The 57,671-nt window shown below is 62.5% G+C and carries 44 protein-coding genes (2 of these 44 cut by a window edge); 25 read left to right on the forward strand and 19 right to left on the reverse strand.

Annotated elements, in window-relative coordinates; genetic code table 11:
• From VME63_RS06300 to VME63_RS06310, 3 genes are all read left to right on the forward strand, one after another.
• Positions 1-1,083, forward strand: the 3' portion of a protein-coding gene (locus tag VME63_RS06300; protein ID WP_325431388.1) for an efflux transporter outer membrane subunit. 357 nt of this gene lie to the left of the window's left edge; only the last 1,083 of its 1,440 coding nucleotides appear in the window; its start codon lies off the left edge, out of view; the stop codon is at positions 1,081-1,083.
• A 25-nt stretch (positions 1,084-1,108) separates the two neighbouring features.
• A complete protein-coding gene (locus VME63_RS06305; protein WP_325431389.1) occupies positions 1,109-2,302 on the forward strand; it encodes an efflux RND transporter periplasmic adaptor subunit in 1,194 nt (397 codons plus the stop codon).
• Positions 2,303-2,393: 91 nt separating this feature from the next.
• The gene (locus VME63_RS06310; protein ID WP_325431391.1) at positions 2,394-3,914 is read left to right on the forward strand and encodes a DHA2 family efflux MFS transporter permease subunit; all 1,521 of its coding nucleotides are present in this window, start codon (positions 2,394-2,396) and stop codon (positions 3,912-3,914) included.
• Positions 3,915-3,990: 76 nt separating this feature from the next.
• Here the strand turns inward: VME63_RS06310 and VME63_RS06315 are convergent, their stop codons facing one another.
• Both VME63_RS06315 and VME63_RS06320 read right to left on the reverse strand, forming a co-directional pair.
• Positions 3,991-4,524 carry an acyloxyacyl hydrolase gene (locus VME63_RS06315; protein WP_325431393.1) on the reverse strand — a complete coding sequence of 178 codons (534 nt, stop codon included), beginning with the start codon at positions 4,522-4,524 and terminating at the stop codon, positions 3,991-3,993.
• Positions 4,525-4,789: 265 nt separating this feature from the next.
• Positions 4,790-5,716, reverse strand: coding sequence for a LysR substrate-binding domain-containing protein (locus VME63_RS06320; RefSeq protein WP_325431395.1), 927 nt, complete (start codon positions 5,714-5,716; stop codon positions 4,790-4,792).
• Between the two features lie 233 nt (positions 5,717-5,949).
• Here VME63_RS06320 and VME63_RS06325 point away from each other — a divergent pair, with 233 nt between their 5' ends.
• From VME63_RS06325 to VME63_RS06345, 5 genes are all read left to right on the forward strand, one after another.
• Complete coding sequence (locus VME63_RS06325; RefSeq protein WP_325431397.1) at positions 5,950-9,144, forward strand: efflux RND transporter permease subunit; 3,195 nt, start codon at positions 5,950-5,952, stop codon at positions 9,142-9,144.
• Positions 9,134-10,324 carry an efflux RND transporter periplasmic adaptor subunit gene (locus VME63_RS06330; protein WP_325431399.1) on the forward strand — a complete coding sequence of 397 codons (1,191 nt, stop codon included), beginning with the start codon at positions 9,134-9,136 and terminating at the stop codon, positions 10,322-10,324. Before VME63_RS06325 ends, VME63_RS06330 begins: the two co-directional genes overlap by 11 nt.
• A complete protein-coding gene (locus VME63_RS06335; protein ID WP_325431401.1) occupies positions 10,311-11,738 on the forward strand; it encodes an efflux transporter outer membrane subunit in 1,428 nt (475 codons plus the stop codon). Before VME63_RS06330 ends, VME63_RS06335 begins: the two co-directional genes overlap by 14 nt.
• 79 nt (positions 11,739-11,817) lie before the next feature.
• Positions 11,818-11,997, forward strand: coding sequence for a hypothetical protein (locus VME63_RS06340; protein WP_325431403.1), 180 nt, complete (start codon positions 11,818-11,820; stop codon positions 11,995-11,997).
• A 266-nt stretch (positions 11,998-12,263) separates the two neighbouring features.
• Positions 12,264-13,577 (forward strand): DUF389 domain-containing protein, encoded by a 1,314-nt coding sequence (locus VME63_RS06345; protein WP_325431405.1) that lies wholly within the window; start codon positions 12,264-12,266, stop codon positions 13,575-13,577.
• Between the two features lie 71 nt (positions 13,578-13,648).
• Here the strand turns inward: VME63_RS06345 and VME63_RS06350 are convergent, their stop codons facing one another.
• From VME63_RS06350 to VME63_RS06390, 9 genes are all read right to left on the reverse strand, one after another.
• Positions 13,649-14,437, reverse strand: coding sequence for a polysaccharide deacetylase family protein (locus VME63_RS06350; RefSeq protein WP_325431407.1), 789 nt, complete (start codon positions 14,435-14,437; stop codon positions 13,649-13,651).
• 339 nt (positions 14,438-14,776) lie between these two features.
• A complete protein-coding gene (locus VME63_RS06355; RefSeq protein WP_325431409.1) occupies positions 14,777-17,851 on the reverse strand; it encodes a TonB-dependent receptor in 3,075 nt (1,024 codons plus the stop codon).
• 339 nt (positions 17,852-18,190) lie between these two features.
• Positions 18,191-19,207 carry a FecR family protein gene (locus tag VME63_RS06360; protein ID WP_325431412.1) on the reverse strand — a complete coding sequence of 339 codons (1,017 nt, stop codon included), beginning with the start codon at positions 19,205-19,207 and terminating at the stop codon, positions 18,191-18,193.
• Positions 19,207-19,788 (reverse strand): RNA polymerase sigma factor, encoded by a 582-nt coding sequence (locus VME63_RS06365; RefSeq protein WP_325431414.1) that lies wholly within the window; start codon positions 19,786-19,788, stop codon positions 19,207-19,209. The genes VME63_RS06360 and VME63_RS06365 overlap by 1 nt, the downstream gene beginning before the upstream one ends.
• Positions 19,789-19,980: 192 nt before the next feature.
• Complete coding sequence (locus tag VME63_RS06370; protein ID WP_325431416.1) at positions 19,981-22,317, reverse strand: alpha-amylase family glycosyl hydrolase; 2,337 nt, start codon at positions 22,315-22,317, stop codon at positions 19,981-19,983.
• A gap of 501 nt (positions 22,318-22,818) precedes the next feature.
• On the reverse strand, positions 22,819-23,466 hold the full coding sequence (locus VME63_RS06375) for a DUF4142 domain-containing protein (protein ID WP_325431418.1): 648 nt from the start codon (positions 23,464-23,466) through the stop codon (positions 22,819-22,821).
• A gap of 276 nt (positions 23,467-23,742) precedes the next feature.
• Positions 23,743-25,401: a S53 family serine peptidase gene (locus tag VME63_RS06380; protein WP_325431420.1), complete on the reverse strand. Its 1,659-nt coding sequence runs from the start codon at positions 25,399-25,401 to the stop codon at positions 23,743-23,745.
• A gap of 480 nt (positions 25,402-25,881) precedes the next feature.
• Positions 25,882-26,184, reverse strand: a complete 303-nt coding sequence (locus VME63_RS06385; RefSeq protein WP_325431422.1) for a hypothetical protein — start codon at positions 26,182-26,184, stop codon at positions 25,882-25,884.
• Between the two features lie 368 nt (positions 26,185-26,552).
• On the reverse strand, positions 26,553-27,809 hold the full coding sequence (locus VME63_RS06390; protein ID WP_325431424.1) for an SGNH/GDSL hydrolase family protein: 1,257 nt from the start codon (positions 27,807-27,809) through the stop codon (positions 26,553-26,555).
• A gap of 249 nt (positions 27,810-28,058) precedes the next feature.
• On the opposite strand from VME63_RS06390, the gene VME63_RS06395 reads away from it, so the two are divergent.
• From VME63_RS06395 to VME63_RS06425, 7 genes are all read left to right on the forward strand, one after another.
• Complete coding sequence (locus VME63_RS06395) at positions 28,059-28,397, forward strand: cupin domain-containing protein (RefSeq protein WP_325431426.1); 339 nt, start codon at positions 28,059-28,061, stop codon at positions 28,395-28,397.
• A gap of 40 nt (positions 28,398-28,437) precedes the next feature.
• Positions 28,438-28,806: a VOC family protein gene (locus tag VME63_RS06400; protein WP_325431428.1), complete on the forward strand. Its 369-nt coding sequence runs from the start codon at positions 28,438-28,440 to the stop codon at positions 28,804-28,806.
• Positions 28,807-29,125: 319 nt separating this feature from the next.
• Positions 29,126-29,926 carry an energy transducer TonB gene (locus VME63_RS06405; protein WP_325431430.1) on the forward strand — a complete coding sequence of 267 codons (801 nt, stop codon included), beginning with the start codon at positions 29,126-29,128 and terminating at the stop codon, positions 29,924-29,926.
• Positions 29,927-30,384: 458 nt separating this feature from the next.
• A complete protein-coding gene (locus VME63_RS06410) occupies positions 30,385-31,821 on the forward strand; it encodes an aldehyde dehydrogenase family protein (protein ID WP_325431432.1) in 1,437 nt (478 codons plus the stop codon).
• A 62-nt stretch (positions 31,822-31,883) separates the two neighbouring features.
• The gene (locus VME63_RS06415; protein WP_325431433.1) at positions 31,884-33,287 is read left to right on the forward strand and encodes a sensor histidine kinase; all 1,404 of its coding nucleotides are present in this window, start codon (positions 31,884-31,886) and stop codon (positions 33,285-33,287) included.
• Positions 33,284-34,024, forward strand: a complete 741-nt coding sequence (locus tag VME63_RS06420; RefSeq protein ID WP_325431435.1) for a LytTR family DNA-binding domain-containing protein — start codon at positions 33,284-33,286, stop codon at positions 34,022-34,024. Before VME63_RS06415 ends, VME63_RS06420 begins: the two co-directional genes overlap by 4 nt.
• Before the next feature lie 197 nt (positions 34,025-34,221).
• Entirely contained in the window at positions 34,222-36,033 is a 1,812-nt protein-coding gene (locus VME63_RS06425; protein ID WP_325431437.1) for an FAD-binding oxidoreductase, read from the forward strand.
• Positions 36,034-36,166: 133 nt separating this feature from the next.
• On the opposite strand, the gene VME63_RS06430 is transcribed toward VME63_RS06425, so the two are convergent.
• The gene (locus VME63_RS06430) at positions 36,167-37,933 is read right to left on the reverse strand and encodes a peptide-N4-asparagine amidase (protein WP_325431439.1); all 1,767 of its coding nucleotides are present in this window, start codon (positions 37,931-37,933) and stop codon (positions 36,167-36,169) included.
• A gap of 325 nt (positions 37,934-38,258) precedes the next feature.
• Here VME63_RS06430 and VME63_RS06435 point away from each other — a divergent pair, with 325 nt between their 5' ends.
• The 4 genes from VME63_RS06435 to VME63_RS06450 all read left to right on the forward strand — a co-directional run bounded on the left by VME63_RS06435 (position 38,259) and on the right by VME63_RS06450 (position 43,338).
• Positions 38,259-40,214: an alpha/beta hydrolase family protein gene (locus VME63_RS06435; protein ID WP_325431441.1), complete on the forward strand. Its 1,956-nt coding sequence runs from the start codon at positions 38,259-38,261 to the stop codon at positions 40,212-40,214.
• Between the two features lie 113 nt (positions 40,215-40,327).
• Complete coding sequence (locus tag VME63_RS06440; RefSeq protein WP_325431443.1) at positions 40,328-40,804, forward strand: GNAT family N-acetyltransferase; 477 nt, start codon at positions 40,328-40,330, stop codon at positions 40,802-40,804.
• A gap of 189 nt (positions 40,805-40,993) precedes the next feature.
• Positions 40,994-42,040 (forward strand): alpha/beta hydrolase, encoded by a 1,047-nt coding sequence (locus tag VME63_RS06445; RefSeq protein WP_325431445.1) that lies wholly within the window; start codon positions 40,994-40,996, stop codon positions 42,038-42,040.
• Positions 42,041-42,219: 179 nt separating this feature from the next.
• Positions 42,220-43,338, forward strand: a complete 1,119-nt coding sequence (locus VME63_RS06450; RefSeq protein WP_325431447.1) for a hypothetical protein — start codon at positions 42,220-42,222, stop codon at positions 43,336-43,338.
• Between the two features lie 16 nt (positions 43,339-43,354).
• Here the strand turns inward: VME63_RS06450 and VME63_RS06455 are convergent, their stop codons facing one another.
• From VME63_RS06455 to VME63_RS06465, 3 genes are all read right to left on the reverse strand, one after another.
• Positions 43,355-44,245, reverse strand: a complete 891-nt coding sequence (locus VME63_RS06455; RefSeq protein ID WP_325431448.1) for an alpha/beta hydrolase — start codon at positions 44,243-44,245, stop codon at positions 43,355-43,357.
• 276 nt (positions 44,246-44,521) lie between these two features.
• The gene (locus VME63_RS06460; RefSeq protein WP_325431450.1) at positions 44,522-45,643 is read right to left on the reverse strand and encodes a hypothetical protein; all 1,122 of its coding nucleotides are present in this window, start codon (positions 45,641-45,643) and stop codon (positions 44,522-44,524) included.
• A gap of 12 nt (positions 45,644-45,655) precedes the next feature.
• Positions 45,656-46,885, reverse strand: coding sequence for a DUF2235 domain-containing protein (locus VME63_RS06465; protein WP_325431452.1), 1,230 nt, complete (start codon positions 46,883-46,885; stop codon positions 45,656-45,658).
• Positions 46,886-47,351: 466 nt separating this feature from the next.
• On the opposite strand from VME63_RS06465, the gene VME63_RS06470 reads away from it, so the two are divergent.
• The 5 genes from VME63_RS06470 to VME63_RS06490 all read left to right on the forward strand — a co-directional run bounded on the left by VME63_RS06470 (position 47,352) and on the right by VME63_RS06490 (position 50,508).
• Complete coding sequence (locus tag VME63_RS06470) at positions 47,352-47,573, forward strand: hypothetical protein (RefSeq protein ID WP_325431454.1); 222 nt, start codon at positions 47,352-47,354, stop codon at positions 47,571-47,573.
• A gap of 331 nt (positions 47,574-47,904) precedes the next feature.
• On the forward strand, positions 47,905-48,156 hold the full coding sequence (locus VME63_RS06475; protein WP_325431456.1) for a hypothetical protein: 252 nt from the start codon (positions 47,905-47,907) through the stop codon (positions 48,154-48,156).
• 86 nt (positions 48,157-48,242) lie between these two features.
• On the forward strand, positions 48,243-49,064 hold the full coding sequence (locus tag VME63_RS06480) for an SPFH domain-containing protein (RefSeq protein ID WP_325431458.1): 822 nt from the start codon (positions 48,243-48,245) through the stop codon (positions 49,062-49,064).
• Positions 49,065-49,123: 59 nt separating this feature from the next.
• Positions 49,124-49,696: a hypothetical protein gene (locus tag VME63_RS06485; RefSeq protein ID WP_325431460.1), complete on the forward strand. Its 573-nt coding sequence runs from the start codon at positions 49,124-49,126 to the stop codon at positions 49,694-49,696.
• Between the two features lie 278 nt (positions 49,697-49,974).
• Positions 49,975-50,508 carry a dihydrofolate reductase family protein gene (locus VME63_RS06490; RefSeq protein ID WP_325431463.1) on the forward strand — a complete coding sequence of 178 codons (534 nt, stop codon included), beginning with the start codon at positions 49,975-49,977 and terminating at the stop codon, positions 50,506-50,508.
• Positions 50,509-50,831: 323 nt separating this feature from the next.
• On the opposite strand, the gene VME63_RS06495 is transcribed toward VME63_RS06490, so the two are convergent.
• The 3 genes from VME63_RS06495 to VME63_RS06505 all read right to left on the reverse strand — a co-directional run bounded on the left by VME63_RS06495 (position 50,832) and on the right by VME63_RS06505 (position 56,005).
• The gene (locus VME63_RS06495; protein WP_325431465.1) at positions 50,832-52,358 is read right to left on the reverse strand and encodes a glycosyltransferase family 39 protein; all 1,527 of its coding nucleotides are present in this window, start codon (positions 52,356-52,358) and stop codon (positions 50,832-50,834) included.
• 1,105 nt (positions 52,359-53,463) lie between these two features.
• Complete coding sequence (locus VME63_RS06500; RefSeq protein WP_325431467.1) at positions 53,464-54,690, reverse strand: ABC transporter permease; 1,227 nt, start codon at positions 54,688-54,690, stop codon at positions 53,464-53,466.
• A gap of 10 nt (positions 54,691-54,700) precedes the next feature.
• Complete coding sequence (locus tag VME63_RS06505) at positions 54,701-56,005, reverse strand: ABC transporter permease (protein ID WP_325431468.1); 1,305 nt, start codon at positions 56,003-56,005, stop codon at positions 54,701-54,703.
• Between the two features lie 716 nt (positions 56,006-56,721).
• Here VME63_RS06505 and VME63_RS06510 point away from each other — a divergent pair.
• On the forward strand, positions 56,722-57,051 hold the full coding sequence (locus tag VME63_RS06510; RefSeq protein WP_325431470.1) for a hypothetical protein: 330 nt from the start codon (positions 56,722-56,724) through the stop codon (positions 57,049-57,051).
• A 181-nt stretch (positions 57,052-57,232) separates the two neighbouring features.
• On the opposite strand, the gene VME63_RS06515 is transcribed toward VME63_RS06510, so the two are convergent.
• Positions 57,233-57,671: the 3' portion of an FUSC family protein gene (locus VME63_RS06515; RefSeq protein ID WP_325431472.1), read on the reverse strand. The gene runs 719 nt beyond the window's last position; 439 of the gene's 1,158 nt are visible here — the last part of the coding sequence; its start codon lies beyond the right edge, outside the window; it ends in the stop codon at positions 57,233-57,235.

Below are 57,671 nucleotides of genomic sequence, written 5' to 3' on the forward strand. Positions count from 1 at the left end.
AGCATTCCCGCCTTCGGCACCGGCCATCCGGCCGCGGCCAAATACGCCTACGGCAGCTTCAAATGGGATCTGGACCTGTGGGGCGGCCAGCGCGCCGCATGGGAAGCGGCGGTGGGCCAGTGGCGTGCCGCCGATGTCGACGCGCAGGCCGCGCGCATCGAACTGTCGACCAATGTCGCGCGCGCCTACGTGCAGCTGGGCTACGCCTATGCGTTGCAGGATGTCGCCAACGCCGAACTCAAGCGCGCCAGCGACGCGCGCGACCTCACGCGCCAGCGCGTGGCGGCGGGCATCGACAACCGGATCCAGCTCAAGCAGAGCGATTCGGAAGTAGCCAGCGCACAAGGCGAGAAAGCGCGGGCCGATCGCGCGATCGACGCGGCGCGTTCGTCCTTGTCGGTGCTGCTGGGCAAAGGCCCCGATCGCGGACTTGATATCGGCCGTCCGCCATTGCTGCCGCCGGCGGCATTGATGGTGCCGTCCAATCTTCCGCTCGATCTGGTCGGCCATCGCGCGGACCTGGTCGCGGCGCGTTGGCGCGTCGAAGCGTCGGCCAAGGACATCAAGGCCGCCAAGACGCAATTCCTGCCGAACGTGAACATCGGCGCGATGGTGGGCTTGATCGGCCTGGGCGGCGGCAACCTGTTCACCCTGCAGAACCGCTTCTATGAAGTGGCGCCCGCGATCAGCCTGCCGATCTTCGATGGCGGCCGCCGCCGCGCCAACCTTGATGCCAAGGACGCGCAATACGAGCTGGCCGTGGCGCAGTACAACCAGACGCTGGTGTCGGCGATCAACGAAGTGTCCGACGACTACGACGCCATCGCCTCGGCGCAGCAGCAGATCCAGGCGCAGCAGCGCGCGGTCGATGCGGCCAGCGATGCATGGAAGCTGGCCGAGCAGCGCTACAAGTCGGGCATCGGCAGTTACCTGGACGCGCTGAGCGTGCGCCAGGAATTGCTCGCCGCCGAACAGCGCATGGCCCAGCTGCGCGCGCAGCAGTCCGATCTGAACGTGCAACTGATCCAGGCGCTCGGCGGCGGCTTCCGTCCGCAGGCCGGCGTCGAACTTTCTTCCAAATAATTCTCATCGTTTCTGAGGCAGCCCCATGTCCAGCCCCAATCCCAATACCGCCGACAGCTCCGTCGTGCAGGCGCCTGCGGCCAGTAACCGGCGCGGCGTGCTGCTGCGCGTCCTGGCCGCGGTCGTCGTCCTGGCCCTGATCGGCTGGACGGCGTGGTATTTCCTCGATGGCCGTTGGTACGAAAGCACCGACGACGCCTACGTCAACGGCAACATTGTGCAGATCACGCCGCGCATCGCCGGCACCGTCACCAGCATCCGCGCGGACGATGGCGACTACGTCAAGCAGGGCGACGTGCTGGTGACGCTGGACAAGACCGACGCCGACGTCGGCCTGCAGCGCGCCGCCGCCAACCTCGGCAACACGGTACGCAGGGTGCGCGGCCTGTACAGCACCGTGCAAGGCGCGCAGGCGCAGCTGGCCGTGCAGAAAGTGGCGCTGGCCAAGGCCCGCGCCGACTACGAACGCCGCCGCGACCTGGCCAAGACCGGCGCGATCTCCGCCGAAGAGCTGTCGCACGCGCGGGATGCGCTGACCGCCGCGCAGAACGCGCTCACCAACGCACAACAGGCCTTGCAGACCAACCAGGTATTGGTAGACGACACGGTGGTTGCCTCCCATCCTGAGGTGATGGCCGCCGCCGCGCAGTATCGCGAGGCGTACCTGGACGACATCCGCACCACCATGGTCGCGCCGGTGAGCGGCTACATCGCCAAGCGCACCGTGCAGGTCGGCCAGCGCGTGCAGCCGGGCACGGCACTGATGGCGGTAGTGCCGCTGCACCAAGTGTGGGTGGATGCCAACTTCAAGGAAACGCAGTTGACCCACATGCGTATCGGCCAGCCGGTGGAAATCATCTCCGACGTGTATGGCGGATCGGTGAAGTACAAGGGCCAGGTGGAAAGCCTCGGCGTGGGCACGGGTAGCGCGTTCTCGCTGCTGCCGGCGCAAAACGCCACCGGCAACTGGATCAAGATCGTGCAGCGCATTCCGGTGCGCGTGGTGTTCACCGATCCCTCGCAGCTGGACAAGAACCCGCTGCGCATCGGCATGTCGATGGACACCGACGTGGACCTGCACAACCAGGGCGGCGCGATGCTGGCGCAGCAGCCACGCACCGAAGGCCGCTTCAGCACGGACGTCTATCAGAACGAACTGGCCCAGGCGAACGTGCAGATCGAAAAGATCCTCCACGCCAACATGGCCGGACAGCACTAAGCGGACAGGATACCGGTCGCGCCGGCACGCACATGCAAGGCCGCGACCGCTTCCTCCACGACCGATCGCACACAACCCCCAACCGCATTCCATGAACACCCATTTCCGTCCACCCAACCTGGTTCTGGCGACGATCGGCTTGTCGCTGGCCACGTTCATGCAGGTGCTGGACACCACCATTGCCAACGTGTCGCTGCCGACCATCGCAGGCAACCTTGGCGTGAGTCAGGACCAGAGCACCTGGGTGATCACCTCCTTCGCGGTGAGCAACGCCATTGCCTTGCCGCTCACCGGCTTTCTCACGCGCCGCTTCGGCGAGGTGAAATTGTTCGTGTGGGCTACGCTTTTGTTCTCGCTGGCCTCGTTCCTGTGCGGCATCGCGCAAAGCATGAGCATGCTGATCCTGTTCCGCACCATCCAGGGCGCGGTGGCGGGGCCGATGTATCCGATCACGCAGGCGCTGCTGATCTCCATCTATCCGCCCGCCAAGCGCAGCATGGCGCTGGCGCTGCTGGCGATGGTGACGGTGGTGGCGCCGATCGCCGGCCCCATCCTCGGCGGCTGGATCACCGACAACTATTCGTGGCCGTGGATCTTCTTCATCAACGTGCCGATCGGCATCTTCGCCAGCATGGTAGTGGCCAACCAGATGCGCCTGCGCGAGGTGGTCACGCAGCGGCCGAAGATCGACTACGTGGGCCTGATCACCCTGGTGATCGGCGTGGGCGCGCTGCAGGTGGTGCTGGACAAAGGCAACGACGATGACTGGTTCAACTCCAGCTTCATCATCGTCACCGCCATCATCTCGGCCATTGCGATCGCGGTATTCCTGATCTGGGAGTTGACCGACAAAGACCCCATCGTCGATCTCAAGCTGTTCCGCCATCGCAATTTCCGCATGGGCACGATCGCGCTGGTGCTGGCGTACGCGGCGTTTTTCGCGATCGGCCTGCTGATACCGCAATGGCTGCAGTTGAACCTGGGCTACACCGCGACCTGGGCGGGTTTTGCGTCCGCACCGCTGGGCGTGCTGCCGGTGTTGCTCACCTTCATCGTAGGCAAGTACGCCACGCGCTTTGACCTGCGCGCGTTGACCAGCGGCGCGTTCCTGGTCATGGGCGCCACCTGCTTCCTGCGTTCGAATTTCTACATCGGCGTGGACTTCACCCACGTCGCGCTGGTGCAGTTGCTGCAGGGGCTTGGCGTGGCGTTCTTCTTCATGCCGGTGACCACCATCCTGCTGTCGGACCTGCAGCCGCATGAAATCGCCGCGGGCGGCGGCGTGGCGACCTTTCTGCGCACGGTCGGCGCGAGCTTCTCCGCTTCGCTCACCACTTTCATGTGGGAACACCGCGGCATCCTGCATCACGCGCGACTGGCCGAGCAGATCACGCCATACAACCCGGACGTGCAACAGGCGATGAGCCGGGCCGGCGATTCGCCATCCGTGATGGCCGTGTTGAACCAGACGATTACGCTCCAGGGCCTGCAGATTTCGTTCAACGAAATCTTCCATATGCTCGGCTGGATTTTCCTCTCGCTGATCGTGGTGATCTGGATGGCCAAACCGCCGTTCTCCGCCAAGGCGGGCGCGGGTGCCGGCGGACACTGACCGGCGGTGCAAGCGCCGAAACGACAACGGCCCCGTACGGGGCCGTTGCTTTAGGCATGGCGGTCAATGCGGTGGATCAGAACGCGATGCCGGCCACCACCATCGTCTCGCCGCGATTGGGTTCGTGGAAACTGCCGTTGGAGATGTGGCGAATGCCCAGGCTCCAGTGATTGCCCTGGTAGCCGACCGTGGTCACGAACTCGTACACGCTGCTCAGTGCCTGCGTGCGCCCGGTGTGCACCGCCGGCTGGAAGCTCAGGAACAGCGGCTGGTACCAGGCGCCGGCCGGGCCGTAGTGCAGCCGCACGCCGCCGGCTGCCAGCCAGATGTCGTCGCGCGTGGTGTAGCGGTCGATGTTGAATTGGGGAACGTTGCGGCCATCGATCCAGCCGGCGGTGACGTCCGGCGACCAGGTGAAATTGCTCTGGCCGATCTGGCTCGGATCGAAGATGACTTCACCGAACGCCGCCGGCGCGTCGTAGCCGTTGGAAGGGTTGCCCATGTAGCTGACGCCGCCCTGTATTTCGAAACGGGCCGCCATGGCGGGAAAGGCCGGCACAGTGCAGATCAGTGCGACTGCCAGGCCACGAACAAGGGATTGAATACGCATTCGGTTGCCTATGGGGGATAGGATAGGGCGTTTATGTACTTAAAAGTTTACTAATGATTAACAGAAGGGGCTAGCCCCATTTGGGGTAGTTTCGCGCAATACGCCATCACCGCAATCGATGTGCGGGAAAACGACAACTTGGTGTAAGCCAATGCCCACTCCCGCATGGCCGGTAGGGTAGGCGTTGGGCTGTGCAAGGGCAGGGCATCGGCGATGCCTTGCGGTCGTTGCGGATAATGCGCATGTATGCCGGCGCCGCGCTATGTCACCTGCCCATCGCCACAGCCTGCTTGGAAGCCAGGCATTGCGCGATCTCCAGAAACGCGCTGACCATCGGGTTGACCACGTCCTGGCGATAGATCGCCCACACCGCCGTCGTTGCTTCCAGATCCGCCACGGGCCGGAACACCACGTCTTCCATCATCATTCTTTGCACCGAGGCCGGCAGCACCGCCACGCCAAAGCCGCCGGAGATGAGCCCGATGATGGTGGGCAGTTCGCGCACCTCGTACAAAATGCGCGGACTGAATCCGGATTTGCGGCACAGCGCGATGACTTCGTCATAGAAACGCACGCCCAGGTTGCGCTGGTAAAAAATGAAATCCTCGCCGGCCAGTTCGCGGATATGAATCGGCCCGGCGGTTTTGGCGAGCGGGTTGCTCGCATGCATCACCACCGTCACCGAATCCTTGAACAGCTCCAGCGACGCGATGCCTTCGGGCAAGGGTTCCGGGCGAATCACGCCGACGTCGATCACGCCTTGTTCCAGCGCCTCGACCTGGTGCGAGGTAGCCAGTTCGTGGATCTGCAGGCGCACATGCGGCAGGCGTTCGCGGAACCTGGCCAGCACGCGCGGCACCACAAACGTAAACGGTCCGGACGACATCAGGCCCAGGTGCAGTTCGCCCAATTCCCCGCGTTGTGCGCGGGCCACCGATTCGGCCGCCCGTTCGGCCTGAACCAGCAGGCCGCGGGCGCGCGGAAGCAAGGCGGTGCCGGCGTGGGTGAGGGCGATGCCGCGGCCTTTGCGCTCAAACAGCCGGGCGCCGAGCCGTTGCTCAAGCGCATGAATCTGCTGGCTTAGCGGCGGCTGCGAAATACCCAGGCGTTCGGCCGCGCGGCCGAAGTGCAACTCGTCCGCCACGGCGACGAAATACTTAAGGTGTCGCAGCTCCAGGTAATCATTCGTCATGCGTATCGAGCCATTCGCTTAGCTGTATCGATCTTAACAAGCCGTATTACTAATCTTGACGCACAGCTGGTGCCTGTCCCCGCACACCGGCTGTTTATTCGCATCGCAAGTTTGCCCGTAAAGCAGAGCGCGTGGTTGCCGCTGGCGGCCGCGACGGGGTTTGGCACACCGCATGCCTGGCATCGTGCGGCCGCGGCCCCGAGGCTCTGCCTCCCCTTCCCTGGAGTGCATCCATGCTGAGGATTGTACGGCTTGCGCTGGAGCGGCCTTATACCTTCGTCGTTCTCGCGCTGCTGATCCTGATCGTCGGACCCCTGGCTGCGCTGCGCACGCCGACCGACATTTTCCCGGATATCAAGATTCCGGTGATCGCAGTGGTATGGCAGTACACCGGCTTGCCGCCGGAGCAGATGGCCGGCCGCATCGCATCGCCGTTCGAGCGCGTGCTGACCACCACCGTCAACGATGTGGAACACATCGAGGCCAAGTCGATCGCCGGCTTCGGCATCATCAAGATCTTCTTCCAGCCCAACGTCAACATCGCCACCGCCAATGCGCAGGTGACGGCCGTGTCGCAGACCCTGCTCAAGCAGTTGCCGCCGGGCATCACGCCGCCGCTGATCCTCAACTACAACGCATCGACGGTGCCGATCCTGCAGCTGGCGCTGTCGGGCAAGGGCCTGAGCGAACAAAACCTGGGCGATCTTGGCCTCAACATCCTGCGGCCGCAGCTGGTGTCGGTGGCGGGTGCGGCGATTCCCTATCCCTACGGCGGCAAGACGCGCCAGGTGCAGATCGACGTCGACTCGGCCAAGCTGCAGGCGCGCGGCCTCTCGGCGCAGGACGTGGCCAATGCGCTGGCGGCGCAGAACCTGATCATACCGGTGGGCACCGAAAAGATCGGCACGTTCGAGTACACGCTGAACCTCAACAACTCCCCATCGGACATCGCCGACCTGGGCGACCTGCCGGTCAAGACGGTCAACGGCACCACCATCTACATCCGCGACGTGGCGCATGTGCGCGACGGCGCGCCGCCGCAGACCAACGTGGTGCATGTGGACGGCAAGCGCTCGGTGCTGCTGAGCATCCTCAAGAACGGCTCGGCATCGACGCTGGCCATCGTCGCGGGCATCAAGCAGCGCGTGATCGACAGCAAGGGCCTGCTGCCGGACAACCTGAAAGTGTCGCCGATCGGCGATCAGTCGCTGTTCGTGCGCGCGGCGATCACCGGCGTGGCGCGCGAAGGCGTGATCGCGGCGGCGCTCACCAGCCTCATGATTCTGCTGTTCCTGGGCAGCTGGCGTTCCACGGTGATCATCGCGGTGTCGATTCCGCTGGCGATTCTGGGCGCCATTGCGCTGCTTTCGGCGCTGGGCGAAACGCTCAACATCATGACCCTTGGCGGCTTGGCACTGGCGGTGGGCATCCTGGTCGATGACGCCACGGTGACCATCGAAAACATCAACTGGCACCTGGAGCACGGCAAGGACGTGGAAACGGCGATCATCGACGGCGCCAAGCAGATCGTTACGCCCGCGTTCGTCTCGCTGCTGTGCATCTGTATCGTGTTCGTGCCGATGTTCTTCCTCAACGGCGTGGCGCGCTACCTGTTCGTGCCGATGGCCGAGGCGGTGATGTTCGCCATGGTGTGCTCGTTCGTGCTCTCGCGCACGCTGGTGCCGACGATGGCGAAGTTCCTGCTGAAAGCACACGCGCCGCACGCCGACGGACTCGATGCGCGGCCACCGTCGCGCAACGCGCTGGTGCGTTTCCAGCGCGCGTTCGAGGCACGCTTTGAGCGCATCCGCGCCACCTACCACGGCCTGCTGGAGCTTGCGCTGGGCCGGCGCAGGCCGTTCGTGCTCGGCTTCCTGGCTTTTGTGCTGGTGTCCTTCCTGCTGGTGCCGTTCCTGGGCCGCAACTTTTTCCCGGACGTGGACGGCGGGCAGATCCTGATGCACGTGCGCGCCCAGGTCGGCACGCGCGTGGAAGACACCGCCAACCTCTTCAGCCACATCGAGCGGACCGTGCGTGGCGTCATCCCGCCGCAAGAGTTAGGTACCGTGGTGGACAACATCGGCCTGTCCAACAGCGGCATCAACACCACCTACAACAACACCGGCCTGATCGGCGAGCAGGACGGCGACATCCAGATCGCCTTGAACGAAGGCCATCGCCCCACCGCCGAATACGTGCGCAAGCTGCGCGAGTTGTTGCCGCGCACGTATCCGGGCGTGACGTTCTCATTTCCGCCGGCGGACATCGTCAGCCAGATCCTCAACTTCGGCGCGCCCGCACCGCTGGACCTGCAAATTCGCGGCCCACATCTGGCGGCCAATTTCGCTTACGCCAACCAGTTGCTGGGGCAGATCAAGCGGGTGCCGGGCGTGGTCGATGCGCGCATCCAGGAGTCGCAGGCCAGTCCCGCCTTCGACGTGAATGTGGACCGCACGCAGGCGCAACTGGTGGGCATCACCGAGCGCGATATCACCAACAGCCTGGTGGTGAACCTGGCCGGTTCCAGCCAGGTGGCGCCGACGTTTTGGTTGAATCCGGCCAACGGCGTGTCCTATCCGATCGTAATGCAGACGCCGCAGTACAACCTCGACAGCCTCGCGTCGCTGCGCAACCTGCCCGTCAACGGTGGCAGCGGCCAGGCGCAGGTGCTGGGCGGCCTGGTGACGCTCAGGCGCAGCAACACCAACGACGTGATCGACCAGTACGACATCCAATCGGTGGTGCAGATCTACGCGGCCACGCAAGATCGCGATCTGGGCGGTGTGGCGTCGGACGTGCAGAAGCTGATCGACGCCAGCGCCGGCCAGCAGCCCAAAGGCTCGCACGTGGTGCTGCTGGGCCAGGTGCAGACCATGAACAGCGCCTTCTCGGGCTTGATATTCGGCCTGCTCGGCGCGGTGGTGCTGATCTATCTGTTGATCGTGGTGAACTTCCAGTCGTGGAGCGATCCGTTCGTGATCATCACGGCGCTGCCCGCCGCGCTAGCCGGCATCGTGTGGATGCTGTTCGCCACGCACACGCCGTTGTCGGTGCCCGCGCTGACCGGCGCGATCATGTGCATGGGCGTGGCTACCGCCAATTCGATCCTGGTGGTGAGCTTCTGCCGTGAGCGCCTGGCCGAGCATGGCAATGCCACGGTTGCGGCGCTCGAAGCGGGCTTCACGCGCTTCCGTCCGGTCTGCATGACCGCGCTGGCGATGATCATCGGCATGGCGCCGATGGCATTGGGCCTGGGCGAGGGCGGCGAACAGAACGCACCGCTCGGTCGCGCGGTGATCGGCGGACTCATCTTTGCCACCGGTGCCACGCTGCTGTTCGTGCCGGTGGTGTTCAGCATCGTCCATGGGCGTCGCAAGCATGCCCCGAAAGAAGCCAATGCTACGGGAGAACCCAGCTATGTCGTCTGAAACCGTGGCGCATCCCGCCGAGAAACTGTCCCGGCGCGGCTTGCGCCTGACCGGTATCACCGTCGCGGCGGTGCTGGTAGCGATCGTGGCGATCGGCCTGGTCACGCGCGCCACGCAGGCGAGCAGCCTGAAAACCTGGACCGACGAACAGGCCGTGCCCACCGTCAACGTGGTTGTGCCCGAGCCTGGCAAGACCGGTCCCGTGCTCGATCTTCCCGGCCGCCTGGAGGCCTTCACCCGCGCGCCGATCTACGCCCAGGTGAGCGGTTATCTGAAAGACTGGAAAACCGACATCGGCACGCCGGTGAAAGGCGGCCAGCTGCTCGGCGAAATCGACACGCCGGAACTGGACCAGCAGCTGGTGCAGGCGCGCGCGGATCTGGCCAGCGCCAAAGCCAACGCGGAACTCGCCGGCATCACCGCCAAACGCTGGCAGGCGATGCTGGGCAGCGATTCGGTGGCGCAACAGGACGTCGACCAGCGCACCAGCGACTACAGCGCGAAAGTGGCGCTGATGAACGCGGCCCAGGCCAATGTCGACCGGCTGGTGGCGGCGAAGGCTTTCGCGCGCATCGTGGCGCCGTTCGATGGCGTGGTTACCGCGCGCGACACCGACGTCGGCGCCCTGATCAACGCCGGCGGCGGCACCGGTCCGGAACTGTTCGTGGTGTCGGACATCCATCAGCTGCGCGTTTACGTGCAAGTGCCGCAGAGTTACGCGCCCTCGATCCGCCCCGGCAGCGCCGCCGTCCTGGTGGTGCCCGAATACCCGGGACGCGAATTCCACGCCAAGGTGATCGCGACGTCCAATGCCGTCAACGCCAACTCCGGCACCACGCTGGCGCAGCTGCTGGTCGACAACGGCGACAGCGCGCTGATGCCGGGCGCCTTCGCGCACGTGCGCTTCAGCCTGCCGGTCGATGGCACCGCGCTGCGCGTGCCGGCCAGTTCGCTGATCTTCGACAATGCCGGCCTGCGCGTAGCAACGGTGGGTGCGGGCGACAAGATCGCGTTCAAGAAGGTGAGCATTCTGTACGACTATGGCAAGTCGGTCGAAATCGGTGCGGGCCTCAACGCGGGCGATCGCGTGATCGACAGCCCGCCGGACGGCATCAAGGACGGCGACGCGGTGAAGATCGCCACTGACCAGGCAACGGCCAAGCCCCATGAAAAAGCCTGAATTCGTCCTCGCCATGGCCATCGCCGCGGTGCTTGCCGGCTGCTCGCTGGCGCCGGCGTACAAGCCGCCGGCCACGCCCGCAGCGACGGCGTACAACGATGTCGGTCCATGGATCGCCGCGCAGCCAGGCGACCGGTTGCCGCGTGAAAACTGGTGGCATCTGTATGCCGACGCCCAGCTCGATCAGCTGCAGGCGAAGTTGCTCGCCAACAATGCCGATCTTGCCGCGGCGCTGGCACACTACACGCAGGCGCAGGCTTTCAGCGCGCAAGCGCATTCGCAGTTGTTCCCGCAGATTGGCGCCGGTGCCGTCGGCGAACGCCAGCGCGAATCGGACAACTCGCCGCCGGCGCGCAACCCCTCCGCACCGGCCGACTACAACGCCTACACCGTAGGCCTGCAGGCCAGCTATGAAGTGGATGTGTGGGGCCGCGTACGCAACACGGTCGAGGCAGGGCGCGACAACGCACTGGCCGCGCAGGCGGACCTGGCCTCGGCGCAGCTCAGCCTGCAGGCACAACTGGCCGACAGCTACATGCAGTTGCGCGGCCTGGACCAGCAGATCGCCCTGCTGCAGCAGACCATGCAGGCGTACGCCAAGGCATTGACGCTGACACAGACACTGCACGCTGGCGGCATCGTCTCCGGCCTGGACGTGTCGCGCGCGCAGACGCAGTTATCCGATGCGCGTTCGCAATGGTCGCAAACGGTGGCGCAGCGCGAACTGGTGCAGGATGCGATCGCCGTGCTGGTGGGCGAAAGCGCTTCCACTTTCAGCCTGCCCGCGCAAGCCGCGGCGATCGCGGTACCGGCCGTGCCGCTGGATGTGCCTTCCACGCTCCTGCAGCGGCGTCCCGACGTCGCGGCGGCGGAGCGTCGCGTGGCCGCCGCCAACGCCGGTATCGGCATCGCGCGTGCGGCATGGTTTCCCTCGCTCACGCTCAACGCGCAAGGCGGTTTCCAGAGCACCGGCTGGGCGAACCTGCTCACCGCGCCCAACCGCATCTGGGCACTGGGCCCGGCACTGGCCTACGACGTATTCGACGGCGGCTATCGCAAGGCCACCATCGCCGCGGCCAAGGCCAAGACCGACGAAGCCGGCGCGAACTATCGCAGCGTGGTGCTCGGCGCGTTCCAGCAAGTGCAGGACAATCTTGCCTTGCTCGACCACCTGGGCGCGGCCAGCGCCGATCAGAAAGACGCTTCCGACGCCGCGCAGCACGCGCTGGATCTGTCGATGACACAGTACAAGCACGGCGCGGTGAGCTATCTGGACGTGGTGCAGGCGCAGACCGTCGCGCTACAGGAACAGCGCGGCCTGCTGCAGCTGGACACGCAGCGCCTGCGCGCCAGCGTGCAGCTGATCCGTGCGCTCGGGGGCGGCTGGTCGGTGGATCAGTTGGCGCGCAGGTAAGATTGGGCGGGCGCGGCGCGATCCTCTCGCTCATCGCGCCCGGCAATGCGAGAATGCGCGCAGTCCGAAGGAAACCAGCATGATGACGAAAACCGGCGAAACCGATCCCGGCCATAGCGGGACTTCCGACCAGCACGGCATCCCCACCGGCATGCACAAGCCGGCGCACGGGCCGCTGGATACGATCGAAACTACCGCCACCGACGAAGTGCTGCACGACACGGCATTGCGCGATTCGAGCCTGCGCGTCCCACGCTGACGCGCCCTGGCACCCCGCCGGCCCCGCGCACTCCTGTCGTCTGGAGTGCAGCTGCGGCGCGCTTGGTTTTTCAGACAAAACATACCGTCTTCAGGCGGCGGCGCGGGTATACTCGCGCCGGGATAGCCGCCCGCGCGCATTCTCACTGCCGCGCCGCGGGCAAAAAAAGGATGATGGGTAACGTCGATTCATCGTTGGACAGGGTGCGGTTGCAGGTTTGCAAGGATCAACCCTCGTTTCGATCAGGCGACTGTCAGGAACCCTCTATGAATACGGACCGTTCCATGCCATCGGGGCAGCAGGCCCAGCGCGCGCGCCAGTTTCTGCGCTGGCATCGCAAGCTGGCGCGCAGCGTCGATCACGATGCGGTGATGGCCAACGTCCAGGACAGCGGCATGTTCACGCCGCGCTATGCGTTCATGGCGATCATGTCCTGCGGCATCGCCATCCTTGGCCTGTTGCAGTCCTCCGCCGCGGTCGTGATCGGCGCGATGCTGATCTCGCCATTGATGGGGCCCATCGTGCAGCTGGGTTTTTCGCTGTGCGTAGTGAACTTTGGCATGATGCGGCACGCGCTGATCGCGCTGCTGGGCGGCATCGCGCTGGCGCTGCTCACCGCCATGTGCGTGGTGTGGCTGTCGCCGTTGCGCGAGGCGACAAGCGAAATCCTTGCACGCACGCAACCGACCTTGTTCGATCTGCTGGTGGCGCTGTTCTCGGGCCTTGCCGGCGGCTACGCCGTGGTCACGCGCAAGGGCGAGGCGATCGTGGGCGTGGCCATCGCCACCGCGCTGATGCCACCGCTTGCCGTGGTCGCCTATGGCCTGGCGACCTGGGACACGGGCATCGCCGGCGGCGCATTCTTCCTGTTCATGACCAACCTGCTGGCAATCGCGCTGGCCATGACGCTAGTGGCCAAATGGTACGGATTCGGCGCGAAGAACTCCCAGCACACCGCGTGGCAATCGCTGGTGATCGCCGTTACCTTCGTCGTGCTGGCCATTCCGCTGGGCCTGGCGCTGCGCAATATCGGCGAACAATCGCTGGCCGCCAAGCAGGCGCAGGCCGTCATCGCCAGTTATCTGGACGGCCATGGCGGCAGCATCGAACAGCTCAAGGTGGAGCGGCGCGGCGATCAATACCTGATCAATGCCGTACTGCTGGTGCCCGCGTACCTTGCCGACGCGCAGGACAATATCCAAAACCTGCTGCGGCAGAAGCTCAAACGCGATGCCATCGTGCAGGTGCGCCAATCGCTGGAGGCCAGCGACAGCTCCCGCCGCGACCGCGCCGACATCGACAGCCTGCGCGCGCAGATCGATGACCTTACCTTGCAGGTCAACGAGCTCAAGCGCCAGGCCGAACCGTGGATTGCGCTGCACGTGAAAGACCTGCTGCAGCAACCGGGGGACGTGGCGGTCGATATGAGCCGGCGCAAAATCGTCATTTCGTTGCCGCCTTCAGGGGATGCCGATGCGGGCAGGCTCAGTGAGCTGAAGAGGCGTCTATCGGCGCTCGAACCGGGCTGGGATGTCGATGTCGTCGTGGCGCCGGCGGCGACGTCTCCATCGGGCCATTGACTGAACCGGCACCGCGAAGGCGTCGCGCGGATCCAGATGATGCCGCGTGGCGGTGAAACAGCGGCGTGGTATCAATCCAAGCGGCCCTCGCCGGGCAAGCGGTCCGGCAGCACAAATTCAAATCCCCGCTGCTCCAGGTGAGTCAACGTTTCGTCCAGTATGGCGGCGGTGGCCGGCCTGTCGTGCATGAGCAGGATCGACTGATCATCGGTCTCCTCCAGGGAAAGATGCAGAATCTGCTCGGATTGAGTGACCCACGTATCTCCGCTGTTGGCGTTCCAAAGCATCTGATGCATACCCGACGCTTCGGCCGAACGTTGCACGGCGTCAGACGTCATTCCAAAAGGAGGGCGAAAATAAACGGGCCGGCGGCCGGTAACCCGTGCTATGCGCTGGCTGCATCCTTCAATCTGTTGATGAAGTTCATCGGCACGAAGCTTGGTGAGCTGGAGATGGTCGTAACTATGGTTGCCGATCAGGTGGCCGTCGCGCTCCAGTTCGCCGAGCATGTCCGACTTGGTTGCGTCCAGGCGGCTGCAGATGACGAAGAAAATGGCGTGTGCACGATGCTTGCGCAATACATCGAGAATCTTTTCGTCCACGCCGCTCCCATACGGGCCATCGTCGAACGTAAGCACGGCGTATTTCTTTCCGGCGATCCAATCGCCTGCGCTGCGCCAGTCATGCTGCACGATGCGCGTGACGCTGTTATGGCCTTCGCTAAGTGCGAAATGCGGTCGTTGCGTATTGCGCTCGATGAAAAGAACCAGGCAGACGCCGCAAAGCAAGGTCAGCGCCGCCGATAGCACCTGCCGGTGGAAGGTCTGGTTTCCGAGTGTGTCAGTTTTAAGCAAGGTCATGGTGCGATGTCTCCAACAACCTGGGCTTGCGCCCTCCAGCACCCTCTTGAACGCGGTGAAGCTACAGTTCGCAAGAGATGAAGAAGCGTCCGCTGTCGTTCATCAAAGTAAGGTCGATGGAACCCATGCACGCGCCGTGCCAGCCGCGAAGGTGTCTTTTCACGGTGTGCTGCGCGCTTCCACAGGCAAATAGGGACGCGATAAGTAAAGTCATCGCGCGCTGCGAAACGAAATGACGTAACGCGGCGCTATCGCGCGGCAGCGAAGCTTTCGCGAAGTTGAAAGGGATCACGCCATGCTTGCGTAGTGCTTACGTTGCGGGCAACGGAGCCTTTCCGATTACCGGCCGCGCGCGCCTGCGCCGAACTTCAACTCCATCTGCAGCAGGAATTCCCGTCCGTATACGTTGTAGTTGTCGTAGTTGAAATACGGGTAGGCCGTATAGGTCGGGTCGCTGGGCGGCATCTTGTTGGCGAGGTTGTTGACCAGCATGGATAGCTCAAGGCTGCGCGTGGGCCGATAACTCACGCTTGTGTTGAACGTGATCCATGGCGACAGGCGTCCGGCACCGGGTACGCCGGCACCGTCATTGGTTGCCAGATAGTTGGGCGAGGGTCCGTAGCGATGCCCGTAAAGCGCGCCGCTCCAACGGCCGTTCGGACTGGTCCAAGCGATGCTGCCGCTGACGATGCTTTTGAACTCGGTGCTGTATTGCGGATTGGCCAGGTTGTTGATCGGCACCTGGCCGGACGCCAGCTGGTACTGGTGCCTGAGCATGTCGTTGTAATCGAGCTGCAGGTCGAAGCTGCCGATATGCCAGGGCGAAAAGCCGTAGCGCGCACTGCCGACGATCGAGCCGGTCACTTCGTTGGCGAGGTTGGCGTAATAGGTGGTGATACCGGTGATAGGGCCGGTGCCCAATGCACGCTGTACCTGTCCGTTGGTCGCATTGGTAAGGGACAGGCACCGCACCGACTCGGGGTTGAGCTGCCCGAGCAGGCATTGCGCGTCGGTGCGAATCAACGTGTCGATGTCTTGCTGCACCACTTCGTCGCGGATGGCGATATGCAGGTAGTCGACGCTGAAACTGACCTTGTTGACGGGCGACCACACCGTTCCCACCGACCAGCTTTGCGCAGTGGTGGGCTGCAGCGTGGTATTGGGCAGCGTCGTGCCGCGGATGCCGTATTGATAGGCGCTGCCGCAGGTGCTGGCATGCGCCAGCGCGCACTGGTAGTAGTCGGTGATGGTGGTGTAGTAGTCGGTAGGGCCCAGAAAGATCGCCGACAGATCCGGCGCCTTGAACGAGGTGGTGTAATTGCCGCGAACCAGAAAGCTGTCGGTGGGGCGAAATTCCAGGCCGGCCTTATAGGTGAACTTGTGGTTGTCGCTGCCTTGCTCCAGCGCATAGCGGTCGTAGCGGCCCGACAGATCCAGCGTCAACAGGGGCAGCCATGGCAGATTCAACTCGAACGCCGCCGCCCCATGCGCGCGCTGCCCGCCGCCGCCCGTGGCGGCGTGTTCGAACACCGCGTCCTGCGTGTAGAGCGGATTGAGCGGCTCGTACCACGCTTCGCTGCCGCCTTCGAGCAGCGCGGCGAAACCCGCGTCGCCGCCGGGCAGTGCGAACAGTGCGGGGTTGCTGAGCGTCGCGCGCGTATTGTTGATCCAGGTGTTGCTCAATTCGCCCACGCCTTGGGTGAAGCTCGCGTATTGCGCGGGCGTAACCGGTGCGAAGAACGCCTTGTAGTTGGGGTTGTACATATTGAGCCCGGAAGCCGGATCGACGCCAACCACCGGCCCGAGGATGTTGTAGAAAAAAGCGTCGATACGCGAGGTGATTGCCAGCGGCTCGACCACCTCGGTGCGATCGCCGGTGCGCAGGAAATAGATGTCCCAATCCCAGCCGGAGTCGCCAAGATGGCCGTTGGCGCCAAGATCGGCCTGATACAGCAGATCGCTCTGGCGGTACATCTGTCCCGCCGCGCCGCCGGGCATTTCTTCCGGCGCGAAAAACTTTTCCAGGTACAGATAGTGGCCGGTGGCCGCGTCTTCGATCGCGCCTTCGGGCAAGTCGTCGGGAAACCATGCGGGCACGCCGGGAAACCAGCGCTGCTGCTGCCAGTTCAACATGATGTCGCTGTACAGCCGAAGCTGCTCGCTGACGCGGTCATCGAGCTTGAGCATGCCATCGTAGTTGCGGCTCTGATTGCCGAAGGTAACGTAGCCGGGCAGTTTGTCCGAGCCGCAGTACTGGCCCTGGCCGACGGCCGGGTTTTGGCTCAGTACGGTGCTGTTTGCGAACAGATGGTTGTCGCAGCCGGCGGGTGGGCTCAAGTAGCCCAAGGGTTCGCCGGTAAAGGTGGCGGCCGTGCCGTAATCGAGTATGCCGGCCTGCACGCTTGGCGGCATAGCGCCGGACGGGCCGGAACGGGTGCCTACCGTCAACGGACGCTGATAGCCCCAGATCGGCGATGCGTTGTCGAACTCCGCCGCGCCGGTCACGCGCAACGGCCCGAACGTGCGGCCAAAGACAAAACTCACGCGCTGGTTGGCGCCGCCGCCATCGGAAAACGTGCCGGTACGCACCGACAGTTCGCCGCCCTCCACGTTCGAGCGCGTCACGATGTTGATCACTCCGCCGATCGCCTGCGAGCCGTAGATCGACGAAGCGCCGCCGGGCATCACGTCGATATGGTCGACGATGGCGATCGGCAGGTTGGCGATGCTGGTGAAATTGAAGGTCCCGTTGTAAAGGCGTCCAAAGTCGGCAATCGGCTTGCCATCCACCAAGATCAGCGTGAACTGCGGCCCCAGGCCGAACAGGCTCACCGGCTGCGCACCCTGGGTGAAGCTGCCGGCGGTCTGCTGGCCTTGCACGGAACCGGTAGCCAGCACCGAGTTTTCCAGCACGTCGGCAATGCTGGTGAAACCGCGCAGTTTGATGTCCTGCGCGCTGATGGTGTACGTGGGCGTGGCCGTCTGGATGGCCGCGTTGCCGATCAACGATCCGCTGACATTGACCGCATCGAGCGTTCTGGGTACGAGGGCGATGGCGCGAGCCGGCGCCATCGTTGCCGCACGCGGCGACGCTAGCGGCTCCAGCACGAAGTTGCCCTCGCCCGCGGTTTTCCAGCCCAGGCCTGTGCCGGCCAACAGTTGCCGCAGGGCATCGACCGGCGTGAAGCGCCCGGCGACGCCGCGCGTGGTCTTGCCGGCCGCCAGATCGGGTGAATAAACGATCTGCACGTCGCCCTGCGACGCCAGCGCATCGAGTGCGCTGCGCAGGTCGCCGGGCTGGATCTTGAACAGGTGACGCGGCGCTTCGCTCGCGCCGGCCGCCGTCGCGGACGCGCTTATCGGCAAAAGCGGCATCGCCGCGCACAGCATCGCGGCGAAAGACCGCCTCGTCATCAAGCCGCGCGCGGCCGCGCGGAAAGAGGCGCCCGGGCCTTCCTTCCGATCACAGTGCCACAGGCCCGTCTTCCCCATCCCTCTCCTGGCGCGTAGGCATCGCACGCTGGCCGGTCAGGGTTGATCATAGGGCAAGGGCGCGGGCTCGCAAGGTCGTCGCGGGCATAAGCAAAGCCCCGCCGGGAAGGGCGAGGTTGCCAAGCCATGGCACGCGTCCTTGCGCACCGTAAGCGCTGGGGTTGGCCGTCCATCGAGCGGCACCGCCAACCCCTAAGACGTGTGCGAAACGCAAAACCCTACCCGTCCGCGCGCGAACGCATGGCGATGCCGTCAGAACGCTTAGCGCTGACGCGTCAGCGCGAGGTGCTGCGCATCGATGCGCGTGGCCCGAACCGCCCAGCCTTGCTGCAGCAGGGCCAGGAAGGCCGGCTGGTCATGGGTACGGAAAGCCCCGCTGATGCGGATGTCGCGCAATGACGGATCGCTGATTTCCAGCTTGGTCGTGCTATAGCGATTCATCTCCTGGACCAGGTCCGCCAGGCGCCAGTCGTGCACGAACAGTTTGCCTTCCGTCCAGCCGCGCAGATCCTGCGTATCGATCGCGTGTACCGCCGAAATGCGGCCGCTTTCATCGTACGCCAGCCCTTGTCCGCCGATCAGCGCGGCATCGTGCGGCGTGCCGTTGGCCGGTGTGGTGGCAATGGCGAGCTTGCCCTTGATCAGTGCGACGTCGGTGCAGTCGTCGTTGATGCGCACCTGGAACTGCGTGCCGACCGCGGTGACGGTGCCGTGCAGCGCATGCACCACGAAGGGCCAGGCATGATTGCCGTGCACCGAGAATTGCGCCTGCCCATGCAGCAAATCCACGCGGCGGGTGCTGGCGCTATAGCTGACCATCACCTGCGTGTCGGTATCGAGCACGATGGAGGATCCATCGGCAAGCTGCACGGTTTGCTGTTGCCCGGCGGCGGTCGTGTAAGTGACCCCGGCCGGGGCGGGCGCGGGCGAAGACCAGCGTGGCACGATCACCGACGCTACCACCGCGGCCGCGGCGGCCGCCGCCACGGTGGGAAACAGCCAGCGCCGGGGCGAACGCGCCGACGGTTCGGGCTTCAACGCGCGCCATGCCGCGGCGGCGACGGCCGGATGCCTGGATGCATCAAGGCTAAGCCGCCATAGCCTTTCCACGTCGCGATAGGCGGCGGCGTGCGATGGATCGGCTGCGCGCCAGCGCTCAAACGCGGCGCGCTGGGCGGGTGGGTAGGCCGGATCGAGCAAGCGTGCAAACCACTGCTCGGCCTCGCCTTGCGAGTCCGGCGCGGTATCCCTGTTTGCATCCTGCCTGTCCATGTTCATTAAAACGTATCAACCGGCCAATCGCCTACCTTGCGCCGCAGCTGTGTCAGCGCCGTGGCGAGGTGCTTTTCGACCATCTTGACCGATATGCCGCAGCGTTCGGCGATCTGCGCATGGCTCAGGTCGTGCACGCGCTTGAGCAGATACACGCGTTGGCACTTGGGCGGCAGCGCCACGATCGCCTGGCTCAGGCGCGCCATCTGCTGATCGTGCACGGCGCGCTGTTCGGGCGATTGTTCGGCGGTGGCGATTTCCAGCCCGTCCAGGCCGATGTGATCCTTGCTGCGATGCGTCTGCGCCACGCGAAATTGATCGTGCGCCACATTCACCGCGATACGGTAAAGCAGCTGCTTCCACGCCGACGGCGGTTCCGAATCGCGATAGCGCAGCAGCTTGGCCATGCTTTCCTGCGCGGCATCCTCGGCATCCTGTTCGGTGGCCGTGCGCACGCGCAGAAACTGGACCAGGTTGCGAAACTGGTCGCGAATAAAGACATCGAAGCTATGCGCCTGCTCGCCGGCACCGATGGCCGGGATATCCGGCAGCGATGCGAACGACGCGCTCTCCCGCTTGTTATCCATCCCCGGTTTCACGCCACCTACCCCATATCAAACGAATGTGGACCAAAACACAGCGGCGCGCAATCGTCCGCCGTGGATGGCGGACGATGCCGCACCGTGAGAAGGTCCCCTGGCGCGCGCGCCGCGCGTCAGTCTGGCGCAAGCTTTGCGAAGAAAGAGCGAAGGCGGCCGGCCGCCTTCGCTCTTATGCCGCTATTTGGAAATCAGCAGCAGCAGTGATTGCCCGCATTGGTTGTAGGTGGCGCCGCTGCCGCCGATCAGCGTTTCGTTGCCCGGCGTTACCCAGGTATTGGGGCCGTCGTTCCAGTTGCAGGTATCGGTCACGCGATACCAGTTGGTGCCGGTGGGCGGCGGCGGCAAGGTAAAGGTCACCTGGCCGGACCAGCCGTTGTAGGCGATATAGATCGAATTGGCATCGCCGAAGGACGAACCGTTGATGGTGTAGGCAATGGCGTAGTTGCTGGTGTTGTTCCAGTAACTGGTGGTGGCCTGCACGCCGCTCGGTTCCCACCACTCCACCTGGCTGCTGGTGTACCAGTTCAGCGGGCGCAGCGAAGGATGCGCCAGGCGGAACGCAATGGCACGCTGGGCGAAGTTATAGAAGTTCGATTGATCGGACGTCCAGGAGAAGTTGAGCCAGTTGGCGGTGGAGTCGACGTTGTAGGGATTGTTGTTGCACTGGAGAGAACGCAGGTATTCGTCGCCGCCGGCCATGATCGGCGTACCTGCCGAGAGCATGGTAAAGGCCAGGCCCGTGCGCGCCGCACGCCGCTGGTCTGCGGCCGCGCCGCCCTGGTTCCAGCTGTAGTTGGTGGTGTTGCCGCCGGAGGAGGGGCCATACGGCCAGCCCTGGCTGTTATTCGGGCCGTTGCAGTAATAAACGTCGTACAGCGTAAAGCCGTCGTGGATATCCATGTAGTTGGTGGAGTTCCACGGATAGCGGCCGTTGCCCTGGAAGATGCTGGAGGAGCCGGTGAAATCCTGCGCGTCCTGGTCGATCGAAATGGTCATGTTGCCAAGTTCGTTCTGCGCCTGGCGCAAGGTGTTTTCGAACACGCCGTTCCATTCGGACCAGCCTGCCGGGAACTGGCCCTGGTCGTCGCCGCCGCTGGCGCTCCACGGTTCGGCGAACAGATCCACGCCGCTGCCGCCGCTGGCCGGCCGCACGGTGAGGTTGGCAAGAATCTGGTTGATCGCCGTTTTCGAATCGGCGGCGTCGAAATTGAAGCCGCCATTGGGACAATTGGGCGCTGCCGCTTCATAGGATTGGTTGAGGCAGTTGTTGCCCAGGATCGGGCCTTCATCGAAACGGAAGCCGTCCACGCCCATCGTCGTGCTCCAGTAGGAGAGCGAGTCGATGATCATCTGCTGCGCGACGGGGTTGTAGGTATTGAAGTTCGCACCGATGCCGGTGTCGTCGTAGAAATACTGGTTGCCGGTGGTCAGCTCGTAATAGGTCGCATTGTCCAGGCCGCGCCAGGAGATCATGGTTGCGGTGGTGGGGTCCGAGCCGCTCCAGGTGCCGCCTTCGGCCGTGTGGTTGTACACCACGTCCATGTACACCTTGATGCCGGCGTTGTGGAACGCCTGCACCATCGCCTGGAATTCCGCGGTGGGGCCGCCGGCTGCTTTGTTATACGCATAGCGGCGATCGGGCGCGAAGAAATCCTCGGTCATGTAGCCCCAGTAATTCTGGTCTTGCGTCGAATCGGGGATGACGTCGTTCTCGTCGTTCTGCGTTTCCTGGATCGGCAGGAATTCGACCGCCGTAACGCCGAGGCTGGCCAGGTAGCTGGCTTTCAGCCCCGCACCGTAATACGTACCCTGGTATTGCGAAGCGATGCTCGGATCCTGCTTGGTCAGGCCGCGCACATTCACTTCGTAGATCACATCGTCTTTCTGCGCGCGCGTGGGCTTGGTGCCGGTGCTTTGCGTGCTGGTTGCAAGCACGATGCCCTTGGGCGCATACGTGCCGCTGTCGATCAGCCGGTAGGCCACGCCGAAATTGGCATCGACGGTGCCGCCCGTGGCGAAGATGTCGGCATCCTGGTTTTGCGCATTCAGCGGGTCCTGGCTGATTTCGCGCGCATAGGGGTCGATCATCAGCTTGTTCGGATTGAAGCGGTTGCCGTTGCTGTCCACGTCGGACACGAAGCCCACCGACGATCCCTTGGTCCAGCTTGAGCTATACGTCCAGTTGGGCCCCCAGGCGCGGTAGCCGTAATACACGCTGCCGGTGATGCCGGCACTTTTGATCGACGACACCGGCACCACCACCTGCCACACGCCGCTGCCGACGTTGCTCAGCGGATAGGTGGCCGACTCCTGCACGCCGTAGCCGGCGCTGTACAGATACAGCACCATGTAGGTGGCATTGGCGGAATAAACGCGAAAAGTGATCTGCGTCTGCGCGGCGTTATAACTGGCGCCCAGATTGTTCGGGTTGATTGCCGCGCGCGCGGGCATCAACGGCAATATGGCCAGGCCGGCGCAAACCAGCAGAGCCGCTAGAAATTTAGGACACTTCATTCGGGCATGCCTCCATCCTGCTTCATGATTGAACAGGTTCAATGGACGTGCGTTGCAAGGGTTCCCTTAAAAGTGCATGCCTCATGCAAGCGTGCATGCCGCAGCTGCGTTGAACGCCGAATCGATCTCCCCATCGATTGCGTAGATAAAAACTTGCGCGTTGGGCGGTGCGTCAGCTGGTGCGGGGCATGGTAGAAAGCATCGCGGTGCAGCAACCAGCGTATGCATACGTATTCATGCGAAGAAAATGTGCGTCACGGCGCGATGCGCGTGCATGGCGTGAAGAAGATGTCTACAAGTGGGAGGTGCCGTGTCGCAAAACGAGGTCAAGCGATGGCAGGTTTGTCCTGCCGCGCCGGCCGCGGGTGCGGCGCAGAAGGTGTTGGCCTCCAGTGCGGCGACGACGCGCCACATGAAATGTCGAAACGCGCAAAGAAAAACGCCGCGTGGACATCCACGCGGCGCTCTTGGGTTTTTTACAGCCGCAACGCTAGCGCCATCTCACCACGGCGCGGCCACGATCGACAGCGATTCCCAATACACCGGAACCTTGCTTGCATGCGTATCGGCAACCGGGTTGCTCAACGCCACCTGCTGGTGCGGCAGGGGACGCCAGCCGCCAGCGCGCAGGAAGGACAGCGCCACCGCCAGATTACCCTGCAGCGCGGGCACTGCATCGTGCGCGAATGCCTTGATGGCCGTGTCCGCCGTGCCGAACTTCACCGCCTCGTAGGCAGGAATGATCTGGTAGTGATCGCGGATCATCAGCCCCGCGAAGGTCTTGTCGAACGTATCGCCGCTGAGCGACTCCAGCGTAGCCATGCGCGCGCAGTGGGTGGCGGCTTGTTGCAGCGCGGCGCGATCGACCGAGCTGCCGGCGATCGCGGCCAGCTTCTGGTCCAGCGCCGATCGCTCGGCCAGCACCATGTTGGCCACTTCAAGGATCCGCGGATTGGTCGATTTCTGCAGGGCCAGCTTGGCCATGGCCATCTGCGATGCGTTGTCGGCCATGGCACGGGCAAGGAATGCATGCTCGCCGCTGTCCAGCGCCTGGTTGTTGTCCGCGGCCAAAGCGGTGCTTAGCACTGAAGTGCACCACATCACCAGCAGCGACCCCATTACCAAACGCGTCAGGTTTATTTTGCGCATACGACCTTCCCACCCATCGCCCGAGCCACGAAAGCCCCACGACACCAATGTGAACCCGGATAAGTTCACTTTGCGTTTAGATTTCGTCAGGCTCTTATATAACGGCGTGTCCCGCCTTACGATTTATTCCTAGATGTCAGCGCGCCGTGTCCAAGATGTGAAGCGCTCGCCCGCCTGGCGGTTCAGGCCGGGTCCGCGCCATAGGGAAGGGTCCGGGCAAAAGAAAGGGGCCCGGATTCCATCCCGGGCCCCAAGTTAAACCGGCTTGGCCGGGCCTTACTGGCTTAGCGTGGTGATCAGCGCCGCCTTTGGACTGCCCCAGCCGGTCACCAGGTCGTAGCCCGTCACGGCCGAATAGCTGCCGGACTTGCCGCTGGTAATGTCGTGGAAGTCGGTGGTGTAGGTGCTGGTCAACGCACCGCCGGACTCATTCTGCGGATACACGGTGGCGTTGAAGTTGCCTACCCCGGCCGAGCCGTTGGCCGCCAGCTGCTGGTTGACCAGCGCGATGAAGGCCGCCCACATCGGCGCCGCGAAGCTGGTGCCGCCGTACTCGTTGGCCGTGCAGGTGGTCTGGTCGGCGCACACATAGAAGGTGAAGTTGGCGTTGGCCGCCACATCCGGACCATTGCGGTACTTGGTCGAACCCTTGTTGCTGGAGTTGATCACGCCGCTGATCTGCTGCCATGACGGAATGGCGATCTTGTCGGGCGAGATGCCGCCTCCGCTGTCCGTCCACGCCGTTTCAGACTTCCACGGGCCGGCCGCGCTGCTGGTGGTGAGGTCCGTGCCGCCGACCGAGATCACGTTGGTATCGTCAGCGGGCCATGCTTCGTTGCGCGAGGACCAGGTCGAATCGTCACCCGAGGCGGCGAAGAAAGTCTGGCCCTGGGCGGCCATCTTCTCAAAGTAGGGATCGAGCGTGGACGGATCGTCCGGCGTCCAGCCCCACGAGCAGCCGATGGTGGTCGGCAGCGGGCTGTGCGTGGTCATCGCACTGATGATCGCGGTGTCGGTGGAGCCGACATACATCACCAGGCTGTTCAGGCCCGGTGCCATGCCAAGCGCCTGGGTCATGTCCAGCGTCTGCTCGGTATCGTCGCAACCGCTCGATGCCGTGCACGAGGTGCTGGTACCGTCGGTCGAATACACCGTCACGGGCACGTTGTTGGTCTGCTTCACGTTCTTGTAGTACGTGGTCAGGTCAGCGAGATCCGTGCCATAGAACTCCCACAGGCCCAGGTTCTGGCCGGCGCCGGTGAGCGCAGTGCCGCCGTAATAGGCCGCGCGCATGTCGCTGCCGAGGAACGAAGAGGACGGACCCGAGCCGGTGGTCGCATGCGACACCAGGCTTTCCGCGCTCAAGCCGTGCGTCTGTGCGTAGGTGGTGCGATTGACGTACAACGGGTGGGGAATCGAATAGTTGTTCAAGCCCGACACGTGCCACAGCGGAATCGCCAGCGACGTAGTCGGTTCGCGATCGGGGCTGTAGAACACGCGGTTCTCGGTGGGGTGCTGATAGGTGTTCATCTTTACGTTGAACGCCGATTCCACCGACGACACCGGCCCCACGATCTGGATATCCATGCTATCGCGGCTGCCGCCGACCACGGTAAAGCCGTTACGCGTCAGGTACTGCACGACCGTGGCGTAGTCGTTCTGGGTCGGGCCGAACTGCGCGGTGAATTGCGCGGGCGTCAGATAATGGCGATACGTCGGGCTCGACGGATTGGTCACCGCCGCGACAAACGCATCCAGGCCTGCCTGGTCGCGCACCGGCAGCACCACATCGAGCCTCATCAGCTGCGAGGAAGGCAGATGGCCCACCTGCTTGGCGATGCCTTGATTGACCACGTCGCGCACATGGTGCGTTGAAAACTGTGCGGCTTGCGCTGCTGTCGTTGCGCCGAATGCCAAGGCGATGGCAACGGACAAGCCGCATGCCTTGCGCGCCAGGCGAGAAATTCCCTTTCCAGCATTTATTCCAGTCGAAGCTGCTCTATTCATTTGAGAATGCTCCCCATATAGACAGTGACGGTGAAAGAAATGATTGGAGGAACCAGCAAAATACCCCCCTCCCCAGGGGTGCCAGTGGCCGCGGGAGCGTAGGCTTGCCAATGTGGTCTTGGAGTGAAGCTGGAACACGAAACGGCGCGTCGGCGACGCGAGTTCGTCAAAGCGTGACGCGGTACCTGGTGCACCGAGAAAAAGCGCATGGAAAGCGTGAAAAAACGTGCTGTTCGTGACGGCTGCGTGTATGCAAAAGCCGGTGCGCAAAGTCGCGGACGGCGTGGCCACGCAAGCGCCGCGTGTAGGTTGCGTGTATGCAAGCCGAGGCGTCGGCCTCCGGCGCTATCGATGGCGGCGAAGGTAGCGAAGCGACGCAGTGCGTCAGCCCATCGCCCGCCGGTAACGTCAGTGATGACCGATCGCTCCGCTTACCGGTTCGCTAAAGGCGCACAGGTCCATGCTGATCGCAGCGGCGATCTTCGCGTCCAGTTCCCCGCGCTTGAAGTCCACCATCAATTTATCCAGCGATGGCCGATCCAGCATCGCTAGCACGTCGCGCAGCGCATACGAAGCGCAGAACGCCGGCGCGAATCCGCCGCCGTAGATCTGCCGCAACGTGCGGATTTGCACGTCGCCGTGCTGATGCTGGATTTCGCGACCCCTGAACCCGTGGTGCAGGCATCCGTGCGTCGGCGCTCTGGCTCCCATGGCAACCCCCTGACTTACCTGCGGACAACGTCCTTGAGCGTAGGCATACATAAGTCGTGCCAAATCGCGCCTGATGCAAAGCAGGATCGGACCGCAGGTGTGAAGGGATGGCGAAAACTGCAAAGGCGGCAGAGGCGAATTCGTTTTAGCAACTTTTCAATCGATTCAATTCATAGCCGCTTGCAGATCGAATGGGGATGGGATGCCGAGCCGGCGGCTTCTTTACAAGGGCCATGGCCGACGCTGTGTTTGCGGGCAAGGCGCGGCTCGATACCCATTGCAACGTCATACCTTGCCGATCGAATAGCTCGTCAGCGAAAGCCGATTCGCGGCAAGGACCAAGCCCGCGCGGAGCGAGCGTGTTTACGTCAGCGCTCGAACAACGTCAGCGGAATCGCCTCGCCCATGGCGCGATAACCGACCGGTGACGGATGCAGATGATCGCCGCAGTCATAGGCGGGCAGCAGGCGCTCGGGGTGATGCGGGTCGCGCACCACTGCGTCGAAATCCACCACCGAATCGAAATGGCCCGGCGCGCGGATCCACGCGTTGATCGCCTGGCGCTCGGCTTCCGTCAGTGTGCCGGGGTGGTCGTACATCGAGCCGCCGAACGGCGTGATCGTGCCGCCGGTTACGCGGATGCCGTGTGCGTGGGCACGGTCGATGATCTGCTGGTACGCGGCAATGATCCGGTGGGTGAGATCTTCATGCTGCGCCTTGGATACGTCGCCATGCTCCATTTGGGTGCCAAGATCGTTCACGCCCTCCAGCACGATCAGCCAGCGCACACCGGCCGGCGCCAGCACGTCGCGATCGAAGCGCGCCAGTGCATTGGGTCCAAGGCCATCGATCAACAGGCGATTGCCGCCGATACCCTTGTTCACCACGCCTAGCGCGCGCGTGGCCGGCGATTGCTGCAGGCGCCTGGCCAATACATCGGGCCAGCGGTCATTGCCATTGGTGGTGGAAGCGTGGCCGTCGGTAATCGAATCGCCCAGCGTGACCACGGTGCCCGCTTGCGGCGAGCCCTGCACATCGATTTCCGCGATCTGATACCAATGGTCCACTTTTTCGGGCGAGCTAAAGTTTGCCGCACCGACCGCATTGCCATGCACCAGATACGTGGTGGCACGCGAGCCCGGGTGTCCGGTCTCGCCCTGCGGGGCGTTATCCAGATGGAAGGTGACGGCAAGGTTGGACAACGCATCGACGGGATAGTCGATGGGGTCGGAAAGATATTCGGCACCCGCCGGCACGAGCACGTCGGGCGCGCCTGCAAAGCTCAACGCGCGATCGCTGGCAGGATCGATGGCAGGCGCATCGGCCGCCAGCGGACGCGCGATATGCACCGAAGTAAAGTGCAAGGGCGCGGTACCGAATGCATTGGAAACTTTGACGCGCAACGTGCGCCCGGCCACGGACAGATGGAAAATCTGCCGCACGGTGGCGTCTTGAAGATCCTTCGCCGGCAGCGCGTTTCGCGGCTCTGGAGTCTGCTGCGCGGCACCCCAGGTGGCGATCCATCTCGGCACCTGATCGGCGGCGTGTGTCTGCAGACATGCGGCGGCACACACCAGTGCGGCGAACAGGGCGAGGCGCTTGAAATCCTTCCTAGTGCGTTTCATAGGCTTGGGCTGGGGTCTCGGTCGATGGCGGGATCACTGTTTCAGCTGCGCAAGCGTACCAGCTTGGCGGCGTGCATCCAGCGGGCTGGTATCCGTGTACGACCGCAGCGGGAGGTAGCGCCTGCTGCAAGGCATGGCGGACGCCGGAGATGGGGGCCAACCATGCACTCACGTTTCTGCGCCGTTGCAATAGAGCTTTTGGGATTTGAGGTGTATAAGCTCGGCATGCCTGCAAAACGGTGATGCGCCATGACCGATCAGAACTGGATGTTCGCACTGCAGGACGCCATCGACAAACTCCCCGGCGATGAAGCCCCGTTTCGTCTCCACTATGGGCTTAGGCATGGAACCATGAAGGTTGGCCTGTATGCGCCAAGAGGGGAAGACAACCAAACCCCTCATGCGCAAGATGAGCTGTACATCGTCGTCAGCGGGGCGGGCGAGTTCGTCAAGAATGGAATCCGTTCGCCGTTCAAGGCGCAGGATGTTATTTTCGTCGAGGCCGGGGCCACGCATCGCTTCGAGAAATTTTCCGAGGATTTCGCCACCTGGGTCGTTTTTTGGGGAGCGCAGGGCGGGGAGTCGTGATACGTGTTCGCGGTCCCTCTGTACCGCATCAGGAGAAATCATGTTCGATCACGTCGTATTCGGCGTCAGCGATTACGCAGCGAGCAAGACGTTCTTTCTCAAGGCGCTTGCGCCGCTGGGCATGGCGGTAGTGCAAGAAGGACCGCACGGAATCGAGCTTAGCTCGGACGGCAAAGTGTCATTGTGCATGTACCAAACCCAGGACAAGCCGGCGCACCTTCACCTGGCGTTCGTGGCCGACAATCGCCAGCAAGTGGATGCGTTCCATCGCGAGGCCCTGGAAACAGGCGCCAAAGACAATGGTGCGCCCGGTCTGCGCCCGCACTACCACGCAAACTACTACGCAGCGTTCGTCATCGGTCCGGACGGGCATAATGTTGAAGTGGTCTGCCATAGACCGCAGGCGTAGTGCCTTCAAGGACGGGGTCATGGCAAGCATGCCGGCGCCGGTAAATACTGATAGTGGATACGGGGACCGGCTGAGGCGCCTTGCAAAGGGGCACAGGTTGCCTGGGGCGACTCCGTTGGGCTTTACAAGTGCATTGACGTAAGCAGGATGCGCGCAAGCCAACGCATACGTCATAACGCAGACGTCATAAAGAAGGGGTGCAGGCGAAAATCGATCGGCGTTGATGGGCATCCTATGCTTCTTCGAGGGTGCTCAATGCAACGGGCTTTGCATGAATCAGATGCGTCACGTTGTTAGGGACAACGAACCAGGGGGATAAATGAACAAGATAGTGTCGGCGCTCGCGCTCGCGTGTGCCGCATCCGCATTGATCGCGCCGCTCAGTAGCAATGCGCAGGACTCCGGTGGGGCCGCGCTGCCGCCGATACCGCTCACGCCGGGCGCTGGCCCACCGGGCAACGTGCAGAACCCCGCCTACCTGTTCCACCTGGCCCCCATCTATCCCGGGTTCGACGCCGTTTACGGCATCGAAGGGAGCACGGTGCTGCTGGTGTTGGTCGGCAGGTCCGGTCAACCGGAAGATATCAAGGTTGAACAGACCTCGGGGTATCGCGACATGGACATGGCCGCGCTGAATGCGGCCATCCACTGGCGCTTCCGTCCCGAACTGAAAGACGGCGTACCCGTGGACGGCTACGTGCGCGTGCCCGTGCGGTTCACCGTGAACGCCAAAGGGGAGAAACTATGGCCCAAGAATTACGTCGGCGCACCCTACGTGCTCGACGAAGCACCGATACCCTATGCCACCGTCAACGAAGCGTTGACAGCGGTAGCGGCGTTGGCGCACGAGGGCATCTACGACGACCAGGTAAAACACTTCGAGGCCTACAACTTGCGCGACCCGAACAACGTCATCACTGAAAGATGGTATTTCATGGATGTCAGTTCGACGCGCGCCATCGCCGTGCGCTATGTTTTTGCCGGCTCGCCGGACCACCCTGTCATCAAGGTATCGGCACTTTGCGAGCGAGCGAACGTCTGCCAGGACCGCATGCGATGGATCATGGCTGGCCCCTATTCGGTAAGAGTGGCCAGCGGCGGGACGGGTTCGCGCCAATAGGAGGCGCCTGTTTCAAAAGGACGAAAGCTTAGGGATGGCAGGCGCAGGGAGGTCGCGCGCTTTTTGCCCAGGTTGCTTGTCGTGGGCATCGTTCACGCAGCCGGTCAGGAGCAAGGCGGCACGCCTGCCATCAAGCACGATGGCAGGCGTGGCCGCCAAGCCCCACTTACATGCCGTGACAGCGTTCGCGATAACCTTTTGATGCGGTGTCCCTATTTTGCGGAGCTCGGGATGTGCAGCTCTTGTCGTTCGCCCCGACGGAGGCGTAACCGCCCGATTGCGCCGGCCTGCCGCGTCGAAACCCCGATTGAGCCGGCACCGTACCCGTTACACCGCCATTGTCGCGACCGCAACGCCAGGTGTTCGTCAAACGCCGCTTGAACAGGCAACTGACCGGAAGCAACGCCAAGCGGGGGTAGACTGTGGAGTGGGACGCTCACGCGAGGCCAGTTGCAGTCATGAAACCACTTCACTTCAAAAGCATGGTTTACCAGGCGAACGGCAAAGAGCCGGCGCGCGATGTGAAATCGCCGTTCGACGGTTCGGTAGTGGGTACGGTCGGCACGGCCTCGGCGGAGGATATCGAGCGCGCGCTAGCGACCGCCTATCGGCTGTTCAAGGATCGGCGTGGCTGGTTGCCCGCGATGGATCGCGAAGCGATCCTGCGGCGCGCGGCCCAGCACATGACCGAGATGGCCGAGGATCTATCCATGCTGATCGCGCTGGAAGGCGGCAAGCCGCTGATCGATGCGCGCGCCGAAACGGCCCGGGCCATCGATGGCATCCTGTCGTGTGCCCAAGCCATCCGCGACCATGGCGGGCATGTGATCCCGATGAACGTCAATGCCAGTTCGGCGCATCGCATGGCGTTCACGCAACGCGAACCCATCGGCGTGGTGGTGGCGGTCAGCGCCTTCAACCATCCGCTTAACCTGATCGTGCACCAGGTCGGCCCCGCGGTGGCCGCCGGGTGTCCGTTTATCGTCAAGCCCGCGACCGATACACCGCTAAGCTGCCTGACGCTGGTCGATATCCTGCGCGAGGCGGGGCTTCCCGAAGCATGGGGACAGGCCATCGTGGTGGAAGACAACGAACTGGCATCGCGCCTGGTCACCGATGCGCGCGTGGGGTTTTTCAGTTTCATCGGCAGTGCCGGCGTTGGCTGGAAGCTGCGCTCGCTACTGGCCCCCGGCACGCGCTGTGCGCTTGAGCACGGCGGTGCCGCGCCGGTCATCGTGGCGGCCGATGCGGACCTGGACAAGGCCATCCCCAAACTGATCAAGGGCGGCTTTTATCATGCAGGTCAGGTCTGCGTGTCCGTGCAGCGCGTTTACGTCCACCAATCCATGGCGCGCGATGTGGCCGATCGTCTTGCGCGCGCCGCAGAAGCCCTCGTCGTCGGCGACCCGACCAAGGCCGAGACGCACGTGGGGCCGCTGATCCGCAAAAAAGAACGCGATCGCGTACAAACCTGGGTGCAGAACGCCGTAGCCGCCGGCGCGCAATTGGTGACCGGCGGCAAGCCGGTGGGCGAGACCTGCTATGCGCCGACGATACTGTTTGCACCGCCGCCCGAGTGCGAAGTCAGCCAGAAGGAAGTGTTTGGGCCGGTTGTCTGCGTGTATCCCTACGACGACATCGAACAGGCATTCGCCGCCGCCAATGCATTGCCGGTGGCCTTTCAGGCGGCCGTATTCACGCGCGATTTCGATACGGCGATACGCGCCTTCCACAGCCTGGATGGATCGGCGGTGATGGTGAACGAGCACACGGCCTTTCGCGTCGATTGGATGCCGTTTGCGGGCTTGCGCGAGTCCGGCCTGGGCGTGGGCGGCATTCCCTACACGTTCCATGACATGCAGATCGAGAAGATGTTCGTGGGGGTGAGTCCATAGCCGGCGGCGACGCGTAGGCGGCCCGGTCGGGAGCTTGCGTTCGCTTTGCCGGTCATCCGGTCATGTCGCCGCGCCGCGGCGTGTCATCGCAGCGCGTAGCGCGTGAGCGTTTCACGAGCGCCTGTGTAGGCGCAGGGCGATTCGTGCCCTGCGCGGGTTGGACGCCGCGCGGGATGCCTGTAATGTCACCGCACCTTCGCCATGGACAACGGCGTCGGAAAAGGGGAAAGGAGACCCCGCCGTTCATGTACCCGCAAAACGATTTTCGCTACCTCGCGTTCGGCCGCTTCGCCCCGCCCACGCTCCGCTTGCCACAGGGATCATGGCTTTCGCCGTGGCCGCCGCTACACTCGGTCGGCATGAACGCACCCTCCCGCTTACCTCAGGCAGGCGTCCTCACCGACGACGGCGCGACGTTTCCGCTGAAAACCTTCGCCACGTTGTGGACGATATTCTGGCTGCTCATGATGAGCGTTACCGCGCAGGATGCTCTGCGCAATCCGCATACGCTCTGGTGGGAGCCGGTGCTGTGGGAGGGCAGTTCAATCCTGGTCGCCACGGCATGGATGCTGCCTGCACTGCGGGTCCGCCAGCGCTATGCGGTGTATCTGGACAAGCCCCTGGCCTGGTTCGCCTGCTACGTGCGCTGGTTGCCGCTTGTAGCCGTCACGTTCATTGCGGCGGTGTATGCGATACGGTTTGGCGTCTATGCCGCCGTCGGCCGTACCTATGAGCACTCCAGCTGGCGTTTCATCGTGGTGTACGAGAGCGTCAGGCTGGTGCTTTTTGCAGGGCTGTGGCTCGGTATCCTGTTCGGGATCGATTCCTACGGCCAGTGGCAGCTGCAGCGGCATCGCTTGCTGCAAACGCGCAAAGCACTGGCCGAGGCGCAGCTTGCGCAACTTCAAGGCCAGCTGCGGCCGCATTTTCTGTTCAATGCGCTCAACACCGTCTCGGCGCTGATGCATACCGACGTCGAGAGGGCCGACCGCCTGGTCGCTATGCTCGGCGACCTGCTGCGGATCAGTCTTCGCTCGATCGAGCATGAGATGACGCCGCTTGCCGACGAACTGCACACGCTGCAGCTTTACGCCGACATCATGCGCGAGCGGTTCCGCGACCGCGTCAGCGTCCATTGGCATACCGACGAGACGCTGCTGTCCACGCCCGTGCCCGCGTTATTGCTGCAGCCCTTGCTTGAGAATGTCTTCAAGCACGGCGTCGAGCGTACGGTGGCGCCGGTGCGCATCGACGTCCGCGTCCGGCGCGAAAGCGGCGCGCTGGAAATCCTGGTGAGCAACTCCGGCTCGTTGCTGACACCGGGGCATCGCGACGGGGTGGGCTTTCGCAACTGCCGGGAGCGGCTTGGCATCATCTACGGCCACGCGGCATCCTTGCTGGTGCGCAACGAGGGCGACGGCGTGGCCGCGCGTGTCCTGATACCGCTGACGAGTGCCTTCGCATGATGCGCGTCATGATTGCCGACGATGAAGCCCCCGCGCGCGAGAAGCTCGAACACTGGCTGGCCGAGCAGCCGGACGTGACCGTGGTCGGTTCGGTCAAGGATGGATTGTCCGCGGCGCAGTGCATCGAGCAACGCCGCCCGCAAGTGGCGTTTCTGGACGTCCAGATGCCGACCTTGTCGGGGCTGCAGGTTGCCGCGCAGCTCGATCCATCCAGCGCGCCGCTGATCGTCTTCGTAACAGCATTCGACCAGCATGCGCTTAAGGCGTTCGACCTCAATGCGGTCGATTACCTGCTCAAGCCTTATGACCGGGAGCGCTTCGCGCGCACCGTGCAGCGCGTTCGCGAGCGACTGCAGTCGTATCAGCCCGGGGCCAGGGCGGTGGCGATGGGGCGGGCGCAGTGGCCTGCCTCCGAGCGCTTGCTGGTACCCGATGGCGAACGGCTGCGGCTCATCGAGACGGCATCCATCGAGTGGCTGCAAGCCGACGACAACTACGTCCACGTGCATACGGCCGGTTCCCGCTACCTGCTGCGCAGGACACTGCACGATCTGCTGTTCCAGCTGGGCGAGCAGCGCTTCATGCGCATACACCGATCGACGGCGGTCAATATCGGCTGCATCGCGGCGCTCGCTCCGCTCTTCAAGGGCGACTACGAGGTTCATCTGCATAACGGCCGCGTGCTTCGACTCAGCCGGCGCTATCGCGACATGCTGTTCGCCCGCATGGTCTGGTAACGTCCGCTTCGCCACGCCGGAGTCTCCATTCGCCCCACGTCGGCTGACAGACGGCCCTGTGTGGATCAGGCTGCGCGCAAGTCGGGGGATGTCCGCATCGGCACATGAAGCGGTTCCGGCGCATGGATCGGGCTCGGCGCGATGTGCAAAGGGCGGACGGTCCAATAGGCAGGTTCACCTATCTGAGGGAGAAAGGCATGCGCCGTCGCGATGTGCTCAAGGCCGCCATGTGCGCGCCGTTTTTGCCGCTGGCGGCTTCCTGGAGCATGCGAGCGCATGCCGGCACGCGCCTGCTTGCGCGTGTTCGCCCCGGCGATGCAGCTTGGCCAGGGCCCGCGCAGTGGGATGCGCTCAAGGCGCAGGTCGGCGGCCGGCTGATCGAGCCGCGCTCACCTTTTGCCGAAGGCGGTGCGGCAGCGCAAGAGGCGCTCAGGTATCTGCGCAATCCCTATTATCTGGGCGACCAGCCTGGCCTTACGGAAACCAGCGGCTGGTTTGGCGCATGGACTTCCCAGCCCAGCCGTTACGCCGTGGTTGCCAGGGATGCGAGCGATATCGCCGCCGCGGTGAAGTTCGCCCGAGAGCATCGCTTGCGCCTGGTAGTCAAAGGCGGCGGCCACAGCTACCAGGGCACCTCCAACGCACCCGATTCGTTGTTGGTGTGGACGCGGCAGATGCGGCAGATCCAGCACCATGCGGCGTTTGTGGGCCGGGGTTGCGAGGGTCGCGAGGCGCCATGTCCGGCCGTTACGCTCGGCGCGGGCTGCGTCTGGATGGACGCCTACCATGCAGTGACGACATTGGGCGGGCGCTATGTGCAAGGTGGCGGCTGCCCTAGCGTGGGCGTTGCCGGGCTCGTGCAGAGCGGTGGGTTCGGCCACTTTTCCAAGACCTTCGGCACGGCGGCCTCCAATTTGCTGGAAGCGGAGCTGGTGACTGCCGATGGGCAGATCCGCGTCGTCAACGCGAGCAGCGACCCGGATCTGTTCTGGGCGCTGAAGGGCGGTGGCGGCGGCACGTTCGGCATAGTCACCCGCGTAACGTTGCGCACGTTCGATCTGCCCGGCTTCTTCGGCGGCGTGGGCGGCGACATTCGCGCATCGAGCGAGGAGGCGTATCGCGCGCTCATCGCACGCTTCCTGCAATTTTACAAGTCGCAGCTGTTCAATCGGCACTGGGGCGAACATGTCACCCTGGGGCGCAACAACGTGCTCAGCTTCACCATGATGTTCCAGGATCTGGACGCGGCGGCGGTGGAGAGCATCTGGGCGCCATTCCTTCAATGGGTGCGTGCACGCAAGGCGTACACCTTCGACAGCCCCGTGAACGTCATCGCCGTTCCGGCGCAGCATCTGTGGGATGGGGCGTATTTCAAGGCGCATCTCCCCGGCCACATGCGGTTTGACGATCGGCCCGGCGCGCCGCCATGGAGGGCTTATTGGGACGGCGAGCAATACGAGGCGGCGTGGTTCATCCATGGCTATCGTTCGGCGTGGCTATCGCAGGCGCTGCTGCATCCCGATCAAAGCCGGCATCTGGCGGACGCGCTTTTTGATGCGTCGCGCACGCGCTTCGTCGAACTCTACTTCGGCAAGGGGCTTGCCGGCGGACCGCCCGATGCGCTTGCCCGCACCGGCGATACCGCCATGAACCGGCAGGTACTGGATGCCTTTGCGCTGGCGATCCTGGGCGCCGGCGGCGATCCGGCCTTTCCCAACATGCCGGGCGCGAAGATCGATGCGAAGCAGGCACGCGGCGACGTCCACGATCTGGACCAGGCGATGGCGGCGCTATACCGGCTGAACCCTGGCGCCGGCAGTTACGTCGCCGAGAGCGATTACTTTCTCAGCGATTGGCAAAGCCGGTTCTGGGGACACAACTACACGCGCCTGGCGGCGATCAAGCAGCGCTACGACCCCGATGGGCTGTTTGTCGTTCACCATGGCGTGGGAAGCGAAGCCTGGAGCGCAGATGGCTTCGCGCCCGTGGCGAGCACGCAGCAGGCTTGATGAATTCACGCGTGCTGAAGGGCGCATCGGCGACGTATCGCCTGCGCCCGCAGCGTAAGGACCGGCCAAGCCGGCGCAAACAAAAAGGACCGCGCGGGCGGTCCTTTTTGCGTGGCATGGCATGAAGTTTACATCAGGGCAGCAATTGCACGGTGGCTCCATACAGCCCCGATGCATACTGCGAAAAGCGATCGAGCCAGGAGAGGTTGTTCAAACCCAGCCAGCAATGGCGGCCATCCACCCATCCGGTCAGCGCATTGTTCTTGGAAGAAATCCTGCGGTCGTAGCACTCGCCGAAGCTGTCCTGGTAAAGATAAGCCTGATGGCTGTAAGTATCGGTCACCCCGGTAAAGTTCTCCGACGCGTCATACAGGATGGTGTTGTTGCCATCGAAGGTATTGTCCAGCCTGGCCGAGGCGGGCAGCGCAAAGCCGGCCTGCACGGAAACCGATTGCCGGAATCCCTGCTCCTTCACATGGCTGTATTGCTGGAAGCTTCCATCGGTTTGCTGGAAGAAGCCCAGGTCCAGCTTGAGCGGGTAGCTCAGGTGTTGCTGCAGCACCACCACATTGCGGTTGCCGTCCGTGCGCGTGGTTTTCGAATCCACCGTCGAGGTCTGTACGATATTTTCGCCCTCGCTGTTGGTGGGCAGGGTGTAGTCCTGCGAGTTTGAAAAATCGACAGTCTGCGCCACTTCGGTTTTCACCGTGCCATGCGAGGTGGTCACGACACCGGCGATGGTAAAGCTGCGCTTGGAGGTAACGGTAATGTTTCCGCCCGTCACGTTGCCGCTTGAATCGGTAGTGAGGTTCTCCACGACCTTCGGGGTGGGTGCGGCAGCCAGGGTATTGGCAGTGACCGATCCGGTGACCTGCTTGGAACCGTGATCCAGATACAGCAGCAAATTGCCCGCCACGCTGAAGTACTGGTTGGCATTGAACACGCTCATCGAGACGCTGTGCGCCTTGCCGTCATCGAGCAGGCCGGCGAACGGGGTAAGGTCGACGCGGTAGGGAACGAAAGACAGTGTCTGCACGCCGGGCGTAGGTTCCCAAAGCCAGGGGTTGCCCGTGCCGCCGGTATAGATCCACGGGTAGACCGGAGCGACACCCGCGGGCTGGCCGTCGATGGAAATCTCCGCTTCGCGAAATGCCGTGTTGTTGCAGCCGAAGAAGCTCAGGTCGCCCTGGTCGTTGGGGTTGCAGGAGTACCAAATTTCATCGTTGCTCTGGCTTTGCGTATAGACGTCCAGATAGGCGCGCTCGATGTTTCGCGGCAACGAGGTGTATGTGGCCGTGTATTGGTCGGCGGTGGTATTCAGTGCGTAGGTTCCGTTGGACGGATCCGGATTCATCGACAGCACCACGTCCGGGCGCGGCTGCAACGTGTTCTGCGACTGGCCGCGCGGCAGCGGGTAGAAATACAGCGACGCCGAGCCGCTCAGTTTGCCGTCGTAGGGGCCCTCCACGTAGTTGACGAAGTCCGAATGTCCGGCCTGGGCGCTCTTGAACACGGCACCGTAATCGGTCACGTCTTTTTCGATGTGCCAGGTCGTGGCGCCCGGCGGCGCAATGCTGGGTTCCTGCGTGGTACCGAAATAGAGAATCGCGCCGCCCAGCCAGATGGAGCCGGTGCGATCGAACTGGTTGGTGCCGACCATGCTCATATCGATGGTCAGCACGACCTTCGCCCACGGGCCGGGGCATCCGGCGGGTGGTGTGTAGTTAATCGGCGTCGGGCCGCTGGGGTTGTCGAACGATTGGTTGGCGTAGAGCGGAACCACGCATGGCGTCGTGGGCGGCCGGGGCACGGTCGGATCGGCGACAGCGACATTGTGCGAGCCGACGGTCAAAGACTGCGCCCAAGCATTGGGCAGGCCCGCACAGGCCAGCACAGCCACGACGCATTGCAAGAGGGAAAATTTCAGATGCCTGCCAGCATACGGACGAGTCGACACAACGCCACCTCCCTTTAATCGGTGCCATTTCAATCGATAGAAACCCCTGTGCCGCACGTGGTATCACGGCGCCACATACCCCCGCAATCTGCACTGCAGCGTATCGCGGATGGGAACCGACCCAAGGCGGCCATATAAACGGCCGCGCGATGCCATGTCAGGGTACTGTCAGCCTGCCATGGTTTGGTTACACTGGATCGATGCGGCGGTCCTGGGGGCAGGTTGACCAAGCCGCGTCACTTATCGTGTGCAACAGGGGATGGAAAACATGAGAAATGGACGTGCGTGCGCCCTCGCGGGCGCGCTGTGTGTATTGATGCCTGTCATCGCCGCTGCCGCGGATCGCGTGCCGGTGGAAGCTTTCGCCCATCACGCGGGCTATTCGATGCCCAGGCTATCGCCGGACGGAAACTACCTGGCAGTGGCCGTCGAGCAGGGTGAAACCCACTCCGTGGCGATTTACCGGGTTGACGACATGAGCCACCCCAAAAGTCTGCTGACGCTGCCCTGGCCGCAGCTCGCCTACGACATGGAATGGGTAGGTAACTCGCGTCTGGTGGTGGAGCTGGCCAAATTTTTCGGTTCGCTCGATCGCCCGGTACAGCTGGGCGAAATCATCGCCACCGATGCCGATGGCACGCACATCCAGCCGATGTTCAACCGCGAATGGGTGGACGGACGCGGGGGCGTGGTGCGCACTGCCGACGAAGGCTACGCCACCGTCGCCAGCCTGCCATTCAAGCCCAACAATCACTTCTTCATGCAAACATACATGTGGGAGGACGAAAAAAATACCTGGCTTTACGACGTGGACGCCAACACCGGCGTACGCCACCAGATCAGCCAGATCAACGCGGGCGACATGGAATTTACCCTGGATGCCGAGGGCAACGTGCGCTACGCGCAAGGCCTGGACTTGGACGAGCGGTACGTCGCCTATCGCATGCAGAACGGCCAGTGGGTGAAGTTGAACAATGACGACGACGGCGAGCGCTTCGAACCCATCGGCTTCTCGCAAGACAACCAGCATCTGTATGCGCGCACCGGCGTAAAGGGTGGCCCACTGTCGCTGGTGCAAACGAACGGAGACGGCACCCAGCCGCAGCTGCTGGCCAAGGACAGCTTCGGCAACATCGGCTACGTGCAATGGACGCCACAGCACGAACCCATCGCCGCGTCGCCCGTTACCGGCGTCCCGGCCCCGGTCGTCATCAACGGCAATCAGCCGCTGGCGCAGATCTACCAGGCGCTGAGCGCAAAATTTCCCAACCAGTTCGTGCAATTCAGCACCTTCAGTGAAGACGGTACCAGGCTGATTTTCGTAGTCGCCAGCGATCGCAATCCGGGTTCGTATTACCTGTATGACATGCGGGCAAAGAAGATAGTGGCGTTGTTCTCGCAGAACGAAAGCATCGATCCGGCACAGATGGGGACGCGCGTGCCCATGCGCTTCACCGCCAGCGACGGCGTGCAGCTGGAAGCCATCCTCACTGTGCCCAAGGGCGCCAGCATGAAAAATCTGCCGATGGTGCTGCTGCCGCACGGCGGCCCGATCGGCATAAGCGACAGCTGGTTCTTCGACGACGATGCCCAGTTCCTGGCAAGCCGTGGCTATCTGGTGCTGCAGGTCAACTATCGCGGATCGGGCGGCCGCGGCCCCGGCTTCGAGGACGCCGGCTACGGCGTTTGGGGTACGCGCATTCAGCAGGACCTGATCGACGGCGTAAAGTGGGCTCAAGCGCAGCACTACGCCGACCCCAAGCGCGTGTGTGTCTTCGGCGGCAGCTTCGGCGGCTATTCGGCGATGATGACGGTGATCCGCGCGCCTGGCATGTTCAAGTGCGCGATCGGCTACGCCGGCGTCTACGATCTGGCCATGATGTACGAGAAGGGTGACACCAAGGATTCCAAGGCCGGAAGAAGTTATCTGCGGCAAGTCATTGGCGACGATCCCACCCAGCTGGCGGCCAATTCACCGGACAAGCTTGCCGACAAGATCGACGTGCCCGTGCTGTTGATCCACGGCGAGGCCGACGAACGCGCGCCCTTTGCGCAGGCCAAGGCCATGCGCGCGGCCCTGGAAGCCGCGCATAAGCCCTACGAATGGCTGGTCAAGCCCAAAGAAGGCCACGGTTTCTACAAGGAAGAGAACCTGGTGGACATGTACAACCATCTGCAGGAATTCCTTGAAAAGAACATCGGGCCTGGCGTGTCCACAAACTGACAGTTTGCGATAAGCCCTTTCGCCTGCGAGGGCGGGTTCGCCGGTCCATGCCACATGCCGTCCACGCGGGCGACATAATGGCTTGCATCGACCGGCTGACATCGCAAACCGCCATGGACATCAGAGCGCTTCACGAAGACGACCTCGACCTGATCTGCCGGCATCGCGAAGAAATGTTTCGCGATGCCGGCAGGGGCGATGACGTGTTACTGCCGATGACCGCGCATTTCCGCGAGTGGCTCAAGCCACGTCTGCGGGATGGCGACTACTTCGGTTTCATGATGGTGGACCATGGCGCGGTCATCGCCGGCATCGGATTGATGCTGATCGATTGGCCGCCGCACCCCCTGCATCCGGCGCAGCACAAGCGTGGCTATGTGCTAAATGTCTTTGTCGAACCCGCGTACAGACAGCGCGGACTGGCGCGTGAACTGATGAAGCTGGCCGAAGCGGCGTTCATCGGGCGCGGCGTGGGTTATGCCGTGCTGCATGCAACGGATAAAGGCAAGCCGCTCTATCAGCGCCTGGGTTGGACCGGCACGAGCGAAATGGCGAAAACGCTCGATATCGCATCCGCTTGCGCAAATTGAGGGCGCAAACGCAGGAAAACGCCCGATAGCGCGGCCGCGAGCAGTGCCGGTATCCGTTGCGGCATTTTGTATCCAAGTGTATCGAGCCCGTAGCCCGATACAGAAGGTTGCACTTTCGCCCATTCAACATAAAGGTGGGACACATCGCCGTGGTCTTCTATGTCCACACCCAACCACCGCGAGTGTGCCGTGTCCGAACAAATCGATCAGCAGCGTAGAACCTTTCTTACCGTATCGGCCGTGGGCCTGGCGGTCGTTCCGTTCGGGCTGGCCTCCCTGGCCCATGCCGAGGCGGCCGCGCCGGCAACGGGCAAGAGTGCCGCCATCGGCGGGCACACCTCGTTCAAGGCGCTGAAACACATCAAGGCCGGCGTGCTGGACGTGGCCTATGCCGAAGATGGCCCGGCCGACGGCAAGCCGGTGTTGCTGCTGCACGGCTGGCCCTACGACATCCATAGTTTCGTGGACGTGGCGCCGATCCTCGCCGCTGCCGGTTACCGGGTGATCGTGCCGTACCTGCGCGGCTACGGCGACACGCGCTTCCTCTCCATCGACACCAAGCGCAACGGCCAGCAGGCGGCGCTGGCGGTGGATGCCATCGCGCTGCTGGATGCGTTGAAGATCAAGCAGGCCATCGTCGCCGGTTTCGACTGGGGTGCGCGCACCGCCGACATCATGGCAGCGCTGTGGCCCGAGCGCTGCAAGGCACTGGTGTCGGTAAGCGGTTACCTGATCGGCAGCCAGCCGCTCAACCGTGCACCGCTGCCGCCCAAAGCGGAGCTGCAGTGGTGGTACCAGTTTTATTTCGCCACGCCGCGCGGCGAAGCAGGCTATGCAAAGTACACCCACGATTTCGCCCGCCTGATCTGGGAAACCGCGTCGCCGAAGTGGCGCTTCGACGATACGACGTTCGCACGCTCCGCCGCCGCGCTGGACAACCCCGACCACGTGGCCGTGTCCATCCACAATTACCGTTGGCGGCTGGGCCTGGCCGAAGGCGAGGCGCGGTACGACGAACTGGAACAGAAGCTGGCCGCCCTGCCGGGCATCGGCGTACCCACCATCACCCTGGAAGGCGATGCAAACGGCGCGCCGCACCCCGACCCCGGCGCCTACGCCAAACGCTTCACCGGCAAGCATGAGCATCGCCTGGTCGGCGGCGGCGTCGGCCACAACTTGCCGCAGGAAGCGCCGCGCGACTTTGCCCAGGCGATCATCGACGTCGACCGCTTCTAAGCGAAACGCCGCGCATCTTGATGAACAGCACGCAATATTTCGCTTCACCGCAGGATATTACGCGCCGATTTGACAACCCTTACGCCTAGCTTTCCTCCCGACTTACATTATCCTTACGCCAGGCTGACATCGTTGGGGCGATGTCAGCGCTCCGTGGATCATTGAAAGAGGAAACATGCGTGGCGCACGTCCTTCTTCACATCGGAAGTGAAAAGACCGGAACCACTTACCTGCAGCACCTGCTGCAAGCCAATGCGAATGTGCTGCGCAAGAAGTACGGGCTGCTTTATCCCACGGACGGCCTGCTGCTGCAGCAAGCCGCGCACCATCCCATCGCGGCGGCGTTCCTGCCGCCCGAACGATGCGACTTCATTGCGTTGTCTTCCCGCCGGCCGGCGGCACTGCTGATGGAGCATCTCAACCAGGTGATTGCGCGCACGCACAGCGAACGCGTGCTGCTCAGTGCCGAACATATGTCCTCGCGCTTCGACCGCGAGGCGATCGGCGAACTGGCCGGTCATTTGTCGCAGCACTCGGTGCAGGTGATCTTCTATGTACGGCGGCAGGACGAGCTGGCCTTGAGCGCACTCTCCACCGACCTGTGTTGCGGCAGCCGCGATTGGATTCCGCTGGAGCGCATTTCGCCGGACGTTCGCCGCTTCAATCCGCTGCGCATCGTCGAAGACTGGCAGGCCGTATTCGGCCGCGATGCGGTAACGGTGCGGTCGTACGCCAGCGCATGCCGGAACGATTTGACCCGCGATTTTCTAGATTGCATTGGCCTTGCGCATGCCAACTTTGCCGAATGGGAAGCGGTTGGCCGCATCAATCAGCGCATCAGCCTGTACGAAGCGCGCATCCTGCATGGCATCAACCAGTTTCTGCCCACTTGGCGCGAAGCCGTGCAGCAGGGCGAGCCGGAGACCTACCACCAGGCCAACCATCTGCGCGCAAGCCTGCTGGCGTGGCTGCGCGCGGAAGACGCCGTGGCCAGCGACGTGCCGCTGGATGCGGCGCTGTCACCGCGGCAGCGCATGACCTTGATGCAGCACTTCACCGATATCAACCGCCAGCTGGCGGATGCGTGCGGCCTGAACGCGCGCGAGTTCGACATGTCCGGCGACAACAGCGCGGATGTGGCGGCACGCATGCTCAAACCCGAAGACGAATGCATGCTGATGGCGCAGGTGTTGCGTATCGTCAGTCAACGCTTGTTGCATAGCCAGTCGCACGGTTCGATCACGCGCGACGCCGTGCGCCGCATCGGCGCGTGGTCGCGGCGTTTGATCGTGCATTGAAGCCGCCGCCCGCGGCTCAGCCGCGCGCCGGGCCGAATCGCCGCAACGCGGCTTGGACCACCGCCGCCGGCGCTTCGCGGTGCGGAAAGTGGCCGACCCCGGCTAGCACGATGCGTTCGTAGCCGGCAAAAAAATGCGCTTCCTGTCCTTCCGAAGACGAGGGCAGGTCGCAATAGTCTTCCCCGCCCTGGATCATGGTGGTGGGAACAAGAACTTCCCGCGTACTGCGCAAACGCACCCGAAGTGCGTCGTAGCGAGGATCGACCGCCTCGGCGGGAAGATAGCGGGACCGATAGGCATTCAAGGTGGTTTCCACCCAATCGGGTTTATCGAAATGCTCGCTGGCGAGTTTGAAATCTTCCTCCGTGAACCATCCGGCCGGGCTCCAGGTTTCCCATTGCACGCGCGCGAAGCCGACCGGATCGCGGCGCACGACATCGGCACCGGCTTCGGTGCATTGAAAAAATTGATACCAGTACCGCCTGGCCTGATCGAAGCTGCGCAGCTGGAATTCGCCGCGCGGCTGATAGGGCAGCGCGAGCGTGACGATGGCCTGTACACGCTCGGGAAACAGCACCGACAGCGAATAGGCGGTGCGTGCGCCCCAATCGTGGCCGATGACATGAAAGCGCGCGATGCCCAGTTTGTCGGCCAGGTCGATCACGTCCTGCGCCATGGCCACGGAGACCGCGTAGCGTGGCGTGTCGTGCGAAAGAAATGCGGTGGGATGAGAACCGCGCAAGTACGGCGCGATGGTGCGGAACCCGCGCTGCTGCAAAGCCTGGGCAACCGGCTTCCAGCCGATCGGCGCATCCGGCCAGCCGTGCAGCAAAAACACCGGCGGGGCATCGGGCGCGCCTTCCATCTCGAAGGCGATATTCAGCAGCTCGGTTTGTTCAAAACGCATGCTCTGGCCTCCGTAAACATCCGCCTGCGCCGACGGCGCAAGGCGGGGAGATGGTGTTCTTTTTGACGGCATGGGGGGTGGGCGCCTCCCGCCCGGCACAGGATGCCGACGGCCAAGGTAAGCCCACCTGGGGATGCTGCATTTGAAGCCTACGCTGTTGGCGCTACGTAGCGTAGTGCCGTGGCGCGGGCCGGCGGTGGCCGGCCGCCGGAAGGCTGCCGGTGCCCATCGCCGCCAAATGGATGGCCATCGCTTCCAGTCGGTCCATGCCGGGAACTACCTTTCCGGGCCTTCCCAGATGGTGGAGAGGTACTCAGTAAACGGATCGCGCGCGATTTCGTAGAAGACCAGCCGCAGGGTCGCCCGGTCCTGCCTGGTGGCGCGCGCCGCGCAAGCGAGCACGGCCTCGGCCTCGGCCACGTCGCCGGCATCGCCGCTTTCCAGGCTGCTCTGCAGGTGGCTTATTTCCACCGCGCCGCGCAAGCCGAACGCGCGAATGGCATTCATGCCGCCTTCCAGATAAACCCAGGCCAGGGCCTGGTTCATGCAGTCGATGACGAAATTGAACGACAAGCTCGAGCGCATGGTGATGCGGATCGGATCGCAATAGGCCAGCTGCGCAATGGTGGTGATGCCCTCGTTGGCAAGCCGCTCGGCGATGCCGGCGTTGATCCCTTGCAGCTTGATGATGTCGTTGTCGGTGGTCACGTCGTCCTTGATGCCCAGCCGGGTCAGCAGCATGCGGCGGAAAATGCTCAGCAGGCCGCTGAGCGGAAACGCGCCCACGCCGAACGCCACGAACGAACGCCACCCGGAAAAAGCATCGGGAATGACCTGCGCCACGAAACAGCCCAGCGGCAGCGCGATCGCCAGGCGCAGCACGCCCCAATGCACGTCCGACGGCGCGAAATCCAGGCGCCTGGCGCGCGAGGTAAAGTCGTTGACCACCCACATGTATGCGCCGGCCTGTGCCGCCAGCCCCAGTTGCGGCACCGGTATCCACGCCAGGTCCGCGAAGCGGCCGCGCGTGACGGCGCCGGACGCACTCAGCGAGCCGCCGTCGTACAGCGCCAGGGCGCTGCTGATGACCAGATAGGTGACGATGAGCGTGGTCGCCAGCAACAGCGCTACCGGGATCAGATACAGCCGCCGGCCGTACCAGCGGATATAGAACCGGTCCAGTTCGGCATGCGCCTGGTTCTCGTCAAGGTTCTGGTTGCGGTCGAACATGTCGAAATAGCACAGGCGCGACTTCGGGCTAAGCGCATCCATGATGTCCGCGCGCCTGGCTTCCCAGCCGGTGCAGATGTATCTCAGCGCGGGCATCGCCAGCACGATGGTGGCCAGCAGTACCAGCACAAGCAGAATGACGGACTTGTCGATGGGCGTGTCGGGCATGTTCGGCTCCTATCACGGATAGACGCGTACGTTGCCGAACACCTTGTTGGCGCCATCGAAGAGCGGCGCGATGTTTGCCGGCGCATAGCGGGTGATCGGCGCGCCCGGCCCGCACTGAATGTTCTGTCCCCAGCGATGGGTGACCGATACATGCAGGCCCAGCGTGGATGAATGCGGGACGCTGGAAAAATCGCGCGCCATCGCGGTGCGTGCGCCGGGTGGATTGGGGATGTTCCAGGGCATCTGCGTCCACGGCTGGTGCGAGACGCCCAGCGCGTCGGCATTGAACGGATCGACCGGGCCATTCATCAGCAGGCCGATCGGCGGATCGCTCAACCGCGTGCGCATCCACTGCAGCGACGTATCCGACAGGCCGCTTTGATTGAGCGCCGACGGATAGCCGCCGCCGACATCCGCATGCGCGCCGGCAAACAGCGCCTGCACGATATTGGCGCGATCGTTCCACAGCGTGGGGGTGAAGTCGCGGCGTTCTTCGTCCACGGAGATCGCGTGGATGCCATAGGCGACCTGGCCGCTGAGATCGTTCGTCGCGAACTGAAACGTATCGAGCCGGTCGCCATCCACCGCGTATTGGGGAATGCCCAGGGCGCCGACCGTGTCCCACACCGCTACCGCATGGATGGACACCGGTGCGACGAAGCTGCCCGCCGGCAGCGGGCGCGTGACGAAGCCGGGCAGGTCGGCGATGAGGTTTTCGAACTTGCCAAGCCAAGACACGTCGGTGTTGGCCTGCCTGCGAAAGGCATACCACGCCGCCGCACCCAGCCGATACGCATTCTCCTTGTCGTCCAGGCCGAGCGCGGGGTTGAGCAAGCCCTGGCTCACGATGAAAGCGGCCAGCGCCCTGGCGGTATAGGCACCGCGGCTGAAGCCGACCAGCACGATCTGGTCGCCCGGTGCGTAGTTGCGCGACACATAGGTGTAGCCGCGCACGATGCGCGTAATGGTGCCCGCGCCCAGCGCACCGCCCATCAAACGTACCAGGACGTTGCGCGAGTCGCCCACGCCATGCAGGTATTTGGCGACCTGCCGCAGGCCTGTGTCGTCGGTGAAGGTTTTCTCCTGCTCGTCACCCAGCATCACGGTATCGGGCGTGTCAGTGCCCTTGAGCGACAGGAACAGTTTCAGGACATTGGTCGTGCCCGAGGATTGTCCGGTGTCATCGGGCTGCCCGGGTCCGTTCCAGGTACCATCCGCGCAAAAAACGATCGTCTTCGCCATAACCTGTGCCCCCATGCGAAACCAACGGGAGCGCCTGGCACGGATGCAAAGGACTGCGATGCCGTCGCGCCAGGCGCACGGCAGGCTTGGGGGCGGTGGGTTGGGGCGAACGCACACGCGCAGACGTAACGAGCAAACCCGTCGCGACCATGCGCGTGGAAAAAACAGACATATCTGCGCTGTCCCAGATGCGAAAGCCTGCCTTGCTGGACGCCAGGGCTTGCGGCCCCCCCTGTGGCGCATCTTTTACTGCACGGCCGTCATTGTGCTCCTTTTGCGTGTAGGTCGCGTCAAGCTGGCGGCAGGGCTTGCGCGCCGGCACCCGGCGCTGGGTTCAGCAGCCCGTGGCGGCCCTTGGCAATCGGGCGATCGCGCTTTACGGCGAGTTCAAGGGCATGGTCGATGTCATCGCCAAGGCGCGGCGTTACCGGTATCCCCAACCACCGCTGCACAGGATGCGGGACGAATGCGCGACTTGGTCGTCAAAGGTGACGGCCACCTCGCGGCGCGATGGGAAATTGCGAATCATCTCGCGCACAAGGGCAACAAGGCGAGTGCCTCCAAGCCTGGCGCGGCGAAAACGACGCTTCGCGTTGAAATGGTGGGAGCCTGCGTCTATCTCCCGAAGAAGTTGCTGAAGACCGGTGTAATGAACGCCGATCACGAGCACGATGTGATTGCTCCATGACCTGGGCAAGGCGCTCGCGGCGGATGATGGCAGTTGGCGCATCGATCCGGCGGCGGTGGGCGCAGTGCCTGCTACGGCGACCAAGACGAATTGGAGGATCAAATACACCAGCGTGACTGGCAGGGTGGTCCTCACCGATCAGGCCGGTTACGCGGCACCCAACAGGCAGCCAGCTCATGCCGTATCCAGCTTCGCGATCCTATGCGAACGTCCGGGACGCCCACGAAAAAATCATTCAGGGTGCCCTTTTCAACTTGTATGTAACCGGCGGCATCGGATAAGTTGACGCGGCCCGCTCACCCAAGAGCGAAGGCGATACGGAGAAAACGGGATGGAACCGAATAACCGCGTCAAAGCGTCATTCCCGCCGCAATATTTTGCCGTGCAAGCGGTTGGCGCTGCCGCCCTTGCGCTGGGCTTGATTAGCCTGTTCTCCAGCCTGCGGCCGATGATCATCGGCATGGCGCCATGGCTGGGCATTGCCTGGATCGCCTGGACCGTTGCCGGGTTCGGCATTTTCCTGCTTGTGGCCAATGGCATGCGATGGGTCGCCCATGCGCGAGGCACCAAACACAGCGCCTGATCCACCTTCCGTTGCCACCACCACGGCATACCTATTCCTAGCCCCGCATAAGCAGGGTGCTTTCACCATCGACGAGGACGACGTTCATGGCACTTACGCGACAGGTAGTCTCAACGCTCAAAGAAGACGGCACGGACGTGATGGGGCCGGAAACGCTTGCATGGCACTACCCGGATCAAAGCCTGGTATCGGGCAGCCTGCTTACGGTCGAAGCCAATCACTTTGCCGTGCTGAAATCGCGCGGAGCCGTGCTTAATGTGTACGACACCGGCCAATACCCGATCCAAACGCCGGACAAGCCGCTGATCGGCGGTTTCGTGACCGGCTTCTTCGGCGGCAACTCGCCGTGGCAATACGAAGTGCTTTACGTCAACCGCGCCAAACTGCTTATTCGCAGCACCGGTATCGCCAGTTCCGCCGAGATGGCCGAAATGTCGTATCAAGTGGAGTACTACATCCACATCGACACCAAGGAAGACGCACTTAAGCTCACCACACACATGCCTTTCTCCGGCCACGCCATCAATGCCGATGAAGTGGCGCGTTATGCCGGTCCGGTGGTCGAGCAGGCGATCAACCAGATCATCCAGGTTACGCCGATGGAGAAAATCAACGAACATATCCACGACATCGTGGAGCTGGTGAAGGAGCACCTTGCATCGTTCCTCGGCGTGTATGGCATTACGTTGAACGATGCCAAGGTACTGATCCTGCCCAAGGACGATCGCATGCGCGAACTCATTTCATTGCGCGCGTTCGGGCTGTCCGAGCTTGATGCGGTGCGCTACTACGTCGCGCTCAAGATGGCCGAAAAAGGCCTCGTCTCCGCGCCCAACATGGCCGTTGGCCAACCGTTCTTCATAGGCGGCGGCACCGTGGGCACCTTCCCGATTCCCGGCGCCGACTGACGCCCATGTGCATGGCCGCGCCAGCCATGGCGCGGCTGCTTCATCAGCGGGGAAAAACGATGGAACTGAAAGAAAGCGGCAACCCGATCGACGATGCCGGCATCGCCAAACAAGTGCTCTCCAACCTTTTTTACGGCTGGGGCTACAACTTTTACCGACGGGAAAATCAACTGCGCGCCGACGACCTGCTGATCCGCAGCCGCCTCAGCGACTGGCTCGGCGAATGCCGTGCGCACCTGGCTGTGCTGGAAGCCGATTACCGCCGCACGCACCTCCCGCCGCCGACACGCGAGCATCCTTTTCCCGATGCCGGTGCAGTGGGCCAGGCGCAAGCCCTGCAGCGCCTGGGCCGCGATATCGAAAGCTTGGAAACCGCAATTCGCACCGCGGCCGTACCGGAGATGGACCGCATCCATCAACGTCACCGCAACGAGGCTGAAACACTGGAAAAATTGGTGGCCGCCGACAGCACGCTCGTATTGCATGTCATGCAATTGCGCGACGCCGTGGTCGCCATCGGCGACGCTACCGCAGCCATTGACCAGGTGCCGGCCTTACTGAAGGCCAGCGAGATCGCTTCAGGCTTGCAGCAACGTAATCAGATCCTTTCGGTGCTTGCCGAGGGCGGTTGACAGGTTGGTGAGGCTTTTCGTGCAGGGCGGATTTTCGGACCCATAGGTGCGTAAAACGTCTATGGCGAACAACTGTAAGCCGCAAATGCTCATGATTCCCGGGGTGGCCTGGCCCAGCAAGCAAGCCGATGCAAAGGCGGCATGGCGAATGCGGAAAAGCACAATTTTCTGGGCATCTTGTCGAGCTGGGGTTTCGCCACTCGTCGTCGTAATGAAGGGGCCGGCTCAAAGGCACTCCCGCTACCCCTTTCCTGAAAACGCTCAAGTAGAGGGTTCCCATGGCAAAGCTTGTGTTCGGATTGTCACAATCCCTGGATGGCTATGTCGACCACCGGAAATTAGGGCCGCCCGGACCAGCGGTCTCTCGCCACTTCCTCGAGCACGTGCGTGGCCTGACAGGCCTGGTGTACGGACGACGCACGTACGAGATCATGCGTTATTGGGACGAAGACAAGCCCGAATGGGATGCCGAGGATCACGACTTTGCGGCGGTGTGGCGAAGCCAGCCGAAGTGGGTCGTGTCGCGCTCGCTTAAATCAGTAGGCCCCAACGCCATCCTTGTTGCCGACGATATCGAGACGGCGATACGTGGACTGAAGGCCGAGCGCGCGGGGGAAATCGACATTGCCGGCCCGGACCTGGCACGAAGCCTGACCGACCTAGGTCTTATCGATGAGTATCGACTCTACCTCCGCCCCGTCGTGCTTGGTCATGGCACGCCATTCTTCATGGGCCCTCAGCCGCCACTGCGGCTGGTGGCAAGCGATTTAATCGGCGAGGACGTAATCAGGTTGACCTACGCTCCAGCTTAATGGCACGTCGCGCCTGACGGATGAGGCCGGCGCATCGGGTATCGCAAAAGCAGACACCCAGGTTTTCATCACCATTCCCCACTCTCCATGTCCCATTCCCCGTGTCGTTTCTTGATGCCGCACCCAATTGCGACGCAATCAGATCTCGCGCAAGGTGAGCAAGCTGGCTTCACATCTGACCCGCTAATGCGGGTCAGTCCATGGCAAGCACAGCCTGTTAACCATCGAGTATCTCCGCTTTGCCGACCCGAAGCGGACTCTTGAATGCCAGCGCCTGTCCTTGAACTCACGGCGCCTTGTTGCCACGACTACCGGCGTGCATGCTATTCAAATTCGGGTCCATGACTCCAAAGCTCGCGCCACGGTTTGCGCGCGCTGCCGCAGACAAAGATGTCGGGATGATCTCTGCTTTCTTCATTGATGACGCCTAGCGCGTTACCTGAGTGACCCGCGAGGCGGCAATCGAAGAAGAGTTCATCAGCGCGCTCACGTGAACTTCCCAGCACGATGACGGTGCGTGGCGGCGTCCGTGGATAGCTACGCAACCATCCGGAATTGGCCATGGTGATCGGTGGTGGCAAGCCATAGGCCTTGCCGAGCAAAGCGATCGCGCCTTGCTCGCCATAGTTGCCTACCACGACGCCCAGATCGACCCGTTGCTCGGCGGGAAGAGCATCCCGGATCGTGGCGACTCGTGCAACGAGTTCGTTCCATCCGATTTTCTCACGCAGATCGCCGTTCCTCTTCAACGCGAAGTCCAGCAATGGACCGCCTGATGCCATCGGCATGATGATTAACGCCGCGTAGGTACCGATAATCGCGACACCGCTGAACATCAACGCCGCCGTCGTGACTCGCCATAGGGGGCGCAAGGTGCGCAGCCACCGCTCCCCCATCACCGAACCCATGGCCAGCAGCATCGGATACGCCGCGCTGACGTAATAAAAACGACCCTGCAAAACCAGGAACAAAAGCAGCGGGGTGATATACATCCAGGCGAGCATTCGGTAGCGGGGCGCGCGCAGGTACCCAGCCAGGCCCGCGATCCAGACTGGCGCAGCAAACAGGTTGGCGTTGATGAGGAATTGGTTGCGAAGGAAGCCGTCCGCGCGACCTTCATGGACATCGCGCATGTGGATACTTTGCAGGAATCGATAGGAAATGAAGTCGTGCCTGTCAAGCCAGACCAAGTTTGGGGCAAACACCAGCAGCGCTACGGCCGCGCCAACCCATAGCCAGCCGCTGGCGAGGTATCGCCGTGCGTCAGTAAACAGCACGCCAGCCAGCACGCCCACAAGCTCAAACGCTATCGAGTATTTGGTTTGTAGCCCAAGCCCGGCAAATAGGCCGGTCGCCACCCACCACCGTGGTTCGTCCTCGCTCAGCAAGCGGATCGCACTCCAGGCGATCAGTACCCACCACAACATATCGAACGAGGAGTACTGGAACATGGTGGCATTGCCCATGGGCGCCGGCGACAGCCCAACGGCGATCGCCGTGAAGACTTGAGCCAGTCGGCCCCCACCAAGGTCACGCGCCATAAGGCCGCTGATCAAAATCACCACCGCCTGGGCGACTACCGAGAACAGACGCAGCCCCACCAGCGATAGGCCAAACATCTTCAGCCCCAGATGCTCCAGCGCTGAGGTCAGCGGTGGGTAGGGCACAAAACCCCAATCCAGATGCTGAGCGTCGTTCAGGAATTGCAGTTCATCCCGGTGGAAGCCGTATTGACCGTTGGTCAGGACGTGGGCGACGCCAAAGAGGACGGCAATAATGAGTACGGGGGCGATACTTTTCTTGGGGATCAGGTCTGCAGTGGTGAGTTTGGGCGCGTGGCTGTTGTGCACGTTGCAGTTTCCCCTGAATGGTTGAACCCAAATGCTCGCCTGTCACTGGCCGCCATGCCTTTGCATTGGGTCGGAGGGAGCTGATTTGGGGACAAAAGGCGGTTAGATGGTGACGAACGATGGGCATTCGCGGTCGTGCTGGACGGCTCACCAAGTCCCTCGGCAGCGATGCGGAGCCACGCAGCTGCGCTCCGTTCACGAGGCCAAGAGCCGGCAGTTGTTTTCGTATCGAGTTGGGCCACCTTCGGGTCGATGCTTGGATGAAGCGGTTGGGGATCAAGAGCGGCTGTTAAAACGGAGCAGCGTCAGTGGCGCCGCCCCGGGGGCTGGATCGGGGCAATACAGCATTTATTGCGATGTTCCGGAAACGATTGATTGATAAGAAGGCCAGGGCTGTCCACATGCCTGGCCGCGAAAATGTGCGGCTCTGGTTTGGCGACGTTGGTCAAAGGATCGCTGCCGATTAGAGGGCTATCTCGTTGAACCAAGGGCCGTAGTATCGTCATGTGGCCGGGCAATGCCATCGGTTGACCTGTTTTGTCATCGATGGCGGGGTGTCGAGCGCAGGATGCTGAAGCCCATTTATCTTTGTTCGTAGCTTCCTGCGCCAATGCAACAACGGCTACGTCGCCGCTTCCCCCAATACGCAGCCATCCCGCTGCGTTCGCTGCTTCACCCTGATAGCGTTGACGTCGGTGTATTTCCATTCGACGAATGATGACTGCTTGCTAGGACCTTCTTTGATTATTGCTCCACTGGCACCGACCAGTGACTTTTAACCATCCACAAAGAGTAACCAGTAGCGGTTTGACTGATTGCCATCTGATATTCCCTTAGAGCTGCCGATCTTTGTGTAGGCGGATCCCTGGCAGGAGTCTGCCGCCAGACCCGCAGATACCATGAGTCCACGCAAGCACGATTTACCCGGCGAGCCGCTTAGCCACCCGTTGGCGAACCAGCAAAAGGCCAAAAACCCGATCGACGAGAACGGCCTGCTCAAGCAGTTGACCGGCTGAATGGGCAGCCATGAGCGGACATGGCGCTTGAATACCGTAAGCACACGCCAGCCGCCACGAGTGGAAGCACGTGGCCACTCTCGATACGGTTATACCGAACGAGTGGCTTCCACTGGAGGTACGCGCGAAGCCTTAAATGCTGGGTTTAGGGTGGCCGCCTGTCCTAGTAGTAGCAACACAACAGAGCTCGTTAGCAAGTAAAGGAAAGATAATCGTTGCATCTCGAAGCGTATCACCAGCCACTCGCTGAGGCAGATGCCTAACACGGTGCCTATCAGCAGGCCGATCAGGCTGAGCAGGAGGTTTTCAGTGAGGAAATAGGCGAGTATGTCACCACGCGTGGCGCCGAGTGCGCGTCGCACGCCGATTTGCTTTCGCCGTTGACCCACCCAGAAACTGGTGAGGCCAACGATGCCGGCGCCAGTGATAATCAGCAGCACCACACAGATCGAACCGAGCACCATGGCGAGCCCACGATCGCTTTTGTACGCTTCAGCGCGCACTACGTCGAATGTTTGAATGCCATGCTCCGGCAAGAATACGCGCATTCGGTCGAGTTTGATCAAGGCGGCAGGTGCGTCCTTGGCGATGGTTGCGAGTTGACCGGGTTTGCTGCGAATCAAGTAGCTTCCGTCGTCGTTTGCGAGCAACGATGGTAACAACACGGCGCAGTCAACGAAGCTGGTATTTGGAGAAGGGGCCTGGAGCCTCCCGACGATGCCGATGACGGTGCTCGGTGACGGGCTGTCATTGCCAATATATATGGGTTTACCCAGCGCATTGCCGCTTGGATACAGTTTGTCGGCCAATGCCTCGGTGATAATGACTTCGGAAGCGGGTCGCTCCATTTGAGGATCGATCGCGTGTATTTCGTCTGCGCGGAAATTGCGCCCGGCAACCAACTGAACACCCATCGTAGTCAGCGTATGATCATCAACGAAATACTCCGCGGCGAGGCTGATGTAAGGCTTCACGTTGGGATCGAGGCGGATGCCTTCGGTCGTGCTCTTGTTGCCCAGTGGATACGCGTTTATCTGCGTAGCATCTTCCACACCCGGTAGCCGACGTAATGTCAGAAGGTCTGCCTTGGTCAAGGTAGGGATGATTTGGGCGCTCGCTCCTACCCAGTGGTTCTGGATGACCAACAGATTGCTTTCATCCATGCCAGTGGGACGTGACATGCGTGCAACGCGTTCGTTGATGATAAACAGCGCGTTGCAGACAATCGCAAGAGTCAGTGCGATCTGAAGCACGATCAAGACCGTGCCGGCTTTGTGCCGTTTAAGGGCGCGCAGGATGGGTTTGATCTGTAACATGCGCATCATCTCAGCTGGACTTGAGTTGCCAGGCCGGCTGCACCTGTGCGGCGCGCCAAGTGGGATAAAACGCCGCAACCACCGTGGACAGTACGGCGACGCAAAGAGTCAAACCCACCAGCGACTTATCCACGGTGGCGAGTCGCGCAATCTGTGGCTCAAATACCAGGCCGATTTCGAGCATGCCCACACCCGTCATCGCCACGCCCAGCAGCCCTCCCGCCAGCCCTACCATGCCCGCCTCGATCAGGAATTGCTTGTAGATTGCATTGCGCGATGCGCCGAGCGCGCGCCTAACACCAATCTCGGGTGCCCGGCGCATGAATTTCGCCAGCAGCAATCCAACGGTGTTGACCAGGCAGATCAGTAGAAAACCGAGCGAAACCAGTAGTGAAATTTTCGACTCCGGGGGCACGACCTGCTTATAGTCGAGCCATTGCATCATGTTGCGCAGCCGTATATTGGGCGGCCATTGGAAACGCCCTGAACGCTGCTGTTCCGCGGCATAGCCGTACAGGTAATCGTGGTACGCCGAAACGCTGGCCCTGTCGGGCAATTCGACCCAGTAGTTGATCCAGACGCAGTCGGAACGCAGCCACGTATTCCAACCCCCATTCGAACTGGTGGCACACAGATCGGCACCGATGGTAGGGATCTGCAAATCTACGGCGCGCGTAAATGGAATAAATACCTGCGTCGGATCGCCAAACCCACCGGAGGTCTTCACATCGTAGAACATGGGCTGCGGGTTCCAGTTGTTCATCACGCCTACGATGCGATAGCTGTGGCTATCCAGCACGATGTCCCTTCCGACACTGTTGGCGCCCTGGAACAGCTTGTCGTTAAGCGCACGGCCTATGACTGCTACAGCCGCATGAGCTTGATCTTCCTGCGTAGACCATCCAGCGCCATAGAGAAACGGAATATCGAACATGGCAAAGGTGCCGGCGTACGTCGCATAGCTGGTTTCCCGGAAAGGAAGGCGCGATGCATCGGGAGGAATAATCGACACGCCGATGGGATACAGGGCGGTCTGCCGCTTCGCACGGTGCGCCTGCATCAGCGCCATCGCGTCGATGTAGCTCATCAGGTCGAGTGGTTCTCCGTTGTCGTCTGAGGGGCCCGCGTTGTCGATTTGCGGCGTAAATAGTTGCGACGACTTCTGCGGAATTGGATTATTCGACGTAGCGCGGAGCACTGCGTATGTCGTCATCGACGCCGCTACGCCAAAGCCGATCGCGACAACCATGAGTGAGGTAAGCAATGGATTGCGCCTAAGGCTGCACAGACCAAGCCGAAGGTAATAAGCGAACATTCCTTTGCCCTCTCCATAATCGAAATTTGCAACGGCGAAATGTTTACGGTGATGCGCTTGGCAAAAGCTGGAGTTTCAAGCGCCATGCAAGTCTGATGCGGACTCCTAAGGGCATCGCCGTATCTCAGGCCGCGGTCGGTGCAGCTGGAAGAACTCTCAGCAAACGACATGCCAACTAAATGTGTCGTACTTGTCTTTTTAATTCAGATAGTTGCGAATCATGGGCGTTACCGGGTCGCTGTCCGCGGACACTGTCCCCGGACAGTCGGACGATTGGTCGTCTGCCTTAAAAATGTCGAGATGGGGGATGGCCCGTAGCACATGCGCGGACTGTCATTCGATGGCATTTTAGAACTGTGGGGGTAGTTGGCCGAGGGGGCACATAGAAAGCCTTCGGAGCTTCACAGGGTCACACGGATACGGCGGATAGTTACGTCCGCTCCCGACCGAGGCTGTGTGAAAAACAAAGCGGAATGTTTCATGGCCCAGATCTTGATCAAAATCGGCGGTGTAGATGTGCATCTGACCAACTCGAGGTCAGTAACTCGGTCAGATTTCGCGGAGGAGGCACATCGTCAATAGTCAACTTGCGTTTTCACGCAGCCTGGACCCAGACAGGAACTCGGCAATCGCCACCATCAGTCTCAGTCAGCAAGGCGACTTGCGCAGACGCACAAAGCTGCATACTCTCCGCACGGAAAACCCTAGGAGGCACGATGTCCAGAGCAACACCGCTGCTCTTTTTGCTTCTGATCGCCGTAGTAATCGGACTGAGCTGGCGTCATTACCAGAACGCCAGGGCACTGTTGAGTGACTGGGCCAACTCCAACGGTTTGCGCATCCTGCACGCGAAATCCAACACCTTCTGGCTATCTGTCCCGCTGTCGATGTGGCTCACCACTTCGAAGTACCAGATGATCTTTCGCATTTCCGCGTACGACGAATCCACCCATCGCATACGTACAGGCCTGGTGCGACTGGGTACGCCCATATGGGGCATCATGGATCGCGATGCGGTAGACGTGTTTTGGGACAGCGAAAGCTGAGCCTTGAGCGATCGGTTGCTCCGGGTCCCCTAAGAAGGAGCAGGACCGACTGTTTCATTGAAAATGGCCGTTTGCGACCAGTGACAGGCACTTCTTTTGCGCTAAGGAAACGAATGCCTGTGGCCAAGGCGATAGGCAGGGATCTTTCGATCCAAACGAGCCGCGATACTCGCAACCGTTGCTAGACATCTCCCCGGCCATGAAGCCTAAACTTTCGGCCAACCTCAGAAAACGCTGCCATCGTAGCGGTGAGGATGAGCAGTGCTACAAGGATCCCCCAAAGTCGCTGCAATGCGGCAGATGCGTCTGTTGACCATGCGTAATCCTGTACAAAAATCATGATGAACCCGACGCCGAATTGGGTTCCTATGTAGCTCACTTCCCCCGATCCCGCCTGGACATGTGCGGCCAGCCAGACTCCAGTGCCCAAAACGAGCAAACAGAGGAAGGGAGTATCACCGATCAGCGGTAACAGCGGGGCCGCAAACAACACGGCGCAAAAGCAGCCCAAAAGGCGATTAAACATGCGTACGTGTACCGCTTCTTCAACGTGGCCGTTTAACAAGACGAGTGGTGACACAAGTAGAACGGCAATCACCGAAACCATCGACTGCACGAAA

It is taken from the genome of Dyella sp. (assembly GCF_035503745.1).
Classification (GTDB): domain Bacteria; phylum Pseudomonadota; class Gammaproteobacteria; order Xanthomonadales; family Rhodanobacteraceae; genus Dyella_B.

Coding starts and splice junctions, on each gene's coding strand:
- VME63_RS06305 (WP_325431389.1), top strand. CDS start 1,109: ATGTCCAGCCCCAATCCCAATACCGCCGACAGCTCCGTCGTGCAGGCG.
- VME63_RS06310 (WP_325431391.1), top strand. CDS start 2,394: ATGAACACCCATTTCCGTCCACCCAACCTGGTTCTGGCGACGATCGGC.
- VME63_RS06315 (WP_325431393.1), bottom strand. CDS start 4,524: ATGCGTATTCAATCCCTTGTTCGTGGCCTGGCAGTCGCACTGATCTGC.
- VME63_RS06320 (WP_325431395.1), bottom strand. CDS start 5,716: ATGACGAATGATTACCTGGAGCTGCGACACCTTAAGTATTTCGTCGCC.
- VME63_RS06325 (WP_325431397.1), top strand. CDS start 5,950: ATGCTGAGGATTGTACGGCTTGCGCTGGAGCGGCCTTATACCTTCGTC.
- VME63_RS06330 (WP_325431399.1), top strand. CDS start 9,134: ATGTCGTCTGAAACCGTGGCGCATCCCGCCGAGAAACTGTCCCGGCGC.
- VME63_RS06335 (WP_325431401.1), top strand. CDS start 10,311: ATGAAAAAGCCTGAATTCGTCCTCGCCATGGCCATCGCCGCGGTGCTT.
- VME63_RS06340 (WP_325431403.1), top strand. CDS start 11,818: ATGATGACGAAAACCGGCGAAACCGATCCCGGCCATAGCGGGACTTCC.
- VME63_RS06345 (WP_325431405.1), top strand. CDS start 12,264: ATGAATACGGACCGTTCCATGCCATCGGGGCAGCAGGCCCAGCGCGCG.
- VME63_RS06350 (WP_325431407.1), bottom strand. CDS start 14,437: ATGACCTTGCTTAAAACTGACACACTCGGAAACCAGACCTTCCACCGG.
- VME63_RS06355 (WP_325431409.1), bottom strand. CDS start 17,851: ATGACGAGGCGGTCTTTCGCCGCGATGCTGTGCGCGGCGATGCCGCTT.
- VME63_RS06360 (WP_325431412.1), bottom strand. CDS start 19,207: ATGAACATGGACAGGCAGGATGCAAACAGGGATACCGCGCCGGACTCG.
- VME63_RS06365 (WP_325431414.1), bottom strand. CDS start 19,788: ATGGATAACAAGCGGGAGAGCGCGTCGTTCGCATCGCTGCCGGATATC.
- VME63_RS06370 (WP_325431416.1), bottom strand. CDS start 22,317: ATGAAGTGTCCTAAATTTCTAGCGGCTCTGCTGGTTTGCGCCGGCCTG.
- VME63_RS06375 (WP_325431418.1), bottom strand. CDS start 23,466: ATGCGCAAAATAAACCTGACGCGTTTGGTAATGGGGTCGCTGCTGGTG.
- VME63_RS06385 (WP_325431422.1), bottom strand. CDS start 26,184: ATGGGAGCCAGAGCGCCGACGCACGGATGCCTGCACCACGGGTTCAGG.
- VME63_RS06390 (WP_325431424.1), bottom strand. CDS start 27,809: ATGAAACGCACTAGGAAGGATTTCAAGCGCCTCGCCCTGTTCGCCGCA.
- VME63_RS06395 (WP_325431426.1), top strand. CDS start 28,059: ATGACCGATCAGAACTGGATGTTCGCACTGCAGGACGCCATCGACAAA.
- VME63_RS06400 (WP_325431428.1), top strand. CDS start 28,438: ATGTTCGATCACGTCGTATTCGGCGTCAGCGATTACGCAGCGAGCAAG.
- VME63_RS06405 (WP_325431430.1), top strand. CDS start 29,126: ATGAACAAGATAGTGTCGGCGCTCGCGCTCGCGTGTGCCGCATCCGCA.
- VME63_RS06410 (WP_325431432.1), top strand. CDS start 30,385: ATGAAACCACTTCACTTCAAAAGCATGGTTTACCAGGCGAACGGCAAA.
- VME63_RS06415 (WP_325431433.1), top strand. CDS start 31,884: ATGTCGCCGCGCCGCGGCGTGTCATCGCAGCGCGTAGCGCGTGAGCGT.
- VME63_RS06420 (WP_325431435.1), top strand. CDS start 33,284: ATGATGCGCGTCATGATTGCCGACGATGAAGCCCCCGCGCGCGAGAAG.
- VME63_RS06425 (WP_325431437.1), top strand. CDS start 34,222: ATGCGCCGTCGCGATGTGCTCAAGGCCGCCATGTGCGCGCCGTTTTTG.
- VME63_RS06435 (WP_325431441.1), top strand. CDS start 38,259: ATGAGAAATGGACGTGCGTGCGCCCTCGCGGGCGCGCTGTGTGTATTG.
- VME63_RS06440 (WP_325431443.1), top strand. CDS start 40,328: ATGGACATCAGAGCGCTTCACGAAGACGACCTCGACCTGATCTGCCGG.
- VME63_RS06455 (WP_325431448.1), bottom strand. CDS start 44,245: ATGCGTTTTGAACAAACCGAGCTGCTGAATATCGCCTTCGAGATGGAA.
- VME63_RS06460 (WP_325431450.1), bottom strand. CDS start 45,643: ATGCCCGACACGCCCATCGACAAGTCCGTCATTCTGCTTGTGCTGGTA.
- VME63_RS06465 (WP_325431452.1), bottom strand. CDS start 46,885: ATGGCGAAGACGATCGTTTTTTGCGCGGATGGTACCTGGAACGGACCC.
- VME63_RS06470 (WP_325431454.1), top strand. CDS start 47,352: ATGCGCGACTTGGTCGTCAAAGGTGACGGCCACCTCGCGGCGCGATGG.
- VME63_RS06475 (WP_325431456.1), top strand. CDS start 47,905: ATGGAACCGAATAACCGCGTCAAAGCGTCATTCCCGCCGCAATATTTT.
- VME63_RS06480 (WP_325431458.1), top strand. CDS start 48,243: ATGGCACTTACGCGACAGGTAGTCTCAACGCTCAAAGAAGACGGCACG.
- VME63_RS06485 (WP_325431460.1), top strand. CDS start 49,124: ATGGAACTGAAAGAAAGCGGCAACCCGATCGACGATGCCGGCATCGCC.
- VME63_RS06490 (WP_325431463.1), top strand. CDS start 49,975: ATGGCAAAGCTTGTGTTCGGATTGTCACAATCCCTGGATGGCTATGTC.
- VME63_RS06500 (WP_325431467.1), bottom strand. CDS start 54,690: ATGTTACAGATCAAACCCATCCTGCGCGCCCTTAAACGGCACAAAGCC.
- VME63_RS06505 (WP_325431468.1), bottom strand. CDS start 56,005: ATGTTCGCTTATTACCTTCGGCTTGGTCTGTGCAGCCTTAGGCGCAAT.
- VME63_RS06510 (WP_325431470.1), top strand. CDS start 56,722: ATGTCCAGAGCAACACCGCTGCTCTTTTTGCTTCTGATCGCCGTAGTA.